The organism is Modestobacter altitudinis, from assembly GCF_005930475.1.
GTDB lineage: Bacteria > Actinomycetota > Actinomycetes > Mycobacteriales > Geodermatophilaceae > Modestobacter > Modestobacter altitudinis.
In genome coordinates this window covers 1-57,671 of sequence record NZ_SJEW01000023.1, presented here as the reverse complement: position 1 = coordinate 57,671, position 57,671 = coordinate 1, and the positions used below count along the sequence as shown (strand labels likewise).

General features: G+C 74.5%; 48 protein-coding genes and 2 tRNA genes (1 of these 50 running past the window's edge). 15 read left to right on the top strand and 35 right to left on the bottom strand.

Translation table 11 applies throughout. The annotated features are described in order from the left end of the window. The 22 genes from FHL79_RS10945 to FHL79_RS10840 form a co-directional block, all read right to left on the bottom strand. Window positions 1–538 carry the beginning of an O-antigen ligase family protein gene (locus FHL79_RS10945; protein WP_138758632.1) on the bottom strand. 692 nt of this gene lie to the left of the window's left edge, so only the first 538 of its 1,230 coding nucleotides appear in the window; its start codon is at window positions 536–538; the stop codon falls past the left edge of the window. Beyond that, window positions 535–1,791 carry an MATE family efflux transporter gene (locus tag FHL79_RS10940; RefSeq protein ID WP_138758631.1) on the bottom strand — a complete coding sequence of 419 codons (1,257 nt, stop codon included), beginning with the start codon at window positions 1,789–1,791 and terminating at the stop codon, window positions 535–537. The genes FHL79_RS10945 and FHL79_RS10940 overlap by 4 nt, the downstream gene beginning before the upstream one ends. A gap of 105 nt (window positions 1,792–1,896) precedes the next feature. Then, window positions 1,897–6,396, bottom strand: a complete 4,500-nt coding sequence (locus FHL79_RS10935; protein ID WP_138758630.1) for a PKD domain-containing protein — start codon at window positions 6,394–6,396, stop codon at window positions 1,897–1,899. A 249-nt stretch (window positions 6,397–6,645) separates the two neighbouring features. After that, window positions 6,646–7,380: a polysaccharide deacetylase family protein gene (locus tag FHL79_RS10930; protein ID WP_138758629.1), complete on the bottom strand. Its 735-nt coding sequence runs from the start codon at window positions 7,378–7,380 to the stop codon at window positions 6,646–6,648. Further along, window positions 7,377–8,603: a glycosyltransferase gene (locus FHL79_RS10925; protein ID WP_138758628.1), complete on the bottom strand. Its 1,227-nt coding sequence runs from the start codon at window positions 8,601–8,603 to the stop codon at window positions 7,377–7,379. Before FHL79_RS10925 ends, FHL79_RS10930 begins: the two co-directional genes overlap by 4 nt. Further along, complete coding sequence (locus tag FHL79_RS10920; protein ID WP_138758627.1) at window positions 8,600–9,274, bottom strand: hypothetical protein; 675 nt, start codon at window positions 9,272–9,274, stop codon at window positions 8,600–8,602. The genes FHL79_RS10925 and FHL79_RS10920 overlap by 4 nt, the downstream gene beginning before the upstream one ends. Next, window positions 9,271–10,035, bottom strand: a complete 765-nt coding sequence (locus FHL79_RS10915; protein ID WP_138758626.1) for a CDP-alcohol phosphatidyltransferase family protein — start codon at window positions 10,033–10,035, stop codon at window positions 9,271–9,273. The genes FHL79_RS10920 and FHL79_RS10915 overlap by 4 nt, the downstream gene beginning before the upstream one ends. After that, window positions 10,032–11,345, bottom strand: coding sequence for a DUF1972 domain-containing protein (locus tag FHL79_RS10910; RefSeq protein WP_138758625.1), 1,314 nt, complete (start codon window positions 11,343–11,345; stop codon window positions 10,032–10,034). The genes FHL79_RS10915 and FHL79_RS10910 overlap by 4 nt, the downstream gene beginning before the upstream one ends. A 182-nt stretch (window positions 11,346–11,527) precedes the next feature. After that, window positions 11,528–13,024, bottom strand: coding sequence for a sugar transferase (locus FHL79_RS10905; protein ID WP_138758624.1), 1,497 nt, complete (start codon window positions 13,022–13,024; stop codon window positions 11,528–11,530). Window positions 13,025–13,494: 470 nt separating this feature from the next. Further along, complete coding sequence (pth, locus tag FHL79_RS10900) at window positions 13,495–14,082, bottom strand: aminoacyl-tRNA hydrolase (RefSeq protein WP_138758623.1); 588 nt, start codon at window positions 14,080–14,082, stop codon at window positions 13,495–13,497. 74 nt (window positions 14,083–14,156) lie between these two features. Then, a complete protein-coding gene (locus FHL79_RS10895; protein WP_138758622.1) occupies window positions 14,157–14,849 on the bottom strand; it encodes a 50S ribosomal protein L25/general stress protein Ctc in 693 nt (230 codons plus the stop codon). Window positions 14,850–15,276: 427 nt separating this feature from the next. Continuing rightward, window positions 15,277–16,257 (bottom strand): ribose-phosphate diphosphokinase, encoded by a 981-nt coding sequence (locus FHL79_RS10890; RefSeq protein WP_138758621.1) that lies wholly within the window; start codon window positions 16,255–16,257, stop codon window positions 15,277–15,279. Then, window positions 16,254–17,804, bottom strand: coding sequence for a bifunctional UDP-N-acetylglucosamine diphosphorylase/glucosamine-1-phosphate N-acetyltransferase GlmU (gene glmU, locus FHL79_RS10885; protein ID WP_138758620.1), 1,551 nt, complete (start codon window positions 17,802–17,804; stop codon window positions 16,254–16,256). The genes FHL79_RS10890 and glmU overlap by 4 nt, the downstream gene beginning before the upstream one ends. An 82-nt stretch (window positions 17,805–17,886) precedes the next feature. Beyond that, window positions 17,887–17,962, bottom strand: a tRNA-Gln gene (locus FHL79_RS10880). Between the two features lie 206 nt (window positions 17,963–18,168). Beyond that, window positions 18,169–19,137, bottom strand: coding sequence for a 4-(cytidine 5'-diphospho)-2-C-methyl-D-erythritol kinase (locus tag FHL79_RS10875; protein ID WP_138758619.1), 969 nt, complete (start codon window positions 19,135–19,137; stop codon window positions 18,169–18,171). 32 nt (window positions 19,138–19,169) lie between these two features. Further along, entirely contained in the window at window positions 19,170–19,988 is an 819-nt protein-coding gene (gene rsmA / locus FHL79_RS10870) for a 16S rRNA (adenine(1518)-N(6)/adenine(1519)-N(6))-dimethyltransferase RsmA (protein WP_281283865.1), read from the bottom strand. 174 nt (window positions 19,989–20,162) lie between these two features. After that, window positions 20,163–21,251 (bottom strand): resuscitation-promoting factor, encoded by a 1,089-nt coding sequence (locus FHL79_RS10865; protein ID WP_246080628.1) that lies wholly within the window; start codon window positions 21,249–21,251, stop codon window positions 20,163–20,165. A gap of 368 nt (window positions 21,252–21,619) precedes the next feature. Then, window positions 21,620–22,453: a hypothetical protein gene (locus FHL79_RS10860; RefSeq protein WP_171058113.1), complete on the bottom strand. Its 834-nt coding sequence runs from the start codon at window positions 22,451–22,453 to the stop codon at window positions 21,620–21,622. A gap of 26 nt (window positions 22,454–22,479) precedes the next feature. Next, on the bottom strand, window positions 22,480–23,385 hold the full coding sequence (locus tag FHL79_RS10855) for a TatD family hydrolase (protein ID WP_138758615.1): 906 nt from the start codon (window positions 23,383–23,385) through the stop codon (window positions 22,480–22,482). 91 nt (window positions 23,386–23,476) lie between these two features. After that, a complete protein-coding gene (gene metG, locus FHL79_RS10850) occupies window positions 23,477–25,300 on the bottom strand; it encodes a methionine--tRNA ligase (RefSeq protein ID WP_138758614.1) in 1,824 nt (607 codons plus the stop codon). A 38-nt stretch (window positions 25,301–25,338) separates the two neighbouring features. Next, window positions 25,339–25,995 carry a hypothetical protein gene (locus FHL79_RS10845; protein WP_138758613.1) on the bottom strand — a complete coding sequence of 219 codons (657 nt, stop codon included), beginning with the start codon at window positions 25,993–25,995 and terminating at the stop codon, window positions 25,339–25,341. A gap of 98 nt (window positions 25,996–26,093) precedes the next feature. After that, window positions 26,094–27,602, bottom strand: a complete 1,509-nt coding sequence (locus FHL79_RS10840) for an amino acid permease (protein WP_246080627.1) — start codon at window positions 27,600–27,602, stop codon at window positions 26,094–26,096. Window positions 27,603–27,759: 157 nt separating this feature from the next. On the opposite strand from FHL79_RS10840, the gene corA reads away from it, so the two are divergent. Both corA and FHL79_RS10830 read left to right on the top strand, forming a co-directional pair. Further along, a complete protein-coding gene (gene corA / locus FHL79_RS10835) occupies window positions 27,760–28,860 on the top strand; it encodes a magnesium/cobalt transporter CorA (RefSeq protein ID WP_138758611.1) in 1,101 nt (366 codons plus the stop codon). 118 nt (window positions 28,861–28,978) lie between these two features. Next, complete coding sequence (locus FHL79_RS10830) at window positions 28,979–29,845, top strand: endonuclease domain-containing protein (protein WP_138758610.1); 867 nt, start codon at window positions 28,979–28,981, stop codon at window positions 29,843–29,845. A 68-nt stretch (window positions 29,846–29,913) separates the two neighbouring features. Here the strand turns inward: FHL79_RS10830 and rsmI are convergent, their stop codons facing one another. Further along, complete coding sequence (gene rsmI / locus FHL79_RS10825) at window positions 29,914–30,753, bottom strand: 16S rRNA (cytidine(1402)-2'-O)-methyltransferase (RefSeq protein WP_138758609.1); 840 nt, start codon at window positions 30,751–30,753, stop codon at window positions 29,914–29,916. A gap of 104 nt (window positions 30,754–30,857) precedes the next feature. Between rsmI and FHL79_RS10820 the strand changes: the two genes are divergently transcribed. The 4 genes from FHL79_RS10820 to FHL79_RS10805 all read left to right on the top strand — a co-directional run bounded on the left by FHL79_RS10820 (window position 30,858) and on the right by FHL79_RS10805 (window position 35,118). After that, a complete protein-coding gene (locus tag FHL79_RS10820; protein ID WP_138758608.1) occupies window positions 30,858–32,381 on the top strand; it encodes a dolichyl-phosphate-mannose--protein mannosyltransferase in 1,524 nt (507 codons plus the stop codon). 76 nt (window positions 32,382–32,457) lie between these two features. Then, window positions 32,458–32,886 (top strand): MarR family transcriptional regulator, encoded by a 429-nt coding sequence (locus FHL79_RS10815; RefSeq protein WP_138758607.1) that lies wholly within the window; start codon window positions 32,458–32,460, stop codon window positions 32,884–32,886. Window positions 32,887–32,899: 13 nt separating this feature from the next. Next, window positions 32,900–34,216, top strand: a complete 1,317-nt coding sequence (locus FHL79_RS10810; protein ID WP_246080625.1) for an MFS transporter — start codon at window positions 32,900–32,902, stop codon at window positions 34,214–34,216. A 113-nt stretch (window positions 34,217–34,329) separates the two neighbouring features. After that, window positions 34,330–35,118: an enoyl-CoA hydratase/isomerase family protein gene (locus tag FHL79_RS10805; RefSeq protein ID WP_246080623.1), complete on the top strand. Its 789-nt coding sequence runs from the start codon at window positions 34,330–34,332 to the stop codon at window positions 35,116–35,118. Window positions 35,119–35,125: 7 nt separating this feature from the next. Here the strand turns inward: FHL79_RS10805 and FHL79_RS10800 are convergent, their stop codons facing one another. The 6 genes from FHL79_RS10800 to FHL79_RS10775 form a co-directional block, all read right to left on the bottom strand. Beyond that, the gene (locus FHL79_RS10800) at window positions 35,126–37,939 is read right to left on the bottom strand and encodes a PQQ-dependent sugar dehydrogenase (protein WP_138758606.1); all 2,814 of its coding nucleotides are present in this window, start codon (window positions 37,937–37,939) and stop codon (window positions 35,126–35,128) included. 195 nt (window positions 37,940–38,134) lie between these two features. Then, window positions 38,135–38,208 (bottom strand) — tRNA-Ala (locus tag FHL79_RS10795). Between the two features lie 75 nt (window positions 38,209–38,283). Continuing rightward, window positions 38,284–38,988, bottom strand: coding sequence for a divisome protein SepX/GlpR (sepX, locus tag FHL79_RS10790; protein WP_138758605.1), 705 nt, complete (start codon window positions 38,986–38,988; stop codon window positions 38,284–38,286). Window positions 38,989–39,210: 222 nt separating this feature from the next. Beyond that, on the bottom strand, window positions 39,211–39,792 hold the full coding sequence (locus FHL79_RS10785) for a GNAT family N-acetyltransferase (protein ID WP_281283864.1): 582 nt from the start codon (window positions 39,790–39,792) through the stop codon (window positions 39,211–39,213). A 37-nt stretch (window positions 39,793–39,829) separates the two neighbouring features. Beyond that, window positions 39,830–41,320: a molybdotransferase-like divisome protein Glp gene (gene glp, locus FHL79_RS10780; RefSeq protein WP_218938422.1), complete on the bottom strand. Its 1,491-nt coding sequence runs from the start codon at window positions 41,318–41,320 to the stop codon at window positions 39,830–39,832. 113 nt (window positions 41,321–41,433) lie between these two features. After that, entirely contained in the window at window positions 41,434–42,378 is a 945-nt protein-coding gene (locus FHL79_RS10775) for a UTP--glucose-1-phosphate uridylyltransferase (RefSeq protein WP_138758603.1), read from the bottom strand. Window positions 42,379–42,570: 192 nt separating this feature from the next. On the opposite strand from FHL79_RS10775, the gene FHL79_RS10770 reads away from it, so the two are divergent. From FHL79_RS10770 to FHL79_RS10760, 3 genes are all read left to right on the top strand, one after another. Beyond that, on the top strand, window positions 42,571–43,818 hold the full coding sequence (locus tag FHL79_RS10770; RefSeq protein ID WP_138758602.1) for a CaiB/BaiF CoA transferase family protein: 1,248 nt from the start codon (window positions 42,571–42,573) through the stop codon (window positions 43,816–43,818). Further along, complete coding sequence (locus FHL79_RS10765) at window positions 43,815–45,341, top strand: carboxyl transferase domain-containing protein (RefSeq protein WP_138758601.1); 1,527 nt, start codon at window positions 43,815–43,817, stop codon at window positions 45,339–45,341. Before FHL79_RS10770 ends, FHL79_RS10765 begins: the two co-directional genes overlap by 4 nt. A 275-nt stretch (window positions 45,342–45,616) precedes the next feature. Next, complete coding sequence (locus tag FHL79_RS10760; RefSeq protein WP_138758600.1) at window positions 45,617–46,201, top strand: hypothetical protein; 585 nt, start codon at window positions 45,617–45,619, stop codon at window positions 46,199–46,201. On the opposite strand, the gene FHL79_RS10755 is transcribed toward FHL79_RS10760, so the two are convergent. Together FHL79_RS10755 and FHL79_RS10750 are read right to left on the bottom strand one after the other, a co-directional pair. Beyond that, window positions 46,198–47,217, bottom strand: coding sequence for an LLM class flavin-dependent oxidoreductase (locus tag FHL79_RS10755; protein ID WP_138758599.1), 1,020 nt, complete (start codon window positions 47,215–47,217; stop codon window positions 46,198–46,200). The genes FHL79_RS10760 and FHL79_RS10755 overlap by 4 nt on opposite strands. A gap of 43 nt (window positions 47,218–47,260) precedes the next feature. Beyond that, window positions 47,261–47,743 carry a MarR family winged helix-turn-helix transcriptional regulator gene (locus FHL79_RS10750; protein ID WP_138758598.1) on the bottom strand — a complete coding sequence of 161 codons (483 nt, stop codon included), beginning with the start codon at window positions 47,741–47,743 and terminating at the stop codon, window positions 47,261–47,263. Between the two features lie 127 nt (window positions 47,744–47,870). Between FHL79_RS10750 and FHL79_RS10745 the strand changes: the two genes are divergently transcribed. From FHL79_RS10745 to FHL79_RS10735, 3 genes are all read left to right on the top strand, one after another. Next, a complete protein-coding gene (locus FHL79_RS10745; RefSeq protein WP_138758597.1) occupies window positions 47,871–50,264 on the top strand; it encodes an ATP-binding cassette domain-containing protein in 2,394 nt (797 codons plus the stop codon). A 62-nt stretch (window positions 50,265–50,326) separates the two neighbouring features. Next, window positions 50,327–50,791 carry a helix-turn-helix transcriptional regulator gene (locus FHL79_RS10740; RefSeq protein ID WP_246080620.1) on the top strand — a complete coding sequence of 155 codons (465 nt, stop codon included), beginning with the start codon at window positions 50,327–50,329 and terminating at the stop codon, window positions 50,789–50,791. A 5-nt stretch (window positions 50,792–50,796) separates the two neighbouring features. Next, window positions 50,797–51,207, top strand: coding sequence for a VOC family protein (locus FHL79_RS10735; RefSeq protein ID WP_138758596.1), 411 nt, complete (start codon window positions 50,797–50,799; stop codon window positions 51,205–51,207). A 305-nt stretch (window positions 51,208–51,512) separates the two neighbouring features. On the opposite strand, the gene FHL79_RS10725 is transcribed toward FHL79_RS10735, so the two are convergent. The 4 genes from FHL79_RS10725 to FHL79_RS26495 form a co-directional block, all read right to left on the bottom strand. Next, on the bottom strand, window positions 51,513–52,193 hold the full coding sequence (locus tag FHL79_RS10725; RefSeq protein WP_138758595.1) for a DUF305 domain-containing protein: 681 nt from the start codon (window positions 52,191–52,193) through the stop codon (window positions 51,513–51,515). Window positions 52,194–52,288: 95 nt separating this feature from the next. Beyond that, on the bottom strand, window positions 52,289–52,741 hold the full coding sequence (locus FHL79_RS10720; protein WP_138758594.1) for a hypothetical protein: 453 nt from the start codon (window positions 52,739–52,741) through the stop codon (window positions 52,289–52,291). Window positions 52,742–52,806: 65 nt separating this feature from the next. Further along, complete coding sequence (locus tag FHL79_RS10715) at window positions 52,807–54,792, bottom strand: heavy metal translocating P-type ATPase (protein WP_218938421.1); 1,986 nt, start codon at window positions 54,790–54,792, stop codon at window positions 52,807–52,809. A gap of 151 nt (window positions 54,793–54,943) precedes the next feature. Next, complete coding sequence (locus FHL79_RS26495) at window positions 54,944–55,600, bottom strand: DUF2218 domain-containing protein (protein WP_369333692.1); 657 nt, start codon at window positions 55,598–55,600, stop codon at window positions 54,944–54,946. 261 nt (window positions 55,601–55,861) lie between these two features. On the opposite strand from FHL79_RS26495, the gene FHL79_RS10705 reads away from it, so the two are divergent. The 3 genes from FHL79_RS10705 to mscL all read left to right on the top strand — a co-directional run bounded on the left by FHL79_RS10705 (window position 55,862) and on the right by mscL (window position 57,461). Continuing rightward, window positions 55,862–56,197 carry an FmdB family zinc ribbon protein gene (locus FHL79_RS10705; protein ID WP_138758591.1) on the top strand — a complete coding sequence of 112 codons (336 nt, stop codon included), beginning with the start codon at window positions 55,862–55,864 and terminating at the stop codon, window positions 56,195–56,197. A 139-nt stretch (window positions 56,198–56,336) separates the two neighbouring features. Next, on the top strand, window positions 56,337–56,957 hold the full coding sequence (cpaB, locus tag FHL79_RS10700) for a Flp pilus assembly protein CpaB (RefSeq protein WP_246080618.1): 621 nt from the start codon (window positions 56,337–56,339) through the stop codon (window positions 56,955–56,957). Window positions 56,958–57,002: 45 nt separating this feature from the next. After that, window positions 57,003–57,461, top strand: a complete 459-nt coding sequence (gene mscL, locus FHL79_RS10695; RefSeq protein WP_138758589.1) for a large conductance mechanosensitive channel protein MscL — start codon at window positions 57,003–57,005, stop codon at window positions 57,459–57,461. The last annotated feature ends 210 nt before the right edge of the window (window positions 57,462–57,671 follow it).

The following is a 57,671-nucleotide window of genomic DNA, read 5'->3' as shown; positions in this document are numbered from 1 at the left end:
GGACCAGCGGGATGCCGGCCAGCAACGCCAGCGCGTTGGGGTCCATCGCCGGCAGACCGCCGGCCAGCCGGCCGTCGGTCATCTCGGGCAGGCCGGTCAGCGAGGCGAGCACGGCGATGGCACCGCACGCCCAGGCCGTCCGGCGCAGCACCTCCAGCGAGGGTGCCGCCCGGAGCAGGAAGAACACGGTGGCGCCCAGCACGGCCACCCGGACGGCCATCACCCCGCCCCCGAGCAGCTTCCCCGCGGTCAGCGCACCCCAGACGGAGCTGCCCAGCACGATCGCCAGCCACCACACCGACAGCGTGCCCAGCCGGTGGCTGCGCCGGGCGGAGGCCAGCCCGAAGGCCAGCAGCAGTCCGAGCCCGGCGACCAGTGCCTTGCTGAGCACGACCGGGTCCACCGAGCCGGCGAAGTAGGCACCGCGGCGCCAGTCGACCGCCCCGAGCACCATGAGCAGCGTCGCCAGCTGGAGGACCCACGGGCTGCTCCGCCGGCCGGCCGGGCGGCCGGTGGCGACGACCGGTGCCGCGGTCACGCGACGGCCGGCTCACGGACGACCGACCCGGCCGTGCTGCGCGCCATCGGCAGCAGCACCGAGCGCCGGACGGCCACGGCGGCCAGCACCGGCCCGAGCGTCAGCGCCAGCGGCGTCCACGGCACCCCGCCGTCGACGGCCAGCAGCAGCGCGACCGCGGCCAGCGAGGCGAACTCGAAGGCACGCAGCACCAGCACCCGGCGCTGCGCCCCGTGCACCGACGCGAGCCCCGAGTAGGGCAGCAGGACGGCGCTGGCGACGGCGTAGACCGACCAGCCGGCCACCGCCTCGGCCGGCACCGGGTAGTCGCCGCCGGTGAGCAGCGGACCCGCCCAGGGCAGCGCCAGGACGGCGAGCAGGCCGACGACGCCGACGGCGAGGGCCAGACCCGCCGCGGCCCGGTCGGCGGCCCGCAGCCCGGCGGCCGGCCCCTGCGGGCGCAGCGAGACGAAGTGCGGCAGCAGGAAGGTGCCCAGGCCGGCGACGAGCACCAGGGTCGGCGCGGTGTAGACCCGCGCGGCCTCGAGCGGGCCGTAGGCGGCCGCGCCGGCGACGGCGACGACGAGCAGCCGCAGCACCGTCAGCAGCGCCGGCCGGACCGTCTGTGCGGCAGCACGCCAGCTGCCGAAGGCGAACACCGTGCCCAGCGCCGGGTCCCGCCACGGACCCCGCGGCCGCTCGGCCGCGGGCAGCAGCACCCAGGCGACGACGGCGGCAGCGGTCTGCCCCGCCAGCAGGGCGACGACGAACGACGAGAGCTCCAGCCCCCCGGCGCGGGCGGCGACCAGCAGGGTCCCGAGGGCCACGACCAGGCTGGTGACGTCGACGGCGGGCAACGACCAGAACCGGCCGGCGGCCATCAGCAGCCGGCGCAGGGTGTCCTCGAGCACGAAGGCCGCCGTCGCGGCACCGAGCAACAGCCCGGCCCAGGCCGGGAGGACGCCGGTGGCCACGCCCAGCACGCAGCCGGCCAGCCCGGCGACGCCGGAGACCAGCGCCGTGCTCACGTGCAGCCCGGCCCGGACCCGCGGTTCGTGGCGGTCCAGGACGGTGAGCGAGTCGCCGACCAGGCCGCTGCACACGGCGGTGGCCAGCACGATCGCGCCGTAGGCGAGGGAGAAGGTGGCCAGGCCTGCGACGCCCAGCGCCCGGGCCGCGGCGACCTGCAGCACGAAGCCGGCCAGGGCGGACGTCACCTGGCCGGCGAGGGCGCCGGTGGCCGGACGCCGCAGCAGGCGCACCACTCCGGTCACGTGCTGATCCTCCCCGCGCGAACGCCCGGTGCCGCTGCTGCGACACCGGGCGTCACCCGAAATGGGGTCCCGCGGGGCCGCGTCCGGCGCGGCCCCGCGGTCGGCTCACGCGACCGGCGTGACGGTGATCTCGCTGAACCGCACGTCCACCGACGAGGTGGCGCTGCCCGACAGGTAGGCGGTCAGCCCGACCGAGCCCGCCGCCTGGAGGGTGGCGGTCGTGTCGGCCCCGGTCACCGTCGGCGTGGTCGGCTCGGTCGTGCCGGCCGCCCACACCGTCGCCGACAGCTGCGTGGCGCCGGTGCCCGTGGCGATGACCCGCACGTTGAGCACGGTGCCGGGCGTGTAGGTCAGGCCCTTGAGCACGACCTCCTTGCCGATGAGCACGTCGTCGCTGGTACCGGCCTGCTTGACCAGCGCGACGCCCACCGTGCCGTCGGCGAGGAAGCGCACCCGGCCCTGGTAGGCCACGTTGGTGTCCACCCGGCGGGCACCCACGTAGACCGTGGCCCCGCCGCCGGTCGGCACGGCGGACAGCGAGAGCGCCGTCTGCACGTCCACGCTGCTCTCCGCGACCCCGCTGAGGTAGGACCCGGTGTTGGTGCCCTTGGTCAGCGCGAACGTCGCGGTGCCTGCCGACACCGACTGCCGCGCGGCGCCGGCGCTGGCGGTCCAGCTGCTCCCGTCCTGCGCCGTGCCCAGACCACCGGCGACGGTCCGGTCGAAGGCGTCGGCGGCGATGACCTCCGCCGGCTCGGCCGGGGTGACCGGGGTGACCGGGGCGGTGACGGTCACCGTCCGCTGGGTGCGGGCGGTGGCGCCGTCGTCGTCGGTCACCGTCAGCGTCACGGTGTAGCTGCCGGCGGCGGCGTAGGTGTGCGACGCGGTGGCGCCGGTGCCGGTGCCCTGGTCACCGAAGTCCCAGGCGTGGGCGGCCACGGCGCCGTCGGCGTCCGTGGAGCCCGAGCCGTCGACGGTGACCGACAGGGCGTCCGTGGCGGCGGTGAAGGCGGCCGTCGGGGCCGTGTTCGCCGGGGTCACCGGCGGCACGGGGACGGTCGGGGTGGTCGGCGTCGTCGGGGCGGTCGGCGCCGTGGGAGCCGGCGTGCCGCCGACCGGGACGGCGTCGAACGAGGTCAGCCGGACGGCGACCGGCCTGGTCGCACTGCCGGAGAGGTACCCGAGCAGACCCACCGCACCGGGCGCCTGCAGCACCGCGGTGGTGTCCGTGGCGGTGACCGTCGCAGTGGTCGGCCGGGTCGTGCCGTCCGCCCAGACCGTGGCCGAGAGGCTGGTCGGCGCGGTGCCGGCGGCCTGGACGTCGACCCGGAGCACGGTGCCGGCGGTGTAGGCCAGGCCCTTCACGACGACCTCCTTGCCGATGAGCACGGCGTCGGTGGTGCCGGCGAAGCGGACCAGGGACACCCCGACCGAGCCGTCGGCCAGCACCCGGACCTGCGCGGAGTAGGAGGTGTTCAGCGCGACCTGGCGAGCGGTGACGTAGACGAACGCGCCACCGCCGGTCGGCACCGAGGCCAGCGAGAACGCGGCCTGCACGTCGGAGCTGGTGGCCGACACCGTGCCCAGGTAGGAGCCGGTGTTGGTGCCCTTGGTCAGGGCGAACGTCGCCGTGCCCGCGGCCACCGACTGGCGGGCAGCACCCGCTGCGGAGGTCCAGGCACCGCCGGTGTCGGCCGTGCCCAGCCCGCCGGTCACCGTCCGACCGAAGCGGTCGGCCGCCAGCACGGTGGCCACGATGGTGACCTGCTGCGTGGTGCTGGTGGTCGCGCCGTCGTCGTCGGTGACCGTCAGGGTGACGGGGTAGGTGCCGTCCTGGGCGTAGTCGTGCGACGCGGTGACCCCGGTGCCGGTGGCTCCGTCGCCGAAGGCCCAGCGGTACCCGGTGATCGTGCCGTCGGTGTCGGCGGATGCCGTGGCGTCGAACGACCCGGTGGCGCCGCCGGACACCGCGGTGAAGGCGGCGGTCGGCGCGACGTTGGCCGGCGGTGCGACGACCGTGACCGACGCGGTCTTCCTCGCCGTGGCGCCGTCGTCGTCGGTCACGGTGAGCGTCACCGCGAAGGTGCCGGCGGTCCGGTAGCCGTGCGTCGCGGTCGGGCCGGTGCCGGTGGCGCCGTCGCCGAAGTCCCAGGCGTAGCCGGCGACGGTGCCGTCGGTGTCGCTGGAGCCGCGGGCGTCGAAGCCGGCGTCGAGGAAGGTCGCGGTCGAGGTGAACGCAGCGTTCGGCGCCTGGTTGCGGGCGGAGCCCGTGGTGGCGACGGCGACGTGGCTGGCGACCTGGGCCGCGGTCAGCGCGGTCGGGTAGACAGCGACCTCGTCGATCGAGCCGGTGAAGGTGGTGGACCCGGCCCAGACGTTGTCGTACCCGATCCGCCAGTAGCCGGTGAACGCCTCGGCGGAGACGGCGTCGGTGCGGGCGGCGACCTGCTTGCCGTCGACGTACAGGACCAGACCGCTGGAGCTCAGCGTGCCGGTGACCTGGTGCCAGCGGCCGTCGTTGTAGGCGGTGGGGCTGGTGACGGTCTTCGTCGTGCCGTCGTAGACGCCGAAGACCACCCGGCCGTTGCCGTCCAGGTACGCCATCCGGTCGTAGGAGCCGCTCGACCCGGTCGAGGCGCTGCCGAAGCCGAGGATGCGGCCGCCGGTCGTGGAGGTCGTCTTGAACCAGGCCTCGACCGAGAAGGTCTGCGGGCCGGGCACCGCGGTGCGCGTCGACGCGAAGGACGACGTGCTGTTGGACAGGGTGTAGGCGGTGTCGGCGTCACCGGTCAGGGCGCCGGCGGCGCCGCGGGTGACCGCGGTGCCGGTGGTCATGTCGGTCGGGCCCTCGAGGTCGAAGGCGGTCGTGCCCGAGGTCTCCCCCAGCGACCAGAGGTCGGTCGCGCCGTCGGCCCGGACGACGTCGGCGTAGGGCCGGGCCGCACCGCCGGTGGCGAGGGCGACGGAGACCACCGCGGGCTTGGCGACGTTCCCGGTCGGGTCGGTGACCGTCAGCCGGTAGGTGTGCGTGCCGGCGGACAGGCCGGTGTCACCGACCGCCATGGCCGGGGTGTTCCACCAGGTGGAGGCCTGCGTGGTCTCGTAGAACGGGGTGGTCGCACCGTCGCGGTAGACGCGGTAGGTCAGGTTCTCGTTGTCCTGGTCGGCGGTGGCCGTCCAGGCGACCCGCACCGCGCCGGCACCGACGGCGGTCGCCGTGGGCTTGAGCAGCGCGGCGTCCGGGCCGATCTTGTTCGGGGCGATCGCGGTGGTGGCGAAGCGGACCAGGCCCTGCTGCTTGGCGCCGTTCACCGAGGGGAACTCGCCGCCGTAGACGACGTACTGGCCGTTGCCGGCGACGCTCCAGGAGCCCTGGTTCTGCCCGGTGTAGGTGCCGGCCGGGATGGTCGGGAACCAGTCGAGCAGCGAGCTGGCGGGCTGGCCCTTCCAGTTGGTGTTCCGGAAGGTGTTCCCGGTGACCGTGCGGGTGGCGGCCACGGTGAAGGCGGTCGCCCGCTTGTACTGCCCGATGTCGGCGTAGCCACCGACGTAGGAGCAGTCGTGCATGTGGGAGGCGATGTAGACCACGCCACCGGTGGCGTAGCTGGAGTAGTTGTCGCCGCGGCAGTAGGCCACCGAGACGAGCGAGCCGCCGTCGGCCTTCGCGGCGAAGGTCCCTTCGAGGTTGCCCGGACCGGAGTAGTCGTAGCCGCTGCCGAAGACCGTCGTCCCGTCGGTGGACAGGTTCCAGATGGCGGAGTTCGTCCCCTGGTTGGTGACGATCTTGTTGACCGCGAACGGCCTCGTCGCGCCGCTGGCCGCGTCCAGCGCGCCGACACCGGTGGCCGCGACGCCGTTGAGGCTGGCGAACCGGCCCGAGGCCACGACCTGCGCGCCGCCGTTGGTGGCCACCAGGGCGAGGACCTCATTGCTGCCGCCGGTCGCTGCGGCGCCGGCGACCGGCGCCCACGGGAGCAGGGCACCGGACGGCGAGACGGCAGCCAGCGACGTGCGGCTGGTCGAGCCGACGGCGCTGATGCTGCCGCCCAGGTAGACCGCGGAACCGGTGACCGCGAGCGCCCGGACCTGGCCGGTCACGCTCGGCTTGAAGTCGGCGACGAGCTGGCCGGTGGCGGTGTCGTAGGCCGCGACGCGCTTGCGGGTCTGGCCGTTGGCCGTGGTGAAGTCCCCGGCCACGTAGACCCGGCTGCCGTCGGGCGAGGCCGCGACGGCCAGCGCCTGGGCGTTCAGGTCCGGCGCGAAGGAGGTGATCAGCGCACCGGTGCGGACGTCGTACGCGAGCATGTTGTTGCGGACGGTCTCCTGCGTCCCGGCGGCGGCGCCGGCCGGCCGGGCGGAGGTGAACTTGCCGGCGACGTAGACGGTGTTGCCCACCACGACCTGGGCCCAGGCCACACCGTTGATCTGCACGGTGGGCAGCGCGTCCGCGGTGACCGTGCTCGGGGTCGCGCTGCTGGTGGGGTCCACCGGCGCGGAGTCGGCGCGTGCCGCCGGTGCCGCTGCGCCCAGCACGCCGATCGCCAGCGCCAGTCCCACCACACCCGCGGTGGTCCGTGCGGCGATGGTCGCCGTCCTTGCCCTCATGCTCGTGTCCGTTCGTCGTCCCCCCTGGCACCCGGTCGGGGCCAGCGCAGTCGATGAACACTAAGCGTGACTGTCCGTACCCGACCAGGGTGAACGCGTCACCCGATGCGGTACGAAACCGCAGCTCAGCGCCGACCGTCACCCGGTCGGAGTAACCGAACGTCACCCCTACGGGCCGCCTGCAGACGCCGTCGGGACACGCGCCGGGCCCGCTCCTCCCGAGGGGTGAGCGGGCCGTGGGCGACCAGGTCAGCGACCGCGCTGGAGCAGCTGGTGGCGGGACATGCGGGCGACCAGGTGCGCGGCGGTGTCCTGCGGGCTGACGTAGCACCGGGGCACGGTGAACCGGTCGCCCGGGGAGTAGTCGCCGATGACGCAACCGTTGTCGTACCCGGCGGCCTGCACCGCGTCGGCGGCTGCGGTGTCGAAGGCGCCGTAGGGGTAGCAGAAGCCGGCCACCTCTGCCTGGAGCACGTCCTGCAGCACCCGCCGGCTGCCCGCGACCTCGGCGGTCAGCGTGGCCGGGTCCGCGCCGGCGAGCCGGGCGTGGGTCATCGTGTGGCTGCCCACCTCGTGCCCGGCAGCGGCGACCGCCCGCACCTGGTCCGGGCCCATGATCGGCAGCCGCGGCCCGGAGTCCCACTCGTTGGCCCCGTCCATGCGGCCGGCGACGACGTAGAGGGTGGCGGTCATGCCGTGCCGCTCGAGCACCGGCACCGCGTGCTCGAGGAAGTCGGTGTACCCGTCGTCGAAGGTCAGCGCGACCAGCCGGCCGGCCTCCCCGCGCTCCTGCGCGCGGAGCAACTCGGTGAGCCCGACGCCCCGCAGGCCCAGCCGGCGCAGCCACCGCAGGTGCCGGTCCAGCCGGTCCGGGTGCACCCGCAGCCGGTGCGGATCGGGTGCGGTGGACGCACTGATCGAGTGGTACATCAGCACCGGCCGGACGTGCAGCGGCGTCCGGGCGGCGGTGGTGGGCGTGCTCATCGGGCCGCTCTGGACACCGTGGCCGGAGCCTCGACCGGACGGCGAGGTGCCGGGACGGCAGGAGCGGTCGGGTGCACACCGGCGAGCGTGTCCAGGACGGCCACCAGCTGCTCGGCGTAGCGCTGCGGCGCGTGCCGGCGGCGGGCCTCGGCGGCGTCGTCGGCGGCGACCGCCCGGGCGGCGGTCCAGCCGGTGACGACGCGCTGGACGGCGTCCGCCCACAGCGCGGGGTCGCCCGGGGTGACGGACTGGGCGCCGGCGTAGCCCGCGGCGGCCTCCCGCAGGCCGCTGCTGTCGCTCACCACGAGCGGCCGGGCGGCGAGCACGGCCTCGACGGCGGTGAGCCCGAAGGACTCCTCCATCACCGACGGCACGAGCACGACGTCGCTGCCGGCCAGCACCGGCCAGACGTCGGACCGGAAGCCGAGGAACTCGACCCGGTCATCGAGCCCGGCGGCGGCCACCGTGGCGCGCAGCTCGGTCTCGAACCACTCGTAGCCCTCGAACACCGAACCGAGCAGCTGCAGCCGGGCGTCGACGCCCCGGGCCAGCAGCTCCTGCAGCGTGGCCACGGCCACCTGCGGTCCCTTGCGCGGGGACAGCCGGCCGACGAACAGCAGCCGCACGGGCCCGTCCAGCGCCGCGCGGGGCGGCTGGACCTCGGCGGGTGCGGAGACGGCGTTGTGGACGACGGTCGCGCGGCGGCGCAGCCACGGGGCCGTCTCGGTGAGCACGTCCAGGCAGAACCGGCTGTTGGCGACCACGCGGTCGGCCAGCGCCGGGCAGACGGCCATGCCGATCCGCAGCAGCCGCGGCGCGGACTGCTCGGCCTCGTGGACGTGGCAGACCGAACGCCGTCCGGCCAGCCGGGCGAGCAGCGGCCAGGAGGGCAGCGTGAGCGTGTTGACGTAGACCCCGGCCTGGCCGGCCGAGCGCAGCAGGCGCAGTGCGGGCAGCGCGCCGAGCACCGTGTCGGCCAGCAGCCGCACTGCGCCCCGGGGGCGGAGCGCGGAGTTGCGCAGCACCGGCATCCGGCACAGCACGACCCGCAGCCCGCGGGCCTCCAGCTCGGCGACCAGCGGCCCGGGACCGGGCAGCGCGACGGTGACGTCGAACCGGGTGGCCAGCGCCGACGCCGACTCGGCCAGCACCCGGTCGGCGCCGTAGAGCTCGGCGCCGGGGTGGACCACCAGGACGCGGGGGCGCGATCCCGGCGCGGTCACGACGCTGCGCCGGTGAAGACGAGGATCGGTGCACCCGCCTCGTACCCGACCGAGAGCGTCAGGTCGGCGCGGTCGGCGGCGGCGATGCTGAAGACGTAGACGCCCCGCGCCGTCCCGCCGGCCGGGACGGTGCCGCTGAAGGGGGCCGCCGCGGGGTCGTTGACCGGCGAGGCAGGCACCAGCTCGGGCCCGGCGGCCAGGTCGACCGCGACGCCGCCGAGGGACAGCTCGTCGGCCGTGCCGTTGGTCAGCGCGACGGTGACCCGAAGCGCCGGGCCGGTCACGTTGCCCGGGCCCACACCGGTGGCGTCGACGGCGTCCAGCGAGACCACCTCGGCGGTGACGCCGTTGCCGACCGCGGCCGGCTGGTCGAGGGGCACCGGGTCGAGGCTGACCGGCGGCTCGTCGGCGTCGGTGGTCGGGCCGGTCGGCTCGGGGGTGTCGGCAGCGGGGGCCAGCGCCACCGGCGCCGGTGCGGCGGAGGGCGCCGCGGGGGTCGCCGTCGCCGTCGCCGAGCCGGAGGACGCCGCGGCACCGGCCGGGTCGTCGCCGGACCCGCCGGTGGTGAGCGCGAGGACGACCAGCGCAGCGGCCACGACCGCCAGGACGGCGGCCAGCGCCGCCCATCGCCGTGACGGGCGCGCCGCCGGGGTGTCGGAGGGGACGTTCATCGCGGCAACCTGCCCATCTCGCGGAACCACTTGACCGACGCGAGGGCCAGGAAGGCCGTCATCGCGACGAGGAGGACGGTGTAGACCGGCAGGAACAGCGCCGGTGCACCGAAGAGCACGAACACGCAGCACAGCAGGCCGTAGTCGGTGGGCAGCACGAGCAGCGACCGGAGGACGCCGGCCCGCTCCCCCCGCTGCTGGGACCGGATGGGCACCCCGTGCTGGGCCCGGAGCGCGTCGTTGAGCATGGTGGCGAAGTAGAGGACGGCGTCGACCACGCAGTAGCCCAGCGGCACCAGCAGCCAGGCCCGGGAGTCGAGGTCGCCGAAGCGGTAGAGCCCGATCAGCACCGCGAGGTGCAGGCTCGAGGCCTTCACCGCGTCGACCATGTGGTCCAGCCACTCACCGGCCGGCGAGCCGCCGCCGCGCAGCCGCGCCAGCTGGCCGTCCGCGGAGTCCAGCGCGTAACCGACGACCAGGCAGGCGGCGACCGCCACGCCCATCGGCCTGGACGGCGCGACGAGCGCGAGCAGGACGATGCCGGTGGCGGAGAACGCCGCGCTGATGCCGGTGACCGCGTTCGGGGTGAGGCCGGCGTGGTAGGCCACGGCCGCCAGGAACCGGCCCATCCGGCGGTTGACGAACCGGGAGTAGGCAGGCGCGCCGAGGGCGCCCTTCTGGGCACCCCCGAGCCGGGCCAGGGTCTGCCCGAAGGTCTCCGCCGGACGCGGCCGGGGCACGGTCTCCAGGACGGCGCTCACGCCTGCGCCGCCCGGGCCGCCGGCGCCTCGACCGGGAGCACGTCAGCCCCGACCGCCATCCGCAGGGGTGCCGGCGCGGGACCGGCGAGCCGATGGCGGGGAGCCGCGGGCAGTGCCGGGGCCGCCCCGGTCGGTGCGTCCGGGGCGGTCGGCAGCTGGTCCCGGCGGCGTCCGCTGGGCCGGGTGCGCGGGAAGTCCCTGGCCGCCAGCCGGGCGCACAGCGCCTCGTACCGGGCGGCGACGTCGTCCCAGTCGTACCGGGCGGCCATCACCCGAGCGCTGTTGCCGTCCCGGCGGACCGCCGCGGGGTCGGCCTCGGCCGCCGTCACCTCGACGGCGACGTCGTCGGGGGTGCTGAAGTACCGGCCGCTGGTCTGCAGGACCTCGCGGTTGAACGCCACGTCGAAGGCGATCGTCGCGGCTCCCGCCCCGATGGCCCGCAGCAGCGAGGGGTTGGTGCCGCCGACGGAGTGCCCGTGCAGGTAGGTCGCGCAGTGGGCGTAGAGCTGGTCGAGCAGCTCCTGGTCCCAGACACCGCCGAGGAAGCGGACCCGGTCGTCGGCCAGCTCGTGCACCTGCCGGGTGTACTCGTCGGCGTAGGGCGCCGAGCCGACCACGACCAGGGGCAGCGTGGCCCCGCTGCGCCGGTAGCCGTCGACGATGACGTGGACGTGGTTCTCCGGCTCGAAGCGGGCGACGACGAGGTGGTACCCGCGCGAGGTGAGGCCGACGCCGGCCAGCGCGTCCGAGGCGCCCCCGGCGATCTTGGGCGCGCCGTAGGCGATCTGCTCGGTCGGGGCGGCGAACTCGTCGCGGTAGTAGTCGGCGATGCCCTGGGCGTCGGCGATGAGCGCGTCGGACCAGCGGACCGACAGCGCCTCGACCACCCGGTAGTAGCGCTTCCCGGCGCCGCCCCACTTGGCGCGCTTCCACTCCAGGCCGTCGACGTGGGTGGCGACCGGGATGCGGGCCGCGCGCAGCAGCGGCAGCCACGGCGCGTTGGCCGCGTTGAAGACGATGGCGGCGTCGACGCGGTGGGCCAGCAGGTGGGCCACCGACAGGCCGGTGTGGCTCAGCGTCTCCAGCGACCGGCGGTGCATGGCGGGCAGGTGCACCAGCTGCATGCCCAGGTGCGTCCCCGGGCGGGGCTGGTCGCCTGCCGTCCGGCAGTAGACGACGACCTCGTGGCCGGCGTCGACCAGCCGGCGGCCGACCTCCTCGACCGCGGTCTCGAAGCCGCCGTACCGCGCTGGGACCCCCCGCGTGCCGACCAGCGCGATGCGCAGCCTCCCCGACGTGTTCCGTGACATGTCTGCTGCTCCGTTTCTCCCCCGTGTGTCCGTCCCCGGCGTCTGGTCGACCGGCCGGCCCCCGGAGCGGGAGACGGCACGGCGAGGCCAGGGCCACGGCGTGTGCTGGGGAGACCATCGGCCCCGCGGCTCCGCATCGTCACCGAGGCAGCACACCTCGTCACTCAGAGGGAGGACACCGGTCAGTAGGCCCCGGAGGCGGTGGCGACGGCCCGGGCGGTCTTCCAGAGGATCTGCAGGTCGAGGGCGAGCGACCAGTTCTCGACGTACCGCAGGTCCAGCCGGACCGCCTCCTCCCACGGGAGGTCGCTGCGCCCGGAGATCTGCCAGAGGCCGGTCAGCCCCGGCTTCACCAGCAGCCGGCGGCTCACCGAGCTGTCGTAGCGGGCCACCTCCTGCGGCAGCGGAGGCCGCGGGCCCACCAGGGACATCGTGCCGGTGAGCACGTTGACCAGCTGCGGGAGCTCGTCCAGGGACAGCCGGCGCAGCCAGCGACCGACCGGGGTCACCCGCGGGTCGGAGCGCATCTTGAACAGCAGGCCGTCGGCGTCGTTGCCGTCGGAGAGCCCGGCGACCTGCTGGTCGGCACCGGAGACCATGCTGCGGAACTTCAGCATGGTGAACGGCTCGCCGTTGAGGCCGATCCGCTGCTGCCGGTAGAAGACGCCGCCGGGACTCGACAGCCGCACCGCCAGCGCGAGGGCGCCGAACAACGGGGCGAGCACCACCAGCGCGCCGAAGGCGACCGAACGGTCCAGCGCGGTCTTGACCACCCGGCGCCACCCCTCGAACCGGGGCTGCTCGACCGCCAGCAGCGGCAGGCCGTCGAAGGGCCGGATGTGCAGCCGCGGGCCGGCGACCTCGACCAGGCCGGGCGCCACGAGCAGCTCCAGGCCGGTGCCCTCCAGCTGCCAGGACAGCGCGCGCAGGTACTGCGCGGCGGTCTCGCTGGCCGAGGTCACGGCGATGGTGTCGGCCTGCATCCGGGCCGCGGTGGCGACCACGTCGTCCAGGCCGGAGACCGGCAGGTCGACCGCGCGGGCCACCCGGGTCCGGTCGTCGGGCGTCACGCAGGCGGCGACGACCTGCAGCCCGGCGTGCGAGGTGCGGGCCAGCCGGTCCACCAGCTCGAGCACGGCGCCACCGCGGCCGACGACCACGACCCGCTTGACGCACCGGCCCTGCAGCCGCTGCCAGTGCAGCAGGTGGCGGGCGACGTACCGCTCGACGACGGTGGCCAGGGCCAGCGCCGGGACGCCGACGACGACGAGGCCGCGGCTGAGGTCGAGCTCGGCGGCGTAGCTGAGGAAGCCCATCCCGGCCAGCAGCAGCAGGCCGGCCCGGCCGATGCGGTGGAACTCGTCGCTGCCGATGCCGAAGGTGCGCTCCTCGTAGGCCCCGGTGACGGCGAGGAGCACCGGCCAGGCGAGGACGAGGGAGACGCTGGCCCAGAAGAGGCCGCCCGCCGGGGGGACCACGCCGTCGTGGGCGACGAGCACGATGAGCGCCGCGGCGGCCGCGAGGACGACCTCGGCGCCGACCAGCCGGCGGCGGTGCCGACCGGCCCAGCGGTCGCGCGTCGTGCTGGCCGGACGTGCCCGTTCGGCCGACCCCGCGGTGCCGAGTGCACCCGCGACGGGATCGATGACCGACACGGCCTCGGCGCGTTCGAGCAGCATCGTGTCCCCCCAGGACCAGGTCGGCGACTCACTGTCATCGCGTCGGCCGGGGTGGGGCTGCCCGACGTGCTGGCGGCTTCCCGGAACGACGCACAGTGACCATCACCGCCGGTGACTGCCAGGGCAACGCGTCTTCACCCGAAGGGGCGGGCGACCAGGTCCAGACCACCCGATCGGACGTGGAGCGCCCTCCGACGGTGGTCCGCACCGCGTCATCGGGCTGCGCGGGCCCGCACCTCCCCGATCGAGGACGGACCAGCCGCACGTCCGGGTGAGCGGTGCCTCGATCGGCTCTCCGCGTCGGAGGCGGGTGCGCAGGCAAGGGGCGAGGGGTGGACCTGGGTGGCACACCACGGTCATCGTCGGTGCAGGCCGAGGCCGAGGACCCGGACGCGGCGACCTCGGGAGGCGTGCAGCTCGACGACGTCGCGGCCCCAGCCCCCGCCCCGGCGGTCGCGGCCGGTGACCGGTCAGCTGCGCGGGTGGACGACGTTCTGGGCCGTCTCCAGCCCACGCTCGAGCAGCAGCTCGGTGGCATCGGCGGCCTCGCCGACCAGCAGTTCGAGGGTCTTCCGCTCGGTGGCGGAGAAGTCCTTGAGCACGAAGTCGGCGGGGTCCTGCCGCCCGGGGGGCCGGCCGATGCCGACCCGCACCCGCAGGTAGTCCCGGGTGCCGGTGGACCGCGAGATCGAGCGCAGGCCGTTGTGCCCGCCCTCTCCCCCACCGCGCTTGAGCCGGACCGCCTCGAAGGGGATGTCCAGCTCGTCGTGCACGACGACCAGGTCGGTGGCCGGGAGGTGGTGGTAGTCCAACAGCCCGCGCACCGGCCCACCGGACTCGTTCATGTAGGTCAGCGGCTGGGCGAGCACGACCCGGCGGCCGGCGAGGCGGCCCTCACCGGCCAGCGACCGGGAGCGCGGGCCCTTGCCCGCGGACAGCCGGACCCCGGCCCGGGACGCCAGTTCGGCCAGCACCATCGCGCCGACGTTGTGCCGGTTGCCGGCGTAGCCGGGTCCGGGGTTGCCCAGGCCGACGACCAGGAAGGGGCCCTCGGACACCGGCTCGGGAGACGCCGCAGGGGCGCCGGCAGTGCCGGCGCCCCTGCGGGCCGTGCTCTCGCTCAGCGGTCCGCTCAGGACTCGTCGGCGTCGGCGGCCTCGATGGACTCGCCGCTGCCCTGGTCGGACGGCTCGCCCACGACGTCGCCGTCGGCCTCGGACTCGTCGCGCTCGATGCCGGCCTCGGCCTCGGCCTCGGCGAGCTCCTCCTCGAGCTGCGCCGCGGTCGGCGCACCCAGGAAGCCGATGACGAGCGCCTCGGGGTCGGTGATCAGGATGGCGCCGGCCGGCAGCGGCAGGTCGCCGGCGGTGATGCCGTTGCCCGCGGTGCGACCGGTGATGTCGACCTCGATGGTGTCGGGCAGGTTGGTGGCGTCGGCCTCGAGGGAGACGGTGTTCAGCTGGTGGTTGCTGATCGTGTCCGGGGCGGGCTCACCGACGATGACCACCGGGACGTCGACGGTGGTCTTCTCGCCGCGGCGGACGACGAGCAGGTCGACGTGCTCGTGGACGCGGGTCAGCGGGTCGCGCTGCACGGCCTTGGTCAGCGCCAGCTGCTCCGCGCCGTCCAGGACGACGGTCAGCAGCACGTTGGTGCCACCGTTGCGCAGCGCGGCGGCGAACTCGCGGGCCGGCAGGGACAGGTGGACGACGTCCTGGCCGTGCCCGTACATGACGGCGGGGACGCGCCCGGCCCGGCGGGTCCGGCGGGCGCTGCCCTTGCCGAACTCGGTACGGGGCTCGGCGACGAGGCGGAAGTCAGCCACGGTGATGTGCTCCTCAACAGGGTGGATCGGGTCTGTGTGACCGGCGCACGAGCGCGGCACACCCTGGAGGGCAGACACACGTCGATCACGGAGCGCGGACGAACCGCCTCCCTCGCCGGGCAGCACACCCGAGGCTACACGAGACGAACCAGCGCACTTTCGCGCGCGAAAGCGCACACGGTTTCGCGCGCGAAAGGGCACGCCGTTCAGGCGCGAAGGCAAGCAGACGGCCGGGGGACCCGGACCCGTCGCCCGCACGGGCGTCTGCGGGACCGGGCGCGGGGCCGGAGGCTCCCGCCCGGGACCGCAGGTCGGGTCCGGCGGCGGGGTCACGGGGCCCGAAGGGTCCCTGACCCCGCCGCGGGAAGCGGCTCAGCTCACGCGGGGAACGGCTCCTGGCCGCGGTGCGGCCCGGAGGGTCGCAAGTTCAACTGGCCCCGTCGAACAAGCTGGTGACCGAGCCGTCCTCGAAGACCGCCTTGATGGCCCGGGCCAGCAGCGGGGCGATGGAGAGCACGGTCAGCTTGTCGAACTGGCGGGCCGGCTCGATCGGCAGCGTGTTGGTGACGAGCACCTCGCTCACCCGGCTGTTCTTCAGCCGGTCGATCGCCGGGCCGGAGAGCACGCCGTGGGTGGCGGCGATGACCACGTCGGCCGCGCCGGCGGCGAACAGCGTGTCGGCGGCCTTCACGATCGTGCCGCCGGTGTCGATCATGTCGTCGACCAGGATGCACACCCGGCCCTCGACCTCACCGACGACGCGGTTGGCGACGACCTCGTTGGGCCGGGTCACGTCCCGCGTCTTGTGGATGAAGGCCAGCGGCGTGCCGCCGAGCTTGTCGCTCCACCGCTCGGAGACCCGGACGCGGCCGGAGTCCGGCGAGACGACGGTCAGGTCGCGGTCGCCCCACTTCTTCTTGACGTCCTCGATGAGCAGGTCCATCGCGAAGAGGTGGTCGACCGGGCCGTCGAAGAAGCCCTGGATCTGTGCGGTGTGCAGGTCGACGGCCATGAGCCGGTCGGCACCTGCGGTCTTGAACATGTCGGCGACGAGCCGGGCGGAGATCGGCTCCCGGCCGCGGTGCTTCTTGTCCTGCCGGGCGTAGGGGAAGAACGGCGCGACGACGGTGATCCGCTTGGCCGAGGCGCGCTTGAGCGCGTCGACCATGATCAGCTGCTCCATGAGCCAGGTGTTGATCGGCGCGGTGTGGCTCTGCACGACGAAGGCGTCGCAGCCGCGCACCGACTCCTCGAACCGCACGAACAGCTCACCGTTGGCGAACTCGTAGGAGGCGGTCGGGGTCGGGGTCACCCCCAGGTGCCCGGCGATCTCGGTGGTCAGCTCGGGATAGGCCCGTCCCGAGAAGAGCATCAGGCTCTTGCTGGTGGGCTGCCGGATCGCGCTCATCGCCGTCCCTGGTGGTCGTCGTCCCTCGCGGTGGCCGTGGCCCGGCCGCCCTCGGACTGTGTGGATCGAGTGTCCGCTGCGTCGTCGGCCGGTGCACCACCGGCCGCCGCTGCGGCCTCAGCCGATCGCGTCCCCGGACGCCGTCGGCCCACCCAGCCTGCCACATTCCGCTGGTGGGCCCGGGCGACGGCCATCGCCCCGGGCGGCACGTCCTCGGTGATCACCGATCCGGCGGCGGTGTAAGCGCCGTCGCCCACGGTGACCGGAGCCACGAGCATCGTGTCCGAGCCGATCCGGACGTGGTCGCCGATCTCGGTGCGGTGCTTGGCGACGCCGTCGTAGTTCACGAACACCGTCGCCGCTCCCACGTTGGAGCCCTGCCCGATGGTGGCGTCCCCGACGTAGGACAGGTGCGGCACCTTGGAGCCCTCGCCGACCTGCACGTTCTTGGTCTCGACGAAGGCCCCCACCTTCGCGCCGCGGGCGAGCTCGGTGCCCGGGCGGAGGTAGCTGAACGGGCCGACGGTGGCGGCGGGGCCGACCACGGACAGCGTGACGTGCGAGCGGACGACCGAGGCACCCTCGCCGACCTCGGTGTCGGTCAGCGTCGTGTCCGGCCCGACGACCGCGCCGGCGCCGACGGTCGTGGCGCCGAGCAGTTGGGTGCCCGGCTGCAGCACGGCCTCCGCCGCGACGTCCGCGGTGACGTCGACCCAGGTGGTCATCGGGTCGATGACCACGACGCCGGCGCGCATCAGCCGGTCGAGCACCCGGTCGTTCAGCGTCCGGCGCCGGTCGGCGAGCTCGCGCTGGTCGTTGCAGCCGAGCGTGTCCACGGCGTCGTCCGCCCGGTGGCCGCCCACCGGAGCCCCGTCGGCGACCAGCAGCCCCAGGACGTCGGTCAGGTAGATCTCGCCCTGGTCGTTCGCGGCGCCGACCCGGGTGAGCGCCTCCCGCACCGCGGCCGCGTCCCCGACGTAGACGCCGGCGTTGACCTCGGCGATGGCGCGGGTGGCGGTGTCGGCGTCCCGTTCCTCGACGATCGCCCGGACGCCGCCGGTCCCGTCGCGGACGATCCGGCCCAGCCCGGTCGGGTCGGCCACCTCGGCGGTGAGCACGGTGAGCACGGCCCCGGCGTCGCGGTGCGCCTGGACCAGCGTGGTCAGCGTCTCCACGCGCAGCAGCGGTGCGTCGCCGTTGACGATGAGCACCGCGCCGGACACCTCGCCGAGCGCGTCGAGCGCGACCGCGGCGGCGTGCCCGGACCCGAGCTGCTCCTCCTGGACGACGGCGTCGGCCTCCGGCGCGACGTCCGCCAGGTGCTCGGTCACCGCCTCGCGGCCGGAGCCGACGACCACGACGGTGCGGGCGGCCCCCAGCGGTGCGGCCGCGGCGAGCACGTGCCCGAGCATCGACCGGCCACCGAGCCGGTGCAGCACCTTGGGGGTGGCCGACCGCATCCGGGTGCCCTGGCCGGCGGCGAGGACGACGACGGCGCCGACGGCGCCGCCGGGGCTGGCGGTGGGCGGGGTCTGGGGCAGGCTCACGGTTCTCCTCGCGGTGGCGGGTGGTGCGGACGCGGCGGGACACCGGCCACGGCGGGCCGGCGCGGCGCCTCGGCGGGCGGACTGGCTGGGGGACTCGGACTCGAACCGAGACTTCCCGGCTCCAAAGGCCGGCGGGCTGCCGATTACCCCATCCCCCATCGCCGGGCGGCCGCACGGAGCGGTTGCGCACCGGCGGTGCGACTGCGCGGGACGCCGGTGGACGACCGGTGCCCCGCCCGTGAGCCTAGGGCCGGGCTCCGGTCCGGGCACCCAGCACCGCGGTCGGGGGCCGCGCGGCCCGCCCCTCGCGCCCCGTGGGCCACGGTCGCGCCCGGCAGCGCCGGCGGTCCGTCGGGCCGGGCCCTCAGCCGACGAGCCGGGCCCCGTGCACCGGTCCGTGCACCGCCCGCACCGTGCGGAAGACGCCCGCGCCGGCCAGCTCGGCCGCCAAGCGCACGGCGGTGTCCTCGTCGTCGGCCAGGCCGGCCACGGTCGGCCCCGAGCCGCTGACCAGCGCGGCCCGGGCGCCAGCGTCCGTGGTGGCCCGCAGTGCCCGGCGCAGCTCCGGGCGCAGCCGGAGAGCCGGCGCCTGCAGGTCGTTGCTGAGCGCGGCCGCCAGCGCCGGCGCCGGTCCACTGCGCAGCGCCGTGATCACCGGCTCGGTCGAGGCCAGCTCCGCGCCGTCGGGCAGCGTCCCGGCCGCCCGCAGCTCGTCCAGCTCGGCGTAGACGACCGGCGTGGACAGCCCGTCGCCGGCGATGCCCAGCACCCAGTCCCACCGGCGGCGGGCCAGCACCGGGGACAACCGCTCACCCCGGTGCGTGCCCAGCGCCACCCCGCCGAGCAGGCTGAAGGGCACGTCGCTGCCCAGCTCGGCGGCGAGCGTGGCGAGGTCACCGCGGGTGGCCCGGGTGCCCCAGAGCGCGTCGAGGGCGACCAGCGCCGCCGCGGCGTCCGCGCTCCCCCCGGCCAGTCCGGCGGCGGCCGGGATGGTCTTGTCGATCTCCAGGTCCGCGTCGGCCGAGATGCCCGCGTGCCGGGCGAGCAGCTCGGCGGCCTGCCACACCAGGTTCCGCCGGTCCACGGGCACGCCCGACGGGCCCCGACCGTCGCCCGAGCCCTCCCCGCGGACGGTCAGCGAGAGACCCTCCGCGCGCCGCACGGTGACGGTGTCGAACAGCGAGACGGCCAGGTACACCGTCTGCAGCTCGTGGTAGCCGTCCGGGCGCAGCCGGCCGACCCCCAGGTGCACGTTGACCTTCGCCGGTGCCCGCGCGGCCACGGCGCCGTTGCCGGCCAGCCTGCCCGGCCCCCCGGACGTCGCGTTCCTCACCCGGCCACCCTGCCTGCCGGTCGACCCACGCGCTACCGCCCCCCGTCGGGCACGGGCTCGGTGGCGGCCAACCGGGCGAAGTCGGTGACCGACAGCTGCTCGCCGCGGGTGGTGGGGTCGATCCCGGCCGCACGCAGCCGGACCTCGGCCGCCGCCGGACTGCCCGCCCAGCGCGCCAGCGCGGCTCGCAGCCCCTTGCGCCGGGTGGCGAAGGCGGCGTCCACGGCGGCGAAGGTGGCGGCCCGGTCGCCCGGGGGCGAGGGCCGCCGGGTGAGGGCGACCAGTCCGGAGTCGACGTTCGGCACCGGCCAGAAGACCGGACGGGGGACGTTGCCGGCCCGGCGCACGTCGGCGTACCAGGCCGCCTTCACGCTCGGCACGCCGTAGGACGGCGTCCCGGGCCGCGCGGCCAGCCGGTCGGCCACCTCGGCCTGCACCAGCACCAGCGCGCTGCGCAGCGACGGCAGCAGCTCCAGCAGGTGCAGCAGCACCGGGACGGCGATGTTGTACGGCAGGTTCGCCACCAGTGCCGTGGGCGGCGGTCCGGGCAGCTCGGTGACCCGCAGCGCGTCCGCGGTCACCACGGTGAGCCGGTCGGCGTGCCGGGGCAGCCGTTCGGCGACGGTCTGCGGCAACTGCTCGGCCAGCCGCGGGTCGATCTCGACGGCGGTGACGTGCGCGCAGGCCGACAGCAGGCCCAGGGTCAGCGACCCCAGCCCCGGGCCGACCTCGCAGACGACGTCGTCGGGCGTGAGGTCGGCGGTGCGCACGATCCGCCGGATCGTGTTGGCGTCGTGCAGGAAGTTCTGGCCGAGGGTCTTGGTCGGTCGCAGCTCGAGCTGCTGGGCCAGGTCGCGGATCGCGGCCGGGCCCAGCAGCCCGTCGGAGGCCTCGGGGGTGGTGCTCAGCTCAGGCCTCGCTGCAGGGGCCCGCCGCGAGGTACGAGCGGTGGGGCTTCGGCCCCATCGCAGGGTCCCGGACCGAGCTCGCGAGGTCCGGGGGGTGACGGGGCCCTTCTGCCTTCATCAGTCGAAGAGGTGGGAGCCACAGCCCCACTGTCCCGCACCGCTGCGGGCGTACAGCATCTGGGCCCGCATCGTCTGCTCGGCGACGGAGGCGGCGGCCGGGTCCCCGCTGCCGCCGACGCCGGCCCAGGTGGCCCGGGAGAACTGGTACAGGCCGCGGTAGGTGCCGCTGGCGCTGACCGCGTTCGGCCGCCCACCGGACTCGCACCGGGCGAGCGCGGCCCAGTTCAGGCCGTCGGCCGACACGACCGCGGAGCTGGCGGCGGCGACCGGCTCCTTCGTGCCCACGCTGACCAGCTCGTCGACCGGCGGCGTGGTGACAGCGGCGTCGACCTGCTCGCGGCCGGTCTCGACGCCGTCGGTGCGGGTGACCCGCCAGGTGATGGTCTGCTGGCCCTCGACGCCCTCCTGGGTGACCGTGCGGTCGCCCTCGTCGGCCTCGGGGTCCTCGGTCTCCACGGTGGTGTAGTCCACCGGGCGGACCTCGGTGACGTCCTCGACCTGCACCCGGGTGACCCACAGGACCATCGAGTCCAGCAGCGGCTGGGCCGGGTAGAGCGAGCTGCGATCGGTCGGCGAGAGGGTGATGCCCTGCTCGGCCAGCAGCTCCCCCGCGGTCTGCGCGGTGGTGGTGACCACCCGCTGCTGGCCGTCGGCCACGAGCGTGACGTCCTTGGCGGTGGCGATGGAGAGGTCCATGCCGTCCAGCGGGAGACGCTCGCTGCGGCTGACGGACAGCACCAGGTTCTCCGCTCGGTAGCCGAGCTCGTCGAGCGCCCCGTCGACCGACAGCGCGGTCGTGTAGACGTCGCTGCGCACGCCGTCGACGGTCAGCGACAGGGGCCGGGCCCGGTTGAGCACGATCGTGTCACCGTCGGCGACGGCGGCTTCCTGGTCGGGCAGGACAACGTCGTGCGACGCGAGCTGCAGTCCCTCGTCGGCCAGCACCTCACCCGTCGTGTCGGCGTAGGTGCGGACCTCGCGCGCCTGCCCGTCGACGGTGATCGTCACCGTCTTCTGGGCGAGGAAGTAGGCGGCGGAGCCACCCACCAGGCCCAGCAGGACCAGGGCGAGGAGACTGAACTTCAACGATCGGCGCACAACACATCCACGGGTCACTGGCCCCGGGCAGGGGAACGAGGGCAGCAGCCAACGGGACCCACCCGAGGTGGCGGTCGGCATCGCGCGGCCCGACGTCGGTCCGGGTCCGGGTGTTGCCCGGACCGTGGACTGGTCGCCCAGGTGTTCCCCACCCCGGCTGGTCGGTGACGACACGATAACGAACGCCGTCGGAAGACAACGGTGCCCGATCAGTGGACCAACATGTCGACCAGTCGCTACGCAGGCGCGCCGACACGCACCGTGATGTCCACGCCGTGCTGGACGATCAGCGACCGCCATGACCACGTGGGGAAGCCCACACGTTGATCTTGGCGCGAGAGGGGTACCGGCGCCGATCAGGCCAGGGCGTGCGAGGTCTGCTGGACCGGGCGCAGCCAGGTCACCAGGAACCCGGCCACCACCAGCCCGGCCAGGATCGCGGTGAAGCCGCCCGCCACCAGCGCGACCGGCAGCAGCCCGGCCCCGTCGCCGGCCACCCGGTCGTCGAGGTCGATCGCCGCACGCAGCAGCAGCGCACCGAGCGGCAGGACCGCCAGCACCGTCGCCGCGGCCACCACCAGGTGGGCGGTCCAGGTGCGCAGGGCCTCGTCGATCGGCACGTCGGCGCCCTCCGCGGGCAGCGGGCGCACCAGCACCCGCAGCAGCGCGGCCTCCGCCAGCAGCCATCCGGCCAGCGGCACCGACAGGGCGATCGCCGTCGGCGCGGGACCGAGGTCGTCGGCCAGCCACACCGCCGCCACGACGTCCGCGGCGACGATGCCGCGCATGGTCCAGAGCAGCCAGGGCGAGACCTGCTCACCGCGGCGCGGCCGGCGGGGCGGGTCGCTGAGCGCCCAGCGCGCACGGGGGCGGGTGGCCTCGGCCAGCAGGACGCCGGCCAGCAGACCGACGGCCAGCGCCGGCACCCAGAGGAACACCGACGCCTCGGCGAACAGGACGACCGACAGCACGACCAGGGCCACCCCGAGAGCGAAGCCCAGCTTGCGGACCCGGCGGCCGTGGGCGGCCTGGCGGGTCAGCTGGGCCGTCGCCGAGGGCGTGGTCGGGACGAACTCGACGGCCGCCGACGCGACCGCCCGGCGTTCGGCGGCGTGCGACCAGGCCCGCGCCAGCAGCCCGGCCGGGGCGAGCAGGGCGATGAAGAGCACGACGGCGATGAGGCGGCCCACGCCCACAGTGTGCCCCGGATCCCCGGCTAGGCGGTACCGCCCGAGGCTGCCGGTGGGTCCTCGCGCTGCCAGCTCCCGAAGACCCGTTCGGCGGTGGCGGTGAGGGAGGCGCAGAGCTGCTCGAGGTCGGTGCCGGTGACCTCGGCGAGGGCGCGCACGGTGTGCGGCACCAGCCGGGCGGAGTTCGGTCGACCGCGCAGCGGAGCAGGGGTGAGGAACGGCGCGTCGGTCTCCACCAGGAGCTGCTCCAGCGGGGTGATCGCCGCCGCCTCGCGCAGCTGGCCGGCGTTGCCGAAGGTCAGCGTCCCGGCGAAGGACAGCACGTGGCCCCGCTCGATGCAGGCACGGGCGAAGCCGGCGTCACCGGAGAAGCAGTGCAGCACGGTGTGCTCCGGGGCGCCCTCCTCGTCGAGCACCCGCAGGACCTCGTCGTGGGCGTCCCGGTCGTGGATGACCAGCGCGATCCCGTGCCGCTTGGCGATGTCGATGTGCGCCCGGAAGGACGCCTCCTGCGCCGCCCAGCCGTCCTCGCCGGTCCGGTAGCGGTCCAGCCCGGTCTCCCCCACCGCCCGCACCCGGGGCTGGACCGCCAGCCGGTCGATCTCACCGAGCGCGCCCTCGGTCGCTGCGCCCGCGCCGGCCTCGTTGGGGTGCAGCGCCACGGCCGCCAGCACGTCGGGGTGCCGGGCGGCCAGCTCCGCCGACCAGCGCGAGGAGGCGACGTCCACCCCCACCTGGACCAGCCGCGGCACGTTCACCGCGACCGCGGCGGCGATCGCCTCGTCGACCTCGGCCTCGGTCGGCCGGCGGTCCTCGCCGCCGACGGCGATGTCGAAGTGCGTGTGGCTGTCGACGGCCGGCGACGGGAGCGGCTCCGGCGACGGCGGCGGCTCCCCCCGCTTGTTCGCCCGCGACGACGCCGACCGGCTCACCGGGCAGCCATGTCGGCCAACATGGCCCGTCCCGACGGACGCGACGGTCCGGTCCCCAGGGCCATGTCGGCCAACATGGCCCGGACGGGGGTCACGCCTCGCCGTCCGTGCCGCTGGTGCCCTCGCCGCCCTCCAGGCGCCGGAGCTCGTCCTCCACGATCGAGGGGTCGAGCTTGGTGAAGACCGGCTTCGGCGCGGCCAGCGGCGTCCCGGGCGGGGGCAGCGGCGTGGACGCCCAGGTCGCCTGCGCCTCGCCGTAGGACCCGGTGATGATCGGGTACGGGGAGCCGTCGTCGAGGTCGGTGACCTCGTCGATGCGCGGGGCCACCGACCAGGTGCCGGTGCCGCCGAGCAGCTCGTGCACCTGCTGCGAGGAGTGCGGGAGGAACGGGGTGAGCAGCGTGTTGCAGTCCTTGATCGCCTGCAGCGCGGTGTGCAGCACGGTGTCCCGGCGGGCCGGGTCCTCCTTGAGCTTCCACGGCGCCTGGTCGGACAGGTACTTGTTCGCCTCGCCCACCACCCGCATCGCCTCGGTGGCCGCGGCCTTCTGCCGGTTGCGGGCCAGCAGGTCACCGATCGGCCCGAAGGCCCCCGACGTGGTGGCCAGCAGCGCGCGGTCGGCGTCGGTCAGCTCCCCCGGCGTCGGGACCGCGCCGACGTTCTTGGCCGCCATCGACACCGAGCGGTTGACCAGGTTGCCCCAGCCGGCGACCAGCTCGTCGTTGTTGCGGCGCAGGAACTCCGCCCAGGTGAAGTCGGTGTCCTGGTTCTCCGGGCCGGCGACGGCGATGAAGTAGCGCAGCGCGTCGGCGTCGTAGCGGGACAGGAAGTCGCGGACGTAGATGACGACGTTCCGCGAGGAGGAGAACTTGCGGCCCTCCATGGTCAGGAACTCACTCGAGACGACCTCGGTGGGCAGGTTCAGCGCGCCCAGCGACCCCGGCGTCCCGCCCTTGTCCCCTGCACCGTTGTAACCGAGCAGCTGGGCCGGCCAGATCTCGGAGTGGAAGACGATGTTGTCCTTGCCCATGAAGTAGTAGGCGTCGGCGTCCGGGGACTGCCACCACTGCCGCCAGGCCTCCGGGTCACCGGACCGGCGGGCCCACTCGATCGACGCCGACAGGTAGCCCACGACGGCGTCGAACCAGACGTAGATGCGCTTGTCCGACCGGTCGACCCAGCCCTCCAGCGGCACCCGCACCCCCCAGTCGATGTCCCGGGTGTAGCTGCGCGGCTTGAGGTCCTCGAGCAGGTTGACGCTGAAGTTCAGGACGTTGGGCCGCCAGCTCTTGCGGGTGGCCAGCCAGTCGCCCAGTGCCCTCGCGAACGCCGGCAGGTCGAGGAAGTAGTGCTCGCTCTCCACGAACCTCGGCGTCTCGCCGTTGATCCGGCTGACCGGGTTGATCAGGTCCACCGGGTCCAGCTGGTTGCCGCAGTTGTCGCACTGGTCGCCGCGGGCGCCGTCGTAGCCGCAGATCGGGCAGGTGCCCTCGATGTAGCGGTCGGGCAGCGTGCGCCCGGTCGAGGGGCTGATCGCGCCCAGCGTCGTCTGCGGGAAGACGTAGCCGTTCTTCAGCAGCCCCAGGAAGATCTCCTGGCTGATCGCGGCGTGGTTGGCCGTCGTCGTCCGGGTGAACAGGTCGTAGCTGAGCCCGAGGCTCTGCAGGTCGTCGACGATCACCCGGTTGTTCCGGTCGGCGATCTCCCGCGGGGTGATGCCCTCGGCGTCGGCGGCGACGGTGATCGGCGTCCCGTGCTCGTCGGTGCCGCTGACCATCAGCACCTGGTCACCGGCCATCCGGTGGTAGCGGCTGAAGACGTCGGAGGGGACGCCGAAGCCCGAGACGTGGCCGATGTGCCGCGGGCCGTTGGCGTAGGGCCAGGCGACCGCGGTGAGGATGTGCCGATCTGTCACGGGACGAGCGTAATGATCGCCGTCCAGTCGCCTCCGGCTCAGGGGGCGACGACGGACGCCGTGGTCGGCGGGGTGGGGGTGGCGGCCGGGCCGCCGAGCAGGGCGACGCCGGTCAGGGCGAGCCCGATGCAGGACACGGTGACCCCGCGCAGCACGCGGCGCTCCCCGCCCCCCGCCGGGCGGACGGCCCGTGGCCGGCCGCCCTCGGCCACCCACGCCACGGACGCCGGGGCGGTGGCCAGCAGCAGCTTCGCGGTCGGCACCCCGAGGGTCAGCAGCGCCAGGGCCGGGACGGGCAGGGCCTGCAGCGGGCCGAGCGCGACCAGCCAGACCCCGTCGCCGCCGAGCACGCCGGCGACGGCGAGGACGAGCAGCAGCACGATCTCCCCGCAGGCGACCGCGACGAGCAGCTGCCGGCCGGCGCCGTCGACCAGGCTGGCCCCGCCCCCGGCACACAGCACCACCCAGCCGGCGAGCAGCACGAGCGTGACGGCGACCAGCAGGCCGTCGGGCCGCACGCCGGTGCCGAAGACGCCGTCCAGGCTGGTCAGGCCCAGCGCGAGCAGGCCGAGCGACTGGAGCACCGCCAGTGCCGCGGCCGCGGCGACCGTGGTGGGCAACCGACCGGCCCGGCGCGGCGACCGGGCCACCACGACGAGCGGATCGGTGCGGGCGTCGACGAGGGCGCTCGGCACGGGGACCTCCTGACCGGGGACGGGTGTCCCTGATCAGGTCGGGCGCCGCGCGCTCCCCCCGGAGGGGAGGACGGCCGGGCCTCACCCCGGGGGGTGAGTCAGCGCTCCCCGCCGGCCTGCTGTCCCGCTGCCTTGCGCTCGGCCGCGCCCTTCACGGAGAACCGGGAGTTCCGCCGGCCGTAGAGGAAGTAGACGACGACCCCGAGCACCATCCAGATCCCGAACCGCAGCCAGGTCTCGCCGGGCAGGTTCAGCATCAGGTAGAGGCTCGCCAGGATCGACAGCCACGGGAGCAGCGGCACCAGGGGCACGCGGAAGGACCGGTGCAGATCCGGGCGGGTCTTGCGCAGCCGGATCACGGCGTAGGACACCAGCACGAACGCGAAGAGCGTGCCGATGTTGACCAGCTCGGCGAGGGTGCTCAGCGGGATGAGCCCGGCCAGCACCGCCACGACGATGCCGGTGATGATCGTGATCTTGTACGGCGTGCCGTACTTCGGGTGCACGGCGCCCAGCGTCGGCGGGAGCAGGTGGTCCCGGCTCATCGCGAAGAGCACCCGGGACTGGCCGAGCATGAGGATCATGACCACCGAGGTCAGCCCGGCCAGCGCCCCCACGGAGATCAGCCCGGAGAAGAACGGCAGACCCACGCTCCGGAACGCGTCGGCCAGGGGCGCCGACGTGGACAGCTCGGTGTACTCCTGCATGCCCACCACGACCAGCGACACCGCCACGTAGAGCACGGTGCAGATCACCAGGGAGCCGATGATCCCGCGCGGCAGGTCCCGCTTGGGGTCGTTGGTCTCCTCGGCCGCCGTCGCGACGATGTCGAACCCGATGAAGGCGAAGAAGACGATCGCCGCGCCGGCCAGGATGCCGCCCACGCCGAAGGTGCTGGGCGCGAAACCGAACAGGGTCTGGATGAGCGGCGCGGTGAGCCCGCTGCCGGTCTCGCTGGGCTGCGCCGGCGGGATGAAGGGCGTGTAGTTCGCCGCCTTGACGTAGAAGATCCCCACACCGATCACCATCAGCACGATCGCGACCTTGATCGCCACGATCACCGAGGTGACCCGGGAGGAGAGCTTGATGCCCAGGATCAGCACGGCCGTCATCACCGCGACGATGAACATCGCCGGGATGTTGAAGTTCGCCTCCTCACCCGCGATCGACGTGGGCAGCGGGATGCCCAGGTCGCCGAGCAGCTGGTTGAGGTAGCCGGACCAGCCGACCGCTACCGTCGCGGCACCCAGGGCCAGTTCCAGGACCAGGTCCCAGCCGATGATCCAGGCGACCAGCTCACCCATGGTGGCGTAGGAGAACGTGTAGGCCGAGCCGGCCACCGGCACCGTGGAGGCGAACTCCGCGTAGCAGAGCGCGGCCAGCCCGCAGACGATGCCGGCGATCACGAAGCTGATGGCGACGGCCGGCCCGGAGTCGGTCTTGGCGACCTCACCGGTCAGCACGAAGATGCCCGTGCCGATGATCACCCCGACGCCGAAGACGGTCAGGTCCAGGGCGGAGAGGTTCTTCTTGAGCTGGTGATCGGGTTCCTCGGTGTCGCGGATGGACTCCTCGACGCTCTTGACCCGAGCCCGGTTGGTGGCCACTGGAACCCCCCTCGAGCGACCGGCGCTCCGGTGCGCCGGCCGGCTGGTGATCATCGGTGGGGGGAGCGTCCCACGGGCGCGCACATCTCGCATGCCTACGCTCAGAGGGTCACGCGCCCGGTCGACCGAGCAGGCGCACGAGAGACCAGGAGACCTGGTGACCAGCACCGACAGCTCGTCCGGGACGCGGTCGCGGCTGCCCCAGGTGCGCCGCACACCCGGCCCGGCCGGCGCGCCGAGCACTCCCCCGACCGAGCGCTCGGGCACCGACTTCGTCGTCGACTGCGCGGTGTACGTCGAGGGCCGGCGCCAGGCGCCGGTCGCCTACGACGAGGCGCTGCGGGCGGCTGTGGAGGGGGACGGCTTCGTGTGGCTGGGGCTGCACGAGCCGACCGAGGCGGAGCTGGCGGGGATCGCCGCCGTGTACGGGCTGCACCCGCTGGCGGTCGAGGACGCCGTCGAGGCCCACCAGCGCCCGAAGCTGGACAGCTACGACGACAGCCTGTTCATGGTGCTGAAGACCGCGCGCTACGTCCCGCACACCACCCTCACCGCCACCAGCGAGGTGGTCAACACCGGCGAGGTCATGGTCTTCCTCGGCAGCCACTACGTGATCACCGTCCGGCACGGCGACCACGGCGGTCTCAAGGACCTGCGGAACAGCCTCGAGGGGCAGACCGACCTGCTGCAGCAGGGGCCGTCCTCGGTGCTCTACGCCGTCACCGACCTGGTCGTCGACCACTTCGTCGAGGTCGCCGAGGCGGTGGAGGACGACGTGGAGGAGCTCGAGGTCTCGGTGTTCAGCCCGACCCGCACCGACGACACCTCGCGCATCTACCAGCTCAAGCGGGAGCTGATGCAGCTGCGCCGGGCGGTGCAGCCGCTGGAGATCCCGCTGTCCACCCTGGCGGAGCGGCCCAACGACCTGGTGCCGGACACGATGCGCTCCTACTTCCGCGACGTCCAGGACCACGCCCTGCGGGTCCGGGACCAGGTCGGCAGCCTCGACGAGCTGCTGTCGAGCATCCTGCAGGCCGCCCTGGCCCGGACGTCGGTGGCGCAGAACGACGACATGCGCAGGATCTCCTCCTACGCCGGCCTGATCGCCGCGCCGACCCTCATCGCCGGGGTCTACGGGATGAACTTCGAGCACATGCCGGAGCTGGACTGGACCTTCGGCTACCCGTTCGCACTGCTGCTGATGGCCACCCTCTGCTACCTGCTCTACCGCGGCTTCAAGCGCAACGGCTGGCTCTAGCGACGCCGAGAGTGCACTCGTCGTCGCCCCACGGCCCGGGGGACGACGACCAGCGCACACTCGGCGGGCCTGTGGACGACGCCTGCGCGACTAGGCGCTGGTCGGGCACGGTGCGCGGGTGTCCCTGCCCCCACCGCCGGCGCTTCTCGACGGCCCGTTCCGCGGTACCGAAGCGGTCCAGCGCGGGCTGCTGAGCGCCCGCCAGCTGCGGCACCGGTCGTGGCGGCGGCTGTTCCCCGACGTGTACGTGCACTGCGACGTCCCGGTGACCCACGAACTGCGCGCCCGGGCCGCCGTGGTCTTCCGGCCCGACGCCGTCGTCACCGGCGCCAGCGCCGCCGTCCTGTGGGGCGTCGACCTGGCCGGTCCGGAGGACGACGTGGAGATCACCCTGCCGCCCGGGAGCCATCCGGTCCGGGTCGGCGGGCTGCGGGTGCGGCGGGAACCTCTCCCCGACCACTGGCTGTGGCGCCGCCGCGGCATCCCCACGACCACCCCCGAGGCCGCCACCGTCTCCGTCGCCCGCCACCTCCCCCTGGACGACGGCGTCGTCGTGGTCGACCAGATGGTCGCGTCGGGGAAGGTGGACCTGGAGCCGGTCCGCGCCGCCGCCCGGGAGCTCACCGGGCGGGGGTGCCGCCGCGTCCGGGAGGCGTGCGCCCTGGCCGACGGGCTCGCCGAGTCGCCGCAGGAGACCCGGCTCCGGTTGCTCCTGGTCCGCAGCGACCTCCCCGACCCCGTCGCGCAGTTCCGGGTGCGCCGCGGCACGGTGTTCGTGGCGAAGGTCGACTTCGGCTGGCCGGACCAGCGGCTGGCCGTCGAGTACGACGGGCTGTGGCACGCGGAGCCGCGCCAGTTCGGCGAGGACCGACGGCGCCTCAACCGCATCCAGGCGGCCGGTTGGCGGGTGTTCTTCGTGACCGCGGCCGACTTGCACCACCCGGCCGACCTGCTGGCGAGGCTGGGCGCGGCGCTCGGCCGGTGACGGCGAGAGTGCGCTGAGCGTCGCGCCAGGGCCCGGGCAGCGACGACGAGCGCACTCTCGGCGGGGGGTCAGGGGGCTTTCGCGGCGACGACGGCGTCGTAGACGACGCGGCGGGACAGGCCGGTGCGGCCCACGACGGTGCGGATGGCCTCCTTGCGGTCGGCACCGGAGGCCTCCTCCGCGGCGACCTCCGCGGCGAGCTCGGCCGCCGACATCGACACCGGCCCGGCGACGGCGCCCGCGACGACCAGGGTGATCTCCCCGCGCACGCCCTCGGCGGCCCAGCCCGCCAGCTCGCCCAGCGGCCCGCGGCGGACCTCCTCGTGGGTCTTGGTCAGCTCGCGGCAGACGGCGGCGGGCCGGTCGGCACCGAAGGCGCCGGCCGCGTCGGCCAGCGCCTCGGCGAGCCGGTGCGGCGACTCGTAGAACACCATCGTGCGCAGCTCCCCGGCCAGCGCGGTCAGCGCCGCCCGGCGCTCACCGCCCTTGCGCGGCAGGAAGCCCTCGAAGCAGAACCGGTCGGTGGGCAGCCCGGACACGGCCAGCGCGGTGACGACGGCGGACGGGCCCGGCACCGAGGTGACGGCGATGTCCGCCTCGATCGCGGCCCGCACCAGCGTGTACCCGGGGTCGGAGACCGAGGGCATGCCAGCGTCGGTGAGCAGCAGCACCGTGGCGCCCTCCCGCATCGCGGCCACCAGCCCGGGCAGCCGGGCCTGCTCCACCGACTCGTAGAAGCTGACCAGCCGCCCGGTGAACGTCACCCCGAGGTCGGCGGCCAGCCGGTGCAGCCGCCGGGTGTCCTCGACGGCGAGCACGTCGGCGGTGGCCAGCACCTCACGCAACCGCGGCCCGACGTCACCGGGCTGCCCGAGCGGCGCACCACCGAGCACGAGCCGTCCCGTCATGCCCCGAGCCTGACACGCCGGTCGCTCGCGGCCTGCCTGCAGGGGCCCGGCGCGAGCCTGCGAGTGCCGGGGGGCAGGCAGGTCCTTTGTCTACCCTGGCGGCCATGGCGGTGCTGACCCCCGAGCGGACGGAGTCGGCTCCCGAGAAACCCTCCCGGCGCCGTTTCCCGTCCGCGCCCCGGCCGCGCCGCCAGCCCACCCCGTCGCTCCCCCGGGACCGCCGGCTGGCCGCCGTGCTCACCGCGCTGCTCGGGCTGGCCACCCTGGTGACCCGGCTGTGGGACATCAGCTACCCGGCGGACCTGGTCTTCGACGAGGCCTACTACCCGCCCGAGGCCCGGGAGGTCCTGGAGCTCGGGTACGAGTACAACCGCGGTTACACGTTCATCGTCCACCCGCCGCTGGGCAAGCTGCTCATCGCGGTCGGCGAGCAGCTGTTCGGCTACGACTCGTTCGGTTGGCGGCTGCCCAGCGCGCTGGCCGGCACCATCGCCGTCGTCGTCCTCACCCGGCTGGCACGCCGGCTGACCGGCTCGACGCTGCTGGGCCTGGTGGCCGGGCTGCTGCTGGCGCTGGACGGGCTGTCGTTCAGCCTCGGCCGGATCGGGCTGCTCGACGTCTTCCTGCAGATGTTCGTGGTGTGCGCCGTCAGCTGCCTGGTGGTCGACCGCGACCAGGTGCGGGCCCGGGTGCGCGCGGGCGCGGACCGGGTGACGCAGAGCGGGTTCGCGCTCGGGCCGCGGACCTGGCGGCTGGCCGCCGGCGTGCTGTTCGGCTGCGCCTGCGCCACCAAGTGGAGCGGCGTCTACTTCCTGGCCGCCTTCGCCGTGCTCTCGCTGTGGTGGGACCGGTCGGCCTGGCGCGAGGCCGGCGTGGCCCGACCGACGGCCGTGGCGCTGCGCCGCGGCCTGCCGGGCGCCGCCTGGGCCCTCGGCGTGCTGCCCGTGCTGGCCTACCTGGCGACGTTCACCGGCTGGTTCCGCGGCGAGAACTCGCAGGGCCGGCACTGGGCCGAGCAGCACCCGGACACCGCGTTCCCGTTCGTCCCGGGCGCCCTGCGCTCGCTGTGGCACATGCACGCGGAGTGGCTGCGGTTCCACAACGGGCTGTCGACGCCGCACCCGTGGCAGTCCGAGCCCTGGTCGTGGCTGGTCGACGGCCGCCCCATCCTGTTGTGGAACCCGCAGGGGCTCACCGACGCCGACGGCGACCAGGTGATCCGCTACATCCTGATGCTCGGGACGCCGACGCTGTGGTTCGCGTTCGCCCCGGCGCTGGTGTGGCTGGTCTGGCGGCTCGTCGCCCGTCGGGACCCCACGGCGCTGACCGTCGGCGTCGGCATCGCCGCAGGCTGGCTCACCTGGTTCGTCAACCTCGACCGGACCATGTTCATCTTCTACATGGCACCGGTGCTGCCGTTCTTCGTGCTGGCGGTGACCCTGGTGCTGCAGGACGTGCTCGGTGCCGCCCGGGCCAGCGCGCTGCGCCGGCGGATCGGGCTCGCCGCGGTCTGCCTGTACCTCGCCGCGGTGGCGATGACGTTCGTCTTCTTCTACCCGATCCTCACCGGGCAGCCGCTGTCGCACGCGGAGTGGGCCCAGCGGATGTGGTTCCCCTCCTGGTTCTGAGACGTTCGGGCGGCCGCACTGTCTGCTCGGTCACCCGGACTGGCGGAGACATATAGTTGGGTTGTACAACAGAGCGGTGGACGTCGACCGGAGCCAGCTCGCCGAGCAGCTGGACGACGTGGTCATCGGACTGCGCCGGCTCACCCTGGACCGCCAGGGGCTGAGCCTCACCGCGGCCGCCACGCTGACCACGCTCCGCCGCTCCGGGCCGGCCCGGCTCACCGAGCTGGCAGCCGGCGAGGGCGTCAGCCAGCCCTCGATGACCGCGCTCGTCGGGCGGCTGGCCGAGGCCGGGCTGGTGCAGCGGCGCACCGACCCCGGCGACGGCCGGGCGGTGCTCCTCACGCTCACCCCGGCCGGCGCGGAGCTCCTGGACCGGCGACGCGAGGACCGCGCAGCCCGGCTGGCCGGCCCGCTCGCCCGCCTCACCGCGGACGACGTCCGCGCGGTCACCGCAGCACTCCCCGCGCTGGCCCGGCTGGCCGGCGCCCTTCCCCACCCCTGAACCGGAGGAACCCGTGTCCGCACCCGGCGGCGCCAGCACCACCAGCATGTTCGAGCAACCGAAGGCCGTCTTCGCCGTCGCCTTCGCCTGCGTCGTCAGCTTCATGGGCATCGGCCTGGTCGACCCGATCCTGCCGGCGTTGTCCACGCAGCTGGATGCCACCCCCAGCCAGGTCAGCCTGCTGTTCACCAGCTACCTGGTGGTCACCGCCGTCGCGATGCTGGGCACCAACTGGGTCTCCAGCCGGATCGGCGCCAAGAAGACGCTGATCACCGGCCTGGCGGTCATCGTGGTGTTCTCCGCCCTCGCCGGGCTGTCCGGTTCGATCAACGGCATCGTCGGCTTCCGGGCGGGCTGGGGCTTGGGCAACGCACTGTTCATCGCCACCTCGCTGGCGGTGATCGTCGCCTCGGCGTCCGGCGGCTTCGCCGGCGCGATCGTGCTCTACGAGGCCGCGCTCGGCCTCGGCATCGCGGCCGGTCCGCTGGTCGGCGGCCTGCTGGGCGACATCAGCTGGCGGGGACCGTTCTTCGGCGTGGCCGTGCTCATGGCGATCGCCCTGCTGGCCACCGTCGTCCTGCTCGACGCCACGCCCAAGCCGGCCGAGCCCACGCCGCTGTCCGCGCCGCTCAAGGCGCTGCGGCACCGCAGCCTGCTGACCATGAGCCTGACCGCCCTGTTCTACAACTGGGGCTTCTTCACGATGCTGGGCTACGCGCCCTACCCGATGGAGCTGTCCGCGATCCAGCTCGGGTTCGTGTTCTTCGGCTGGGGCCTGCTGGTCGCCTTCTTCGCCGTCATCGGCGCCCCCCGGCTGCAGGCCCGGTTCGGCACCGCGCCCTCGCTGTACGGCGCCCTGGGCTTGTTCGCCGTCCTGCTGCTGCTGATCGGCCTGTTCACCGACGTCCGCTGGGCGCTGATCACCTGCGTGATCGCCTCCGGCATCGTGGTCGGGATCAACAACACGCTGACCACCCAGGCGGTCATGCTCGTCTCCCCGGTGCCCCGCCCGGTCGCCTCGGCGGCCTACGGCTTCGTCCGGTTCCTGGGTGGCGGCCTGGCGCCCTACGCCGCCGGCAAGCTGGCCGAGCGGTTCGACCTGCACGTGCCGTTCCTCGTGGGTGCGGTCGCCGTCGTGCTGGCCATCGCGGTGCTGGCCACCGGTCACCGGATGCTCTCCGCCGCCGACGCGGAGATGGCCGCCGGCCACGGGGAGCCCGACGACGTCGCCGGGGAGGTCGCCGACGAGTTCGGCGGCGCGCCCGGCGCCATCGACCAGGAGGTCGAGCCGGAGCTGGTGGCCCGGAGGGAGTCCGCCACCCGCTCCTGAGGACCTCCTGCACACGCGACGCCCCGGTCACCGGCGACCGGGGCGTCGTCGTCGGCTGGCCCGGCCACCGGCCGCCCCCCTAGCGTGGGGACGTCGACGGAGGGAGCACGACGGTGGGCGAGCCGGCAGCACGGGTGCGGACGGCGCAGGACGGCGACGTCTGGCACATCACCCTCGACAACCCCTCGGCCGGCAACGTGGTCGACCTGGCGATGGCCGAGCAGTTGGCCGCTGCGTTCACCGCCCGGCCGGCGGCTGCCCGCGCGGTGCTGCTGACCGCCGCCGGACCCCGCTTCTGCGTCGGCGGGGACGTGGGGGCCTTCGCCGCCGCGCCGGACATGCCCGCGCTCGTCGCGCAGCTCGCCGCCAGCTGGCACGCGACGATCCGCACCGTCCTGTACTGCGACGTCCCGGTGGTCGCCGGGGTCCACGGCGCGGTGGCGGGCGCGGGGATCGGCCTGCTCGGCGCGTGCGACCTCGTCGTCTGCGGCCGGTCGACCAAACTGCGCCCGGCCTACGGCTCCCTCGGCCTGTCCCCCGACGGCGGCACGTCGTGGGCACTCACCCGGGCGCTGGGGGCGCCGCGAGCACTGGAGCTGCTGCTCACCGACGGGATGCTGCACGCCGCGGACGCGCACACCTTCGGGCTGGTCGCCCGGCTGGTCGACGACGAGACGCTGGTCGAGGACAGCCTCGCGCTGGCCCGGTCGGTCGCCGCCGGCCCGGTGCGGGCGATGGTGCGCACCCGCGGGCTCGTGCGCCGGGCGGCCATCCGCTCGCTGGAGGAGCAGCTCGAGGACGAGGAGCGGGTGATCCGGGAGTCGGCCGCCGACCCGGAGAGCCGCGAGGGCGTGGCCGCGTTCCTGGACCGCCGCCCACCGGACTTCCGCGCCGCCCACTGACCCCGGGTCAGCGGGGGAGGTCGGTCACCCGGCCGGTCGCGGCATCCCAGGTGATGGACCCACCCTGGAAGTCCGTCCGCCGTCCGCCCGGGACCCCGTACTCGTCGCTGGTCGGGAAGCCGAGGTAGGACCGCTCCCAGCCGAGGGTGGCCCAGCGGAGCAGGATGTCGCCCTCGACGACGTGCGCCCCGGTGGTCGGCGTCCAGTAGACCGAGCCGCGCTCGAAGTGGTTGAACCGCCCAGCCCCGCCCGGCGTGACGGTCTCGTCGCTGGTCGGGAAGCCCAGCCGGCCACCCTCCCAGCCGGCCCGCGCCCAGGCGTCGTAGATGGCACCGACGACGCTGTGCGCGCCCACCCCGGGCAGCCAGTAGATGCCGCCGTTCTGGAAGTCGTTGTACCGGCCGCGACCGTTGGGGGTGGCCTGCTCCGAGCTGCGCGGGTAGCCGTGCACGCCCCGCTCCCACCCCAGCGCGCCCCAGCGGGTCCTGATGTCGCCGTAGACGGCGTGGGCACCGGTGGCCGGTGTCCAGTAGACCGAGGCGCCGAGCGCGGCGAACTCGTTGTACCTCCCGACGCCGTCCGGCGTGGTGCGCTCGTCGGTCAGCGGCGCACCGAGGCGGACGTGGCCGCCCTGGCCGAGGTAGCCGGCCAGGATCGCCCCGTGCACCTCGTGCACGCCCGCCGCCGGTGTCCAGTAGAGCCGGCCGCCCACGAAGTCCTGGTACCGGAGCGCTTCGTCGCCGCCCTCCGGTCCGGTCGCGCCGCCGAGCAGAGCCCGCACGCCGGCGTCCGTCTCGTACCGACGGTCGATCGGGGTCAGGTACTCGGCGCGCAGCGTCAGGTCCTGATCGGGCATGGTCAGCACCCGCGCGCGCTGGGTGTCGTCGCTCCACCGGTCGAAGGTGGCGACGCCGTCGGTGGCCACGGTCGGGGCGATCACCGACACCGTCGCGCCGACCGTCACCGGGCTGCTGGCCCGGGCGACGCCGTTGACGGTGACCGCGCTGGGCGTGCTCGCCGCGACGGTCAGGGTGCGCAGGAGGGGAGCCGCCTCGAACGTCTGCTGCACCCGGACGCCGGCGGAGTCTTGGGCGCTGGCCGTGATCTCCAGCCGGGTGTCGTCCCCGTGGTCGGTGAACGGCCGGCTGAACGCGGGCCCGTCGACCGTCTCCCCCGGGTGCTCGTGGCAGTAGCCGCCGCTGCAGTGCACCAGCACCACGTTCCAGGCGACCTGCAGAGCGCCGTCCTCGGCGTCCACGGCCGTGGCGCCGGCCGTCACCGTGTCACCGACCGCGAACAGCCGGCCGGCGGGCGGGGCGTCGAGCGTGAGGACCGGCGCGCCGTTGGCCGGCACCACGGTCGCGGTGGCCGTGTCGGTGGCGCCCTGCGGGTCGGTGACGGTCAGGGTCACCTGGACCGGGGCGGTGCCCGGCGCCGCGTAGGTGTGCGAGACCTGGGCGCCGGTGCCGCTGGTGCCGTCGCCGAGGTCCCAGCGGTAGCTGAGCGCCTCGCCGTCCAGGTCGTCGGAGGCGCTGCCGTCGAAGACCACGGTGCGGCTGGCCGCAGTGCTGGTCAGCGTGATCTGCGCGCTGGGCGGCCGGTTGCCGGGCACGTAGACCAGCCGCTTGAGCACCGCACCGCCGATGTCGGCGTAGACGACGTCGCCGTTCGACGCTGCCGCGAACTTCACCGGCAGCCCGTTCCCGGCACCGAAGCCGGCCGCCTCCGGCGCCCGGACGACGTTGCCCTGGGCGTCATAGCGCATCGTGTAGATGCGCTGCGAGGAGTAGTCGCCGAAGAAGTAGGCGCCCCGGTAGGCCTCGGGGTAGCTGGCCCCGGTGTAGACGATGCCGCCGGTGACGCTGGTGCCGGCCGGACCGTGCGGATAGGTGACGAGCGGCGCGATGTTGCTGACCCCCGCACAGCCGGGCAGGTCGGCGTACCCCGGCGTCCGGACGGCGCCCTCCCAGCAGGGCCAGCCGTAGGAGGCGCCCGGCCGGACGAGGTCCACCTCCTCCCACAGGTTCCAGCCGACGTCGCCCACGACCGGCGCGCCGCTGGCCGGGTCCAGGCTCATCCGGAACGGGCTCCGGAAGCCGCTGGCGTAGACCCGGCTGCGCCACGAGGCCGGCGCCGCCGGGTCGTAGTACGGGTTGGTGGCGACCCCACGACCGTCGGGGAGGACGTGCAGCAGCTTGCCGCGGCCGTCGTTCACGTCCAGGGCGCGCAGGGCCCGGGCGTCGACGAACCGGAAGTCGGCCGCGTCGCCGATGGAGACCCACAGCGTGCCGTCCGGCGCGGGCACCAGGCTGGTCATGGCGTGCGAGTCCGAGTCGACCGGGAGGTCCCAGACGACCCGCTCCGCCCCCAGACCGGTCGGCTCGGGGGCGCCGGTGACCGTCCAGGCGCTCAACCGCATCAGCCACCGCCCGCCCAGGTCGACGGTGCGGGCGGTGTAGACCTGCCGGCTGGTGGCGTAGTCGGTGGCGACGGCCACTCCGGACAGCCCGAGGTCCTGCACGGTGACGACGGGGAGGGTGGCCAGGGTGCGGGGTCGGCCGTCGGCCGACACCCACGCCACCCGGCCGTTCTTGCCGACGGTGAACCAGCTGCCGTCCGGTGCGAAGGCGAAGTCGGTGAGCAGCTCGCTCTGCCCGGTCGGCAGGTCGCGGACAGCGAAGCCGGCCGGCAGGGACGGTGCCGCGGACGCCCGGCCGGGCAGCCCGACCAGCGTCGCGGCGACGAGCAGCACCAGGGCCAGCAGGACCCGGCCGCGGGCAGTCGTCCCGTCGGTCGGCTGGCGGTGTGCTCCTCCGGTCACCGAACAGTGCTACCAGCCGTGCGGACCGCGGATCGACCCGCCTCCCGGCGAGCCAGGCGCGAGAGATCGGACCCACCGCCGATCGCCACGGTGGGTAGCGAGCACGTGACGGCCGACCGAGGGTCGTTCGACGGTGGCCGGCACCGCCCCGGGAACGCGTCAGGCCGGGTCCGTGTGGACCCGGCCTGACGAGGGTGGAGCTGAGGGGAATTGAACCCCTGACCCCCTCGATGCGAACGAGGTGCGCTACCGGACTGCGCCACAGCCCCTCGGACGAAGACCATACCGTCCGGCCCTCCCGGCGCCGACGCGGGGTCGGCAGCCGGTGGGTCCCTTCCTCGGCGTCAGCCGTTGGCCGCCCGCGGCTGGTAGACGTCGATGTCGGCGAAGCCGATGTCCTCGTCGTCCAGCCCGACCACGGCGCTCTGCTGCCAGCCGGCCGAGACCGGCGTGCGGGCGGCGACCACCCGGCCGGGACGCAGCGGGTGCACGGGGGCCAGCGGCAGGCTGGGGTGGACCGGACCGGTCTCGGCGGTGACCACGGGTCCCGGCCGGCCGGCGGGCCGCTGGGCGGCGGGCCGCTGCGGCATCGGCCGGACCTCCGGGGCACGGCTGCGCGGCCGCTGCGCGGCACGGGCCCGGCGGCGGGCCGCGGCCCGCCGCTCGCGCTGCGCCGCAGCCCGGATCACCATGAGGTAGCCGACCACGGCGACGTCGAGGAGCACCTGCGGCGCCCACAACCAGGAGCGGTAGGTCAGCGCGCCGACCAGCGCCAGGACGGCCAGGGCGACCAGCCCGGCCAGCGTGCGGCGGCGCACCGCGTGCACGTCGACCCGGAGCTCGCCGCTGCTCACCAGCGTGGCCCGGTCGATCGTCACCCGCTCCGTCTCGGCGTGGACCACCGGGTCCACCGGACGACGCCGTTGCAGGGTGCGACCCGAATCGGCCACGCCGGTCCCCGTGCGCGCGTCGCCCCGGGTGACCACCATCGGCACCAGGACCACGAACCACAGCACGACGAGAGCGGCAAGCAGAACGCCCGATCCCATCACTTCCACCCCGATCCATCCGTGGCACACCGTGACGGCCCCATCCCTGGGGCCACTCGAGTCACATCAGTCACTCGAAGGTCAACGTAAGCGCCTGGACTGCCGATACGCGGGACGTCCTGCGGTGTGTCGGCGTGTTGTGTTCGACGTGTCGGCGTGTCGGGGTCCGCTGTGCGTCTCGAAGCGGTAACGGACAGTCAGCGATCGCCCACCCCGAGCGGCTCAGCGCGGCGCCTGCGAACGCCACCGGGCGAGCAGGCTCCCGTGGGTGTCCTCGGCCAGCAGCGCGTACGCGAGGTGGTCCCGCCAGGCGCCGTCGATGTCCAGGTAGCTGCGGAACAGGCCCTCCTGGCGGAAGCCCAGCCGCTCGACCAGCCGGCGGCTGGGGCCGTTCTCCGGCCGGATGTCGGCCTGCAGCCGGTGCAACCCGACCGGGCCGAAGGCGTGGTCGCAGACCAGCGCCACCGCCAGCGAGGCGATCCCCCGGCCGGCGACCGCGGAGTCCACCCAGTAGCCGAGGTGCCCGGACCGCAGCGCCCCCCGGACGACGTTGTCCACCGTCACCTGACCGGCCAGCCGGCCGTCGACGAGGAGGGCGAACGGCAGCGACATCCCGACCCGGGCCCGCCGCCCGGCGGCCCGCCGCATCGCGCGGTAGGCGGCCGGGGTGTGCCGGTCGCGCCAGGGCGCCGGCGAGGACGGCTCCCAGGGCGTCAGCCACGTCTCGTTCGCCGTCCGCACCCGGGCCCACTCCCGGGCGTCGGCGCGGCGCAGCGGCTCGAGCGTGACCGGTCCCCAGCCCAGCTGCGCCGGCCAGCCGGGGTGCAGGGCCGGGTCCAGCTCAGCCCCCGAGGAGCATCGGCATGACCGTCACCAGCCCGCCGGCGGACACCTCGGTGACGTCCTCGTCGACCACGATCAGGCAGTTCGCGCGCGCCATCCGGGCCAGCATCGCCTGGTCGCCGTCGCCGATCGGCTCCACGACGTACCCGCCGTCGGGGTGCCGCATGACCTGGCCGTGCAGGTACTGCCGGTACCCGAGCGGGGAGAGCAGCTGCTGGGCCGACACGGCCTGCACCGTGCGGCGGAACAGCTGCCGCTTGCCCAGCATCAGCCGGATCGCCGGGCGGACGAAGACCTCGAAGGCCACCAGCGCGGCGACCGGCTCGCCGGGCACGCAGATGACCGGGACGCCGGTCGGGCCGAGCGTGCCGAAGGCGTGCACCGGGCCCGGGTGCATCGCGACCTGGGTGAACGACAGCCCACCGAGCTCGTCGAGGGCCTCCTGCAGCACGTCCGGTGCGCCGGTGGCGAAGGTGCCGGCGATGAGGACGACGTCGCTGCGCAGCGACTGCCCCTCGATCAGCTCCACCATCCGGCGCTTGTCGTTGGGCAGGATGCCGCCGCGGTAGGCCTCGGCCCCGGCGTCGCGGGCCGCGGCGGCCAGCGCATAGCTGTTGACGTCGACCTGCTGCCCGGGGCCGACGGTGGCGCCGACGTCGACCAGCTCGTCCCCGGCGCAGAGCACGGCGATCCGCGGGCGCGGGCGCACCGCGACCCGCTCGCGTCCGACGGCGGCCAGCAGGCTGATCTGGGCCGGGCCGATCGGGGTGCCGATCTGCACGGCGGTGTCGCCGGGGCTCACGTCGTCCCCCATCCGGCGGACGTAGCTGCCCGGCGCCAGCGCGGCGTAGACCTGCACCCGGGCGAGGCCCTGGTCGGTCCAGGCGGCGGGGACGACGACGTCGGCCCCGGCCGGCAGCATCGCGCCGACGGCGACCTTCTGCGCCAGCCGGGGGCCGATGGCGGTGGTCTCGGCCGACCCCGCGGAGGTCTCCCCCACGACGGCCAGCACGGTCGGCACCTCGACCGTGGCGGTGGTGATGTCGGCCGCGCGGACGGCGTACCCGTCCAGGCCGGCCTGGTCGAAGGCCGGCAGCGCGCGGGAGCTGGTGACCAGCTCGGCGCAGAGCAGGCCCTGGGCGTCCAGGACGGCGAGCTCGATCGGAGCCGGCTGCGGCACGGCGCCCAGGATGTCGTCCAGGTGCTGCTCGACCGAGCGCAGCCGCACCCCGGAGACGTCCACCGAGCCGGTGTCGGCCAGCGGGTCGGGGGTGCGGTCACCGGTGGCGATGGCCGGTGAGGGGACCCGGTCGGAGGCGAACATCTCCCGGTCGACCTGCACCGTGTCGGAGCTGACGGCCGCCGGGCGCTCGGCGGTGACCAGCTGGGTCTCCCGCCGCGGCGTGACCAGCTGCCCCTGCCCGAGGTCGAGCTGGCTGGTGTCCCGGCCACCCCCGGAGAACCACCCGCGTGTGCTGTCGTCGTTCATCCCCACCACCGTCGTCCTTCGCGCCGTCGGGCCTGTCCCCCGTGGTCGAGTCGCGACCACGGCCGCCGATCGACGGACCTGCGCCTGCCGATGGTGCCCTCTCCGGACCCCGGTCAGGCCGGCGACGCGCCCTCGGCGGGCAGGTCTGCGACGAAGTCCCTCAGCCAGGGGCCGAACGCGGGGCCCAGGTCCTCCCGCTCGACGGCGAGCTGGACGACGGCCTTGAGGTAGTCCAGCTTGTCGCCGGTGTCGTAGCGGCGGCCGGAGAAGACGACGCCGTGCACCGGCACGCCGTCCTCGACGAGCTTGAGCATCGCGTCGGTCAGCTGGATCTCCCCGCCGCGGCCGGGCGGGGTCTCCCGGATCGCGGCGAAGACCTCCGGGGGGAGCACGTAGCGGCCGATGATCGCCAGCGAGCTGGGGGCCTCGTCGACCGGGGGCTTCTCGACCATGCCGGTGATCCGGAACACCTCGTCCTGCCCGGTCTCGCCGGAGACCTTGGCCTCCTCCACCGCGACCGCGCCGTACTTGGAGATGTTCGCAGCCCCCACGTCCAGCAGCGCCACGACGGCGCCGCCGTGCTCGGCCTGGACGGCGAGCATCTGCTCCAGCAGCAGGTCGCGCGCGTCGATGATGTCGTCGCCGAGCAGCACCGCGAACGGCTCGTCGCCCACGAACGCCGCGGCCTGCAGCACCGCGTGGCCCAGCCCCTTGGCCTGGCCCTGGCGGACGAAGTGCACCTGGGCGACGTCGGTGGACGCGTGCACCGCGTCCAGCCGCGACTGGTCGCCCTTGGCCTCCAGCGCCGTCTCCAACTCCGGGGTGCGGTCGAAGAAGTCCTCGATGCTGCCCTTGTTGCGGCCGGTGACCATGAGCACCTCGGGCAGTCCGGCGCGCGCCGCCTCCTCCACGATGTACTGCAGCGCCGGCCGGTCGACGACCGGGAGCAGCTCCTTGGGCACCGCCTTGGTGGCGGGGAGGAACCGGGTGCCCATCCCGGCAACGGGGATGACGGCCTTGGTGGCCGGGCGCTGGCTCGGGGCGGACGGACTCGACATGGCGGGCAGCCTAACCAGGCCGCCGCCACGGACGACTCCCTCGACGGGGTGAGCGCGGAGGCGACGCTGAGCCCAGTGCCGCTGCCGGGGTGACGCCGTCTGCCGCTCGGTGGCAACGGGTCGGACGGGCGAGCCGGCCCTCTGAGAGGCTGGCAGACGTCTCCGTCGTCTTGCTGAAAGGACCTCCCCCTCGTGAGTGGCCCCCTGGACGGCGTCCTCGTCGTCGACCTCACCCGCGCCCTGGCCGGCCCGCACGCCGGGATGATGCTCGGCGACCTCGGCGCCCGCGTGATCAAGGTCGAGACCCCCGGCGGCGGGGACGACAGCCGCGGCTGGGGCCCGCCCTTCGTCGACACCCCCGACGGCGGGCGGGAGTCCACCTACTTCTTTTCCGCCAACCGCAACAAGGAGTCGATCGCCCTCGACCTCAAGGACGAGGCGGACAAGGCCGTGCTCACCGAGCTGGTGCGCCGCGCCGACGTGCTGCTGGAGAACTTCCGGCCCGGCACGCTGGCCAAGCTCGGCTTCGGCACCGACGTGCTGGCCGAGCTGAACCCCCGGTTGATCACCCTGGCGATCAGCGGCTTCGGCCACGACGGCCCGGAGGGCGGCCGCGCCGGCTACGACCAGATCGCGCAGGGCGAGGCCGGGCTGATGTCGATGACCGGGTCCGGGCCCGAGGACCCGCAGAAGGTCGGCGTCCCGATCAGCGACCTGCTGGCCGGCATGTACGGCGCCTACGGCGTGCTGGCCGCACTGCTCGAGCGGGAGCGGACCGGCCGCGGTCAGGTGGTGCGCACCTCGCTGCTGGCCGCCGTCGTCGGGGTGCACGCCTACCAGGGGACCGCGCACACCGTGGGCGGGAAGGTGCCCCGCGGGCAGGGCAACCACCACCCCTCCATCTCCCCCTACGGCCTCTTCCACTGCGCCGGCGGCAGCGTGCAGCTGTCCTGCGGCAGCGAGGGGCTGTGGCGCCGGCTGTGCACCGAGTTCGGCCTGGACGCCGACGCCCCCGGGTTCGCCACGAACGGCGAGCGGGTCGCCCGCCGCGAGGAGGTCATCGAGCTGCTGGAGGGCGTCTTCGCCGACATCGAGGCCCCCGAGCTGCTGGCCCGGCTGGCGGCGGCCGGCGTGCCGGCCGGCAAGGTGCGGACCCTCGACGAGGTCTACTCCTGGGACCAGGTCGAGTCCCAGGGGTTGACGATCAGCGTCGAGCACCCCACCGCCGGGCCGCTGACGCTGCCCGGCCCGCCGCTGCGGTTCTTCGCGCCGGGCGCGGACGGCGAGCAGGAGACGACCCGCCGGGACCACACCCCACCGCCGGTGCTGGGCGCCGACGGGGCGGCGATCCGGGCCTGGCTGTCGGGCGGAGAGCCGAGCGGAGCCGACGGGGTGCCGCAGCCCGCGGGGGACGACGTCGAGGACGGGCACGCCACGTGAGCTCCCGGCTGGACGCCCGCGGCCTGCGGGACCTGGTGCTCGACCCCGGGTCGTGGCGGTCGTGGGACACCCCCGTGCCGCCCCGCACGGCGGACGACGACTACGCGCACGAGCTGGCCCGGGCTGCGGAGAAGACGCAGCAGGACGAGGCGGTGGTCACCGGCGCGGGGACGCTGCGCGGCCGGCCGGTCGCCGTCGTCGCCGGGGAGTTCGGCTTCCTCGCCGGCTCGATCGGGGTGGCCAGCGCCGAGCGGCTGATGACGGCGATCGAACGGGCCACCGCCGAGGGGCTGCCGCTGCTGGCCGCGCCGGTCTCCGGGGGGACCCGGATGCAGGAGGGCACCGTCGCGTTCCTGCAGATGATCGGCATCACCGCCGCGATCGCCCGGCACAAGGAGGCGGGGCTGCCCTACCTCGTCTACCTGCGCGGCCCGACGTTCGGCGGGGTGCTGGCGTCCTGGGGCTCGCTGGGTCACGTGACGATCGCCGAGCCCGGTGCCGCGATCGGCTTCCTCGGCCCCCGGGTCTACGAGGCGTTGTACGGGGAGCCGTTCCCGGCCGGCGTGCAGACCTCGGAGAACCTGGCCTCGCGCGGGCTGATCGACGGCGTCGTCCCCCCGGACGAGATCGCCGACGTCGCGGACAAGGCGCTGCGGGTGCTGGCCGCCCGGGAGACCTGGCACCGCGAGGCAGCGGTGGAGGGGCCGGTCGAGGGAGACGGCACCGACGCCGACGACCCGGAGGACGGCCGCACCGCGTGGCAGGTCGTCAGCGCCTCACGACGTCCGGACCGTCCCGGGGTGCGGCAGCTGCTGCGCACGGCGGCGACCGACGTCGTCACCCTGAACGGCACCGGTGCCGGCGAGTCCGACCCTGGCCTGCTGCTGGCGCTGGCCCGCTTCGGCGGCGCGCCCTGCGTGCTGCTGGGCCAGGACCGGCGCGGGCAGTCGCTGTCGGCACCGCTGGGCCCTGGTGCCCTGCGCGAGGCCCGGCGGGGCATGCGGCTGGCCGCCGAGCTGCGACTGCCGCTGCTCACCCTGATCGACACCCCGGGCGCCGCGCTGTCGGTGGCGGCCGAGGAGGGCGGGCTGGCCGGGGAGATCGCCCGCTGCCTGCAGGACCTGGTGGTGCTGGAGGCACCGACCCTGGCCGTGCTGCTGGGTCAGGGCACCGGCGGCGGGGCGCTGGCGCTGGTGCCCGCCGACCGCGTGCTGGCCACGGCCAACGGGTGGTTGGGTCCGCTGCCGCCGGAGGGCGCCTCGGCGATCGTGCACCGCACCGTCGACCGGGCCGGGGAGATGGCGGCCTCGCAGGGGGTGCGGGCCACCGACCTGTGGCGGGCCGGCATCGTCGACCGGGTCGTGCCCGAGCGGCCCGACGCCGCCGACGAGCCGGTCGAGTTCTGCATGCGCCTGGGCCGGGTGCTCGCCGAGGAGCTGGCCGGGCTGCTCGGCCGCGACGACGTCGAGCGGAAGCGCAGCCGCGCCCGCCGCTGGCGTCACCTGGGCCACGCCGCCCGCTGATCCCCGTTCCACCCCGGGATCAGCTGACCTGGTCGTCGTTGCTCCTGGCTCACGTCGTGCGGTGAGCCAGGAGCAGGAGGAGTGAGCCAGGACGTCGCCCCGACCGTCGTACGGCAGCAGTTCCTCGGCGACCCGGCGACCTTCCTCCGGCACCTGGGGTGAGCTCGGTGGCTCGCAACAGGGTTGCTGCGCCGAGGAGCGGGCACGGTCGGGGAGGAGCCGGTGAGACCGTCCGGCCCTCTCGCGGCTGACGCCCGCAACCCCCAGGAGACCTGATGTCCCACGACCAGCACACCGTCCTCCGTTCGATGCACGACCTCGGCCTGGCCACCTGGTTCGGCGGCAACCTGATGGGCGCCGTCGGCCTGAACAAGGCCGCGGCGGCCGCGCACGACAGCACCGAGCGCACCCGGCTGTCCTCGATCGGCTGGGCGGCGTGGTGGCCGGTGCAGGGTGCGGCCATGGCCGCTCACCTGGTCGGCTCGGTCGGCATGCTGCGCGCCGACCGCGGCCGGGTGGCCACCGACTCCGGCGCGACGGCGAACACGGTGGTCAAGAGCGTCCTCACCGTCGCCGCCATCGGGACGTCGGTGGCCAGCGGCGTGCTGGGCGCCAGGATCGGGGCCCAGGCGCCGACCCCCAGTGCGACCGCGACCGAGCCGAACGCCGCCACCCCGCCGGACGTCGCGGCGGCGCAGAAGGGCCAGAAGCCGCTGCAGTGGGTGAACCCGGCGCTGACCGGGGTGCTCATCGTGCTGGCGGCCCAGCAGAGCGAGCAGCAGCGCACCAGCTCCACCGTGCGCGGCGCGCTCGGTGCCGGGTTGACCAGCCTGAAGGCCGCCGTCCTGCGGGCTGCTTAGGCGGCGCGCTCGCCGGGGAGGCCCCAGGCTCCGGCGAGCAGCTCCAGGCTGTGCAGCCGCTCGGCGACCCCGTGCGTCGAGGCGGTGACCATCAGCTCGTCCGCGCCGGTGTCCGCGGCCAGCTGCCGCAGTGCGGCGACCGCGGACCCCGGGCCGCCGATGACCGCGTTGCTCGGCATCGCCTCGGCCGCCGCGCGCTCGGGGTCGGCGACGGCCTCCTCCAGGCTGGGCACCGGCCGCAGCCGGTTGGTGCGGATGGACAGCCGCATCAGCTGGCCGGGCAGCGCGAGCCTGCGGGCCTCCTCGTCGGAGTCGGCGACCAGTGTGTTCGCGGTGACGATCGCGTACGGCCGGTCGAGGACGGCGGAGGGAACGAACGCCTCGCGGTACAGGTCGAGCGCCGCGACCGTGTTCGGGCTGCCGAAGTGGTGGGCGAAGGTGAACGGCAGGCCGAGCTGGCCGGCCAGCTGCGCGGAGAACCCGCTGGAGCCCAGCAGCACCACCTGCGGCGCGGTGACCGCCGCCGGCGTGGCGCTGAACCGCTCGGCCAGGCCACCCTCCACCCGCTCGTCGCCGAAGAGCCCGAGCAGGTCCAGCAGGTTGGTCGGGAAGTCCTCGGCGGACAGCGCCTTCGGGTCCCGGCGCAGCGCGAGGGCGGTGTGCTGGTCGGTGCCCGGCGCCCGGCCGATGCCCAGGTCGATCCGGCCCGGGTGCAGCGCCTCGAGCAGGGCGAACTGCTCGGCGACCACGAGCGGGGCGTGGTTGGGCAGCATCACCCCGCCCGAGCCCACCGCGATCCGCTGGGTCACCGCCGCGAGGTGGGCGATGAGCACCGGCGGGTTGGTGCTGGCCACGGCCGGCATGTTGTGGTGCTCGGCGACCCAGATCCGCCGGTAGCCCAACCGGTCGGCGGCCTGCGCGACACGAACCGTGTTCGCCAGCGCGTCGGCGGTCGACTGGCCGGACCCGACGGTGGCCAGCTCGAGGACGGACAGGGGCAGCGGGGTCTCGGACATCACCGACGTCAACGCCGTCCCGGCGGGCGGGCTTCCCGGGCGGTCAGCCGGCCTCGGGCACCCGCAGGGTGTGGTCGGGGTCCAGCCGCTCCAGGACCGCACCCAGCGCCAGCTCCAGGGCCTCGGTCTGCGCCGGGTCGAGTGCGGCGAACAGGCTGTCGCGCACCGCGGCCACGTGGCCCGGGGCGACCCGCGAGACGACCTCCCAGCCGGCGTCGGTGAGGACGGCGACGTTGCCCCGCCGGTCCTCGGTGGCCCGGACCCGGCGCACCCAGCCGCGCTCCTCCAGCCGCGCCACGGTGTGCGAGAGCCGGCTCTGCGACTGGTTGGCGGTCCGGGCCAGGTCGCTCATCCGGCGACTGCGGTCCGGCGCCTCGGAGAGCATGGCGAGCACGACGTAGGCGGCGTGGGTGAGCCCGGCGTCCCGCTGCAGCTGCGCGTCCAGGGCCCGGGGCAGCAGCTCGGTCACCGCCAGCCAGGCACGCCAGGTGCGCTGCTGCTGTTCGTCGAGCCACGGCGTGTCCACGGGCCGACGTTATCCGCCCGCTCGGCGTCCTGATCCGGTAGACAGCGGACCACCGCCGATCGAGGGACGCCGGACCTCCGCTCGGGTGGGCGGAGCGGGGACGGCCCGCCGGAGAGAGGGAGAGACGATGAGCACGGCCACGAGGACGGACCCGCAGGCCCCCGAGGTGCACGGTGCCGACAGCCACGACCTGATCCGGGTGCTCGGCGCGCGCGTGAACAACCTCAAGGACGTCAGCGTCCAGATCCCGAAGCGCCGGCTGACGGTGTTCACCGGCGTCTCCGGGTCGGGCAAGAGCTCGCTGGTGTTCGACACGATCGCCGCGGAGTCCCAGCGGCTGATCAACGAGACCTACAGCGCCTTCGTGCAGGGCTTCATGCCGACGCTGGCCCGGCCGGAGGTCGACCTGCTGGAGGGCCTGACGACGGCGATCCTCGTCGACCAGGAGCGGATGGGCGCCAACCCCCGCTCCACCGTCGGCACCGCCACCGACGCGAACGCGATGCTGCGGATCCTGTTCAGCCGGCTCGGCACGCCCCACATCGGTCCTCCCACGGCGTTCTCCTTCAACGTCCCGACGCGGAAGGCGAGCGGGGTGATGAGCACCGAGAAGGCCGGCGGCCGCGTCGACAAGGCCGTGGTGAAGGACGTCGTCTACATGGGCGGGATGTGCCCGCGCTGCGAGGGCATGGGCTCGGTCTCCGACTTCGACCTCACGGCGCTGTACGACGAGGAGAAGTCGCTGGCCGAGGGCGCGTTGACCGTGCCCGGCTACAGCATGGACGGCTGGTACGGCCGGATCTTCAGCGGCGCCGGCTTCGACATGGACAAGCCGATCGGCAAGTACACGAAGAAGGAGGTGCACGACCTCCTCTACAAGGAGCCGACCAAGATCAAGGTCGAGGGCATCAACCTCACGTACGAGGGCGTCATCCCGAGGATCCAGAAGTCGATGCTCTCCAAGGACGTCGACGCCATGCAGCCGCACATCCGCGCCTTCGTGGAGCGCGCCATCACCTTCCAGACCTGCCCCGAGTGCGACGGGACCCGGCTCACCCCGGAGGCCAGGTCCTCGACCATCGAGGGGAGGAACATCGCCGACCTGTGCGCGATGCAGATCAGCGACCTCGCCGGCTGGGTGCACGCGCTCGACGAGCCCTCCGTCGCCCCGCTCCTCACCGGGCTGCGGCACCTGCTCGACTCGTTCGCCGAGATCGGGCTGGGCTACCTCTCCCTCGACCGGCCGGCCGGGACGCTGTCCGGCGGGGAGGCCCAGCGCACCAAGATGATCCGCCACCTGGGGTCCTCGCTCACCGACGTCACCTACGTCTTCGACGAGCCGACCATCGGGCTGCACCCGCACGACATCGAGCGGATGAACGACCTGCTCCTGCAGCTGCGGGACAAGGGGAACACCGTGCTCGTCGTCGAGCACAAGCCCGAGACGATCGCGATCGCCGACCACGTCGTCGACCTCGGCCCCGGCGCCGGCACCGGCGGTGGCGAGATCGTGTACGAGGGCACCGTCGAGGGGCTGCGGACCAGCGGCACGCTGACCGGCCGGCACCTCGACCAGCGGGTGTCCCTGAAGTCCTCGGTGCGCACCTCCACCGGAGCCCTCGAGGTGCGCGGCGCGGACACCCACAACCTGAAGGACGTCGACGTCGACGTCCCGCTCGGCGTGCTGGTGGTGCTCACCGGCGTCGCCGGGTCGGGGAAGAGCTCCCTGGTCCACGGCTCCGTCGCGGCCCGGGACGGCGTGGTGGTGGTCGACCAGGGGGCGATCCGCGGCTCGCGGCGGAGCAACCCGGCCACCTACACCGGACTGCTCGACCCCATCCGCAAGGCCTTCGCCAAGGCCAACGGGGTGAAGCCGGCGCTGTTCAGCTCCAACTCCGAGGGCGCCTGCCCGACCTGCAACGGCGCCGGCGTCATCTACACCGAGCTCGGCGTCATGGCCACCGTGGAGTCCCCCTGCGAGGAGTGCGAGGGGAGGCGGTTCCAGGCCTCGGTGCTGGAGTACGAGCTCGGCGGCCGCAACATCGCCGAGGTGCTGGCCATGTCGGTGACCGAGGCCGAGCAGTTCTTCGGCAGCGGCGAGGCGCGCACACCGGCCGCCCACACGATCCTGGACCGGCTCGCCGACGTCGGGCTCGGCTACCTCACCCTCGGCCAGCCGCTCACCACGCTGTCCGGCGGCGAACGCCAGCGGCTCAAGCTGGCCACCCGGATGGCGGAGAAGGGCGGCGTCTACGTCCTCGACGAGCCGACCACCGGCCTGCACCTCGCCGACGTGGAGAACCTGCTGGGCCTGCTCGACCGGCTCGTCGACTCCGGCAAGTCGGTCATCGTCATCGAGCACCACCAGGCGGTGATGGCGCACGCCGACTGGATCATCGACCTGGGACCCGGCGCCGGTCATGACGGCGGCCGGATCGTCTTCGAGGGCACACCCGCCGACCTCGTCGCCACCCGCTCGACCCTCACCGGCGAGCACCTCGCCGCCTACGTGGGGGCATGAGCCCGTCCCCCGCGCGCCCGGGGTGGTGGACGAGCCGGGGCCTGGCTCGGGAGGATGCGGACGTGCCGCCCCCTCCCCCGACACCGGGGCCCGTCGTGGACCCGCAGCGCCTGCGCGACCTGGCGCTGCTGCGGCGGGTCCGCGACCGGATCGACCGGGAGTACGCCCAGCCGCTGGACGTCGAGGCGCTCGCCCGGTGGGCGCACATGTCGGCCGGCCACTTCAGCCGCGAGTTCCGGCGGGCCTACGGCGAGTCGCCCTACGCCTACCTGATGACGCGCCGCATCGAGCGGGCGATGGCGCTGCTCCGAGTGGGTGACCTGAGCGTCACGGAGGTCTGCCTGGCGGTGGGCTGCTCGTCGCTGGGCACCTTCAGCACCCGGTTCACCGAGCTCGTGGGCGTGCCGCCCAGCAGCTACCGGCGGGCGGCGCACGCGGCGGCAGGGATGCCCTCGTGCGTGGCGAAACAGGTCACCAGACCGGTCAGGAACAGAGAAGCGCAGGTCATCGGGTCGCCCCTAGCGTGACGGCCATGGACATCACCCTCCACTCGACCTTCCTCCCGCACGAGGACGCGGAGGCCTCGCTGACGTTCTACCGGGACGTCCTCGGCTTCGCGGTCCGCAACGACGTCGGATCCGGCCGGATGCGCTGGATCACCGTCGCGCCCGCCGGGACCGACGGCCCGTCGATCGTGCTGTACCCGCCCGAGGCCGACCCCGGTGTCACCGACGACGAGCGCCGGACCATCGCCGAGATGATGGCCAAGGGCACCTACGGGATCATCGTGCTGGCCACGAAGGACCTCGACGGCGCCTTCACCGCCCTGCAGTCCCGCGGGGCCGAGGTGGTCCAGGAGCCGATCGAGCAGCCGTACGGGATCCGCGACTGCGCCTTCCGCGATCCGGCGGGCAACCTGGTGCGGATCAACCAGGTGGGCTGAGCCGGCCAGCTGCTCGCCGGGAGCCGCCCGACACGGCCACGCGGGGAGCCGTCCGCGCCGCGAGCGGTGACGACGACCGGCGCCCTACGTTCGCTGTCGCACAACGGGACAGCAGTGTCCGCCAGTGTGAGGACGCCCCGCCGCCGACCGCGCCGCTGTTCCGGTCCGACGGCCAGGCGCGGCTGCTCGCCGAGCTCTTCCCGCCCGGCGCCGAGGAGCTCGACCTCAACGAGCTCGCCACCCGAACCGGTGTGGCCTCCGCGTCGGTGCACCGAGAGGTCGGCCGGCCCCGCCGTGACGCACGATCAGCCGCCGAGCTGGCCGAGCAGGTCGCGCATCTCGGCGATCTCGGCGTTCTGGCTGGTGCGGATCGACTCGGCCATCGCGATCGCGTCCGGGTTCTCCCCGTCGGCGATCTCGGTCTCAGCCATCGCCACCGCACCCTGGTGGTGGGTGGTCATCTGGGTGAGGAACAGCCGGTCGAAGTCCGGTCCGGACGCGGCAGTGAGGGCGTCGAGGTCCAAGCCCATGTCGCCGCCCATGTCGCCGCCCATGTCGCCCATGTCGTGCCCACCCTGGTCCATGCCCTCCATCCCGGTGCTGGTCGAGCCGGCCGGACTGCTCGAGGTGGCTCCCCACTGGTCCAGCCAGCTGTTCAGGGTGTCGATCTCCGGGGTCTGCGCGGCCTCGATGCGGGTGGCCAGGTCGAGCACCCGCGGGTCGTCGGCGCGGTCGTCGGCCAGCTGGGCCATGTCGATCGCGCCCTCGTGGTGGGGCACCATGCCCTGCGCGAAGGCGACGTCGGCGTCGTTGAACGACGCCTCGGTGGACGCCTCGGCGGAGGAGCTGGCCGAGGAGCTGTCGGACATCCCGGACATCCCGGACATCCCTGCGTCACTGCTGTCGTCGGAGCAGGCGGTGAGGACGAGCGCGCCGGCGAGCAGCGCGCCGGCCAGTCCGGTCGTACGTGCGGTGGTGCGGGTCATGAGAGTCTCCTGCGTGGTGGTGAAGGGCGTAGGTGGACGTGCGCGACCACCACCGGGTCCCGGGAATGGGAGGCGGGGCGGTCGGGCGGGGCGGCCTACGTCCGCAGCACGCAGAGGACGTGCAGGTCCGGCGGGTGCGGTGGCACCAGCGCCCCGATGACGCGGGCGAGGGATCGCGGCAGCGCGGCGGGGCCGCGACGGACGGGTCGGTGACCGGCGAGCACGAGCAGCACGGCCAGCCCGGTGGCGAGGACGGCCAGGCAGATGGTCCACAGGTGGCCGCCGGCATCGTGCGGCGCGCTGCCGTGGTTCGGATCTGCCGCACCGGCGGCGCTGACCAGCGTGGCGGGGTGATCGCCGGCATGGAGGCCGTCACCGTCAGCGGCCGTGGCGGCCCACGGGGCAGCGCCGCCGGACGCCGCCGCGGCCGCCGCGGTCATCGACGCCACGCCGGCGTGTGCGGTGGTGGCGGCGCCGGCGCACTGCACGCCGTGCAGCGCGAACACGCCGGCCAGCAGCACCAGCGCCGTCCACAGTCGCGCGTGCACTGCACCCCCTTGCCTGCCCCGGTCACGAGGCCGGTGGATGCCCTCCGCCCTGGACCCACGGTGCGTCAGCCCGCTGTGCGGGCGGTCGGCCCGCGGGAGGTGGCCGCGGCCACGCTGGCCTCCGGGCGCAGGTCCAGCCGCCGCAGCAGTTGGGCGTTGGAGGCCACGACGACGGTGGACAGCGACATCAGCAGCGCGCCGACCTCCATCGGCAGGATGAAGCCGATCGGTGCGAGCACCCCGGCGGCCAGCGGGACCGCGACCAGGTTGTAACCGGCGCCGGCCCACAGGTTCTGCTTCATCTTGCGGTACCCGGCCCGGGACAGCCGGATGACCGACAGCACCGCGCGCGGGTCGGAGGAGGCGAGGATGACCCCCGCCGAGGCGATCGCCACGTCGGTGCCGGCGCCGATCGCGATGCCCACGTCGGCCTGGGCGAGTGCGGGGGCGTCGTTCACGCCGTCCCCGGTGAAGGCGACCGACCGGCCCTGGCGCTGCAGCGCGGCGACCTTCTCGGCCTTGTCCTCCGGGCGGACCCCGGCGAACACCTGGTCGATGCCGAGCTGGTCGGCGACCCCGCGGGCGACCGGCTCGGCGTCACCGGTGATCATGACGACGTCGACGCCCAGGGCGTGCAGCGCCTGAACCGCCTCACGGGACTCCGGCCGGATCTCATCGGCCAGCGCGAGCGCACCCACGATGCGCCCGTCGACCAGCACGTGCAGCACCGTCGCGCCTTGCTCTGCCCACGACCGGGCGGCGGGCAGCGGGCTCAGGTCGTGCTCGGTGAGCAGGTGCGGCCCGCCGACGGCGACGGTGCGCCCGCCGAGGGTCGCGGTGACCCCGACGGCGGCCGAGGCGCGGAAGCCGGTGGCCGGCGCGACGGTCAGGTCGCGCTGGCGTGCGGCGGCGACGATCGCGCGGGCCAGCGGGTGCTCGCTGTCGGCCTCCGCGGCCGCGGCCAGGGCCAGCACCTCGTCGTCGGCGAGGCCGACACCGGCGATGTGGTCGACGGCGGGCTCGCCGCGGGTGAGCGTGCCGGTCTTGTCGAACAGGACGGTGTCGACGGTGCGCATCCGCTCCAGCGCGCCGCGGTCCTTGACCAGCACGCCAGCGCGCGCAGCCCGCTCGGTGGAGATCGACACGACCAGCGGGATCGCCAGGCCCAGTGCGTGCGGGCACGCGATGACCAGCACGGTGACGACACGGGTCAGCGCGGACTCCGGCGCGCCGTAGACGGTCCAGACGACCGCGGTGACCGCCGCGGCGCCCACGGCGAACCAGAACAGCCAGCCGGCGGCCCGGTCGGCCAGCAGCTGCGCACGGGTGGTGGAGGACTGCGCCTCGGCGACCAGCCGCTGGATGCCGGCCAGTGCGGTGTCCTCACCGACCGCGGCGACCCGCACTCGGATCGCGGTGTCGGTGGCCACGGTGCCGGCCACCACGGTGTCCCCGGGGCTGCGGCGCACCGGCCGGGACTCGCCGGTGATCATCGACTCGTCCACGTCGGCGGTGCCGTCGACGACCTGCCCGTCGGCGGGCACCCGCCCGCCGGGGCGGACGATGACCACGTCACCGACGGCCAGCTCGGCCGGGGGTACGGCGACGACCTGGTCGCCGACGACCTTCTCCGCCTCGTCGGGCAGCAACGCGGCCAGCGAGTCCAGCGCCGAGGACGTCTGGGCCAGCGAGCGCATCTCCAGCCAGTGCCCGAGCAGCATGATCACGATCAACAGCGCCAGTTCCCACCAGAAGTCCAGCCCGTGGGCGAGCACCCCGACGGTGGAGCCCCACGAGGCCAGGAACGCCACGGTGATGGCCATGCCGATGAGCAGCATCATCCCGGGCTTGCGGGCAGCGATCTCACCGACTGCACCGGTGAGGAACGGCCGCCCGCCCCAGATGTAGATGACCGTGCCGAGCACCGGGGAGACCCACGACAGGCCGGGGGTGTCGGGCAGTGCATAGCCGACGATGTCGGCGAACATGCTGCTGAGCAGCACCGTCGGCACGGCCAGTGACAGCATCAGCCAGAACAGTCGCCGGAACATCGCCACGTGGTCACCGCCACCGTGGCCCATCCCGTGCCCGGCGTGTGCGTCGTGTGCGTGGTGCGCGTCGTGCGCGTCGTGACCCGCGTGTCCGGCGGGGGCCGCCGCGCGGATCGGGTCCTCGACGGCAGGACGCGCATCGCCCGCGCCGTCACCGGCCGGCATCCCCTGCCCGTGGGTTGGCCCGTGACCGTGGTCGGGTGCGGACCCGGCCGCGCCGGAGTGCTCCCCGGCATGGGAGCCCGAACGACTCGTGGGTCCTGACCTCGTGAGGTCTGACCGCGTGGGATCTGGCATGGCCTTCCACCCCCTGCCTCGAGCGCCTCCGCCGCACTGGCACCCACCCCTGCGGCTGACGGGCGCTGCCGGAACCTGCACCGACGCCAACACTATACCCCCCAGGGGTATGCCCACTCGTCGGCTCCGGCTTCGCAGCTCGGGGGCTCCGCCATCCGAAGCCGGGTCCATGGTGGCCAGGCCGCTGGTGGTCCACCGGCGCCGATGGAGTCGGCACAGCGCCACCGCCAGCGTCGCTGCGCCAGATGACGGCCAGCTCGCTCCGCTGACCACAGCGCTCCAGATGGCTTCCGAGCACGTGCTGCACCTGAGCCAGCGCCTCGGCGTCCGGGGCCTCAGCGATCAGAGTGAGCATCCCGTCGCCGACCACCACCCGTCCGGTGCCGCCGGCGATGGCGGTGGAGATGTCCCCGTCGGTGGTCCACGCCGTCCGCTGGCGCAGGTGGGACAGCAGCTGCTCGGCGTACCGGTCGGGATCCGGGGTCGGCACGGCGGCTCGCGCGTCACCCATCGTGCGGCACCCGTCCGGTCGCGGCTGGTAGCCCGGTCCGTCGTCGGAGCCGGCCACCGCGATCCCGCTCCCACGACCGCAGAGCCTGACCACGGCTGCGCACGTCCGCCCTCGCGGGCCGCCGCGATCGGTTCCTCGTCCTCCGCAGACGTGACACTCGCCGACACACGTGGACGCCGGGCGGCCGGACGGCGCATCATTGGCAGTCGCCGGGGATGAGTGCCAGCCCGGCCCGGTCACCGACGAGGAGTTCGCAGCACTGTGCCCACCTATCAGTACGTCTGCACCAACCCCGAGGGCAAGCACGAGTTCGAGGTCGTGCAGTCGTTCAGCGATGCCGCCGTGACCACCTGCCCGGAGTGCGGTTCCCCGGTGCGCAAGGTCTACGGCTCGGTCGGCGTCGTCTTCAAGGGCTCGGGCTTCTACCGCACCGACAGCCGCAAGGCCGACAGCGCCGGCACCCCGGTGGCCGCCAAGGAGTCCTCCGGCAGCAGCAGCAGCAGCAAGGAGTCCTCAGGCAGCTCCTCGACCTCCTCCTCGACGTCCTCGCCGACGCCGGCCGCCTCGAAGGGCACCGCCAGCAAGGCCGCTGACTGACCCAGCACGACCGACGCCGGCCCGCTGCCGGCCGTCCACAGCCGGGCACCGGGTCCACAGCTCGCCGCTGACCGGACCGGCCGGCCGCGCCGGCGCCCAGCATCGAGGGGTGCCCCGCCTCCGCCGTCCCCGTTCGCCCGTGCGCCTGCTGCGGCAGCTCACCGCCGGGTGCCTGGCCTGCCTGGCCCTCGCGCTCGCGCTGCGTCCGCCCCCGGCCCCCGCGGCGGTGCCCGCGACGACCCGGGTCGTCACCGCCGCCGAGGACCTGCCGCCGGGCACGGTGCTCGCGGCCGGCGACCTGGCCGCGGTCGCCGTCCCCGTCGACCTGGCCCCGGTCGGCTCGGTCGCCGACCCCGGCGAGCTCGTCGGCCGGGTGCTCGCGTCACCGCTGCGGGCCGGGGAGGCGGTGACCGACGTCCGGGTCGTCGGACCGGGGTTGTGGTCACAGGTGCCGGCGGGCGAGGTGGCCGCACCCGTCCGGCTGGCCGACCTGGCGGTGGCCACCCTGCTGCGCGCCGGTGACCGGGTCGACGTGCTCGGGACCACCGGCGGCGACGGGGGCGGCGGCGCGCCGACCGTCGAGCTCGTCGCGCGCGGCGCCCTGGTGCTCAGCGCGCCGGCGGCCGCGGACCCTGGTGCCGGGGTGGGCGCGGGCACCGACAGCGGCCTGCTCGTGCTCGCCGTCCCGCCGGACACCGCCCGGCGGCTGGCAGCCGCCGGGGCGGGCGGCATGCTCACCGTTACGCTCGGCCGGCCGTGATCATGGGGCCACCCCGCGTCGCCCCCACGACCGAGGGGTGCGCAGTTGCTCAAGAACGTCCTCCAGGGGTTCAAGGACTTCCTGTTGCGCGGGAACGTCGTCGAACTCGCCGTCGCGGTGGTCATCGGCGCCGCGTTCACGGCGGTCGTCAGCTCGTTCACCGAGTCGTTCCTGCAGCCGCTGATCGGCCTGGTGGGCGGTGGCGGCGTGACCGGCGGCAGCACCGTCATCGACGACCAGGTGTTCGCCTGGGGCGACTTCGTCAACCAGCTCATCACGTTCGTGCTGACCGCCGCGGTCATCTACTTCGTCGTCGTGCTGCCGCTGAAGGTGGTCGCCGACCGGCGCCGGCGGGGCGAGGAGGCCGGTCCGGCCGCGCCCACCCAGCTGGAGCTGCTGGCCGAGATCCGTGACCTGCTGCGGGCCCAGCAGGGCCTGCCGCCGGCGACCGCGGAGGAAGCCGGCCGGCACGCCCACACCGGCGAGTTCCCCCGCCCGGTCTGAGGAAGGACCCCTCTGTCCCCACGCCTCGCAGGCTCGGCGCGGGCCCCTGCAGAGGGGCCACTGGCACCGCTCGGCAGCCCGCGGGGAGGGAGCGGGTCCTTCACCAGTGCGGGGGGCGGTCCTCCAGGTAGCGGCGGTCGTCGTCGTCCGGGTCGGTCAGCCGCTCACCCCAGCCGACGTCGCTGTCGTCGGGCGCCCGCTCCGGTCGGG

Coding starts and splice junctions, on each gene's coding strand:
- FHL79_RS10935 (WP_138758630.1), bottom strand. CDS start 6,396: ATGAGGGCAAGGACGGCGACCATCGCCGCACGGACCACCGCGGGTGTG.
- FHL79_RS10930 (WP_138758629.1), bottom strand. CDS start 7,380: ATGAGCACGCCCACCACCGCCGCCCGGACGCCGCTGCACGTCCGGCCG.
- FHL79_RS10920 (WP_138758627.1), bottom strand. CDS start 9,274: ATGAACGTCCCCTCCGACACCCCGGCGGCGCGCCCGTCACGGCGATGG.
- FHL79_RS10910 (WP_138758625.1), bottom strand. CDS start 11,345: ATGTCACGGAACACGTCGGGGAGGCTGCGCATCGCGCTGGTCGGCACG.
- FHL79_RS10905 (WP_138758624.1), bottom strand. CDS start 13,024: ATGCTGCTCGAACGCGCCGAGGCCGTGTCGGTCATCGATCCCGTCGCG.
- FHL79_RS10890 (WP_138758621.1), bottom strand. CDS start 16,257: ATGAGCGCGATCCGGCAGCCCACCAGCAAGAGCCTGATGCTCTTCTCG.
- rsmI (WP_138758609.1), bottom strand. CDS start 30,753: ATGACGGGACGGCTCGTGCTCGGTGGTGCGCCGCTCGGGCAGCCCGGT.
- FHL79_RS10820 (WP_138758608.1), top strand. CDS start 30,858: ATGGCGGTGCTGACCCCCGAGCGGACGGAGTCGGCTCCCGAGAAACCC.
- sepX (WP_138758605.1), bottom strand. CDS start 38,988: ATGGGATCGGGCGTTCTGCTTGCCGCTCTCGTCGTGCTGTGGTTCGTG.
- glp (WP_218938422.1), bottom strand. CDS start 41,320: ATGAACGACGACAGCACACGCGGGTGGTTCTCCGGGGGTGGCCGGGAC.
- FHL79_RS10775 (WP_138758603.1), bottom strand. CDS start 42,378: ATGTCGAGTCCGTCCGCCCCGAGCCAGCGCCCGGCCACCAAGGCCGTC.
- FHL79_RS10760 (WP_138758600.1), top strand. CDS start 45,617: ATGTCCCACGACCAGCACACCGTCCTCCGTTCGATGCACGACCTCGGC.
- FHL79_RS10755 (WP_138758599.1), bottom strand. CDS start 47,217: ATGTCCGAGACCCCGCTGCCCCTGTCCGTCCTCGAGCTGGCCACCGTC.
- FHL79_RS10745 (WP_138758597.1), top strand. CDS start 47,871: ATGAGCACGGCCACGAGGACGGACCCGCAGGCCCCCGAGGTGCACGGT.
- FHL79_RS10735 (WP_138758596.1), top strand. CDS start 50,797: ATGGACATCACCCTCCACTCGACCTTCCTCCCGCACGAGGACGCGGAG.
- FHL79_RS10725 (WP_138758595.1), bottom strand. CDS start 52,193: ATGACCCGCACCACCGCACGTACGACCGGACTGGCCGGCGCGCTGCTC.
- FHL79_RS10715 (WP_218938421.1), bottom strand. CDS start 54,792: ATGTTCCGGCGACTGTTCTGGCTGATGCTGTCACTGGCCGTGCCGACG.
- FHL79_RS26495 (WP_369333692.1), bottom strand. CDS start 55,600: ATGGGTGACGCGCGAGCCGCCGTGCCGACCCCGGATCCCGACCGGTAC.